The following is a 57,293-nucleotide window of genomic DNA, read 5'->3' as shown; positions in this document are numbered from 1 at the left end:
GGCCTTGGTGTCATTGACCATCACCTGCTGCACTTGCAAGCGCCGCCAGCCATCCAGGCAGAAACCCGCAAATTCGCTGGTGCGCGTGTCGAACAGCGGCACCCGGGTGAGCAGGATTTCGCTGTAGCGTCGCACCAGCCATTCGAGAGGAATCACCCGCCACGACTGATCGCCCTCCTCGGCCTGAGGGTGAAGTTGCTCGGGGTAGCGCTCGCATAAACCGGCCACCAGCGCCAGGCTGCCCGGCAATCCTTCCAGGCCGTCCAGATGCAACCAGGCCTCGCCGAGCCAGGCGCTGAGCATCAAATCCTTGCTGCGCTCCAGCAGCAAGCGCCTGGCAAGTTTTGCCAGTTCCGGCCATTGGGCACGCTTGATCGAAGACTGCCAGACGCCCGTCGGCAAACTGGTATCGTCCTCGCGGCGCAGTTCGCGCAACTGATCGAACTCAGGCTCATAGCGCAGGTCCTGGCCACAGGGAGCTTCGTCGCTGATCGGTTCGATCAGCTGTGCGATCAACTCCGGCAGCGGCGATGACACTGATAGCGACGGCAGACTCACAAGCCCTCCTCGTTCGTCACGATGGCCGCCGTCGAACCCGTCGAGACAAAGGGTGAACGCGGTGCACGGGTCGGCAACGGTTGAATGGACAACGGCAGTTTTGATCCCTGAGTCATCCATGACAGGCGCATGAACATCTGTGTCGGCTCCTCAATGCTGGTGCTCGCGGCGACCGGCAAGCGCAAGGTCAGTGGAAACTCCGTGTAGTCCATGCTCGGCTGGCGCTGAATCGACTGGTGCGAACGCATCAGCCGCAGCAAGGACCAAGGGCCGCCGTACTCCCAGCCGGCCTCCAGATCCCTGATCACCAGGTTCGGTTGCAACGGGTCGCTGACCGGCCGCTGAGGGCCATTCCTGGCCCAGCGCAACGTCAATCTGACGGGCTGGCCGACCAGCCAGCGCAGGTTCTGCTGGGCCTCGCCGGGATAGCTGATTTGTTGATTGCCGGCATTCAAGCCCCAGGCAATGACCTGATCGGCGCCATGCTCTTCCTCGCGATCAGTGCGCCAGCGCACGTCCATTTCCACCCCCAGAATGCCGCTTTTATCTCGCACAAACAGCGGCCCGAGCCAGGTGCTGGCCTGTTTCAAACGGTTGAGAAAGTCCTCGGCGGCCAATCGTTCCGGCGTCTGGCTGAGCTGCAAACCGGCTTGCGCCACCGGCAGGCGCTTGTCGATCAACTCCAGCAAATGCTGGACCCGCGCCGGGTCGGCATCGGTCACCTGGGTGCCATTGGAGAACGGAAAACGCTCGGCCAGGTACTGATTGAAATAGTTGGCCAGGTCGTTCCAGGCCGCCGAAGCCTGTTGCTGTTGCAGCGACTGACAGCGCTGCATCGCGGTTTGCTGCAGCTCCTGGGCCCTCAGGGCAAGCGTCCCACGGCCGCCGGAAAGGTTGGCGGTTTGCAGGATTTGCGCACAGGACCCGGCATCCATTTCGATAAAGTCCCGGCTCACCAGCTGTTCGATCTGTGCCGCAGAACTGGCAGGATTCTGCTCCTTGTACTTGAGCAGTTCATCATTCAAGGCACTGAACTGCACAACCCGTTCGTAATCCAGTCCCGACAGATTCGGCTGCTGGACCTTCAGCCACTCCAGCGCCGAAGTACGTTGTTCAGTAATACCCAACATGGTGTTGAACTGCTGCTTGAGGCTCAGTTTCAGGTCCTGCACATCACTGGCACCGTACAGTTGCAAGCCGAGGTTTTTCGAACCATCCCAGCGCGCAATACGGGTCCTTTCGCTGAACAGCGGCTGGGCGATTATTTCGTTCAGGCCACTGGCGACCTCGGCCAACGCCCGGCGGTTGAGCGCGTTCTGCAAACGGGTGGCCAGGTCACTGCGCCGCAACTCGACAAAGGCTTTCTGCAACGCCACCGCCTGCGAGGCCTGCACATTGAACCCTGTGCCTTGCTGCACCTGGCCGCCCTGTTCCTCCAGGCTGAGCCACATCGCCTTGGCCGCCGCCCCTTCCGCCGCCTGGAGCAGCGCGCCTCGGTACGCCGGCGGGATACGCGGCAACTCTTCGCTGGCGTAGCTTTTGTAACTGGCGAAGTAATTCAACGCGCTGTTGAGACCATCACTGTCGGCGTTCTGACCCTGTGAGGCACTGAGATCGGAATCATCCTGACGCAGTGCGATGGCCACGAAATCGCGCTTGAACAACGCCTGCACGGCGTTGTCCAGCTGGCTGACATGCTCTTGCAACGCCAGTTGTCCGCTGCCTTGCTGAACCAGCAAATTGCCACGCGAGCCGGCCTGGGCAATCCACTGATCACGAAAGCTCTGCTGCAACTTCGACGCCTGCATGTCCAACTGTTGCTCCAGTTGCGACCCGAGCAAGGCGCTTTGCCGGACTTTATCCATCAGCTCGCGGTAGCCCGGCACCAGATCCTGGCCCTTGCCTCGTCCCCACGCCGAGTTGGTCAAGCCAATCAACGCTTGCAGGTCGTCAATCAGCGCCCTCAAGTCCTCAAGTTCGCTGAGTGAATTGCCACTGCCGGACTCCAGCCGCTCCAGGTGCAACTTCAGGTAACCGGCCTGACGCACGAAGTTGTCAGCCAGAAAGTACTGGTCCAGCCAGCGCTCCATCAGGCCTTCAAAATTCGCCGCGATGGAGGAGCGTTCCGTGCTTAGGTCCAGCGCTTTCAACCCGCTGTTGTCGGCATTGAGCAGGACCCGGTTATAGAACGCCGAGCGACGCAACGTGCCGACGTTGAGGTTCAGCGACAACGCGTTATTGCTCAGCAGCACCAGGTCATCGAGTGGGGTCCGGGAATTATTCAATGCCTGATTGAACCACTGGTTCTGTTGTTCGAGACGCACCGCGCGCTCTACCAGTTCCTTGGCCTTGACGTAGTTTTGCCATTGCGCCGGGTCTTCGCTTTCCACGTTCACCCGGCGCTCGGTATTGCGGATCGCCTTGAGTTGCGCCAGGTCCGACACCAGCAACTCTTGCAGCGGCACCAACAACTGCCGCTGAGCCGTCAGCCGCAACTCGTCTTCCAGCTGCGCATCCAGCGTGGAAAACCAGGAGGTCGGAAAGACCACCGAACTGAACGTCCAGCGCGGGGCTCGTTCCAGTACCCGCCAGAAACCCTCGACGTTACGTCGCGTCGGTTCCAGCCGATGGCTTTCATCCGTGACGGCGACATAATTTTTCTGCGCACCTTGCAGCAAACGTGACAACTCATGGGCATCCTTGACTGAGTCGTGCCAGACCCAAACCATACCGATCGCCCAGACCAGACCAACCACCAGCGCCACCACGCCGGTCACCCGTTGCCAGCGTTGGCGCAAACGCAAAATCCGCGGTACGACCTGAGCCACGCCACGTTCGGCGACAATCCGTCGCTGCCACAACTGCCGGGCAAACGCGCTCTGCTGCAACACCGTGTCATAGGCCGAGAAGTTGTCTTTAGCACTCTCCGGCGCTTGGTTGGCGGTGAAGTAAATCCCGCGAAAACGCGGCGCCTCGCCTTGTGCATTGCCCTGGAAAACCGGCTCTAGCAGGGTTTGCAGTGTGCGCCGCTGCGCTTCGAAACGGTCCGGCAAGGCAAACAATTCGCTGCCCAAATGCCCGGACAAGGCGCCGATCTCGATGATCGATTCAGACAATGCCCGGCTCACCTGATCCAGCGCCTGATCACTCCAGTGCGATTGCCAGACCGCCTCAGGCGAATACGGCGACGACCAGCCCAATGCCCGTTCCCGTGCCTCGGCCGGCAATGCAGCAATCAACGCCTGAAAGCCCGGCAATTCTTCCATCCCGGTAATGACCACGTACACCGGCAGGCTCAGACCGAACCGCTGCAACAGATCGATGAAGCGCCGCCGTGCCGCCAGACCGAGACTGGCCGCCTGCTCCGGATCGCCCAGTTGACTGATTGGTACGGTCCAGATCACCGCGTCCAGCGGCCGCTTGCTGCGCAGGCGCACGATCAACCCCAGCAGACGCCACCAGCCGCCCCGCTGCAGGTTCAAACCTTCATCGGGCAGGAACAACGCCTGTGGCACCACCAGCACTGCGCCCTCGGGGTCCGACCACCAGCGCCCGAACCAGGCCGGTTTGTCGGTGGGTTGCAAGCGCCATTGAGCACACAGTTGAGTGCCCTGGGTTTCGTTGCCAAGCATCAGCAGCCACGGAATCTGATAGCGGTCCTGCGTGCCTTGCTCCTGTTCCATGTGCCGGACCGACAGGTAAAAACTGCGAATCGCCGCTCCACTCTGGGTGCGCAACCACCAGACCGCCACGAGCAATACCGCCAGCAGCAACAGCACGGCAACGACAGTCAAGACAATCCCCAGGGTGCTCATGAGTCTTGCTCCTGGGCCGCGGCCATTTCGGAAAGGTGCATGACCGGCTCGAGCTCCTGATGAATATCGCGCCAGAACATCTGCCCCAACCCGGTCATCAACAGCACCACGCCGAGAATCGCCAACCCCAGACGAAAGCCGTCGGGTAGCGACAGACGCATGGGCAACTGCACGGGAGTCACCGCCGATGGCTGCTCCAGCCGGGCGCTGACATCGGCGTAATCGGGCTCGTGTTGCCAGGCAAACGCGAACAGCGCCAGCCGCCATTTTTCATGCTGGAGCTGATTCTGCTCGCCGCGCAGACGTCCTTGAAAACCCAGTACCAGGCATTGCAGATACACATTGGCCAGATCCCGGGTGGCCGGCACCTGGTCGTCGAGCAATGTCTTGATCGCCAGTGGCAGCCGTTCGCCCGCCTGACGACTGGCATACATCCGTGACTCCAACGGTTTGTCCTGCCAGGCAAGCTGACCCGGCCAGGACGCAAACAACAGGGTCTCGTCGATCAACGCGACAAACGCATACACCACGGCAGTCACCTGTTCGGTGGCGACATCACCGACTTTGGCAAACGCCGTTCGCCACAAGCGCTGGGTAATCTGCGTGGAAAACTCGACGACGGCCTCGACCAAAGATTCATCGTCACTGTCTTTGGGCTGTTCGTTCCAGGCTTGCGACCACTCTTGCCAGGCCTGACGAAAAGCACTGCTCAGTGGCGCTTCGTGGAGGCCTCGTGCACCGCTGCCGACGTTCCCTTCAGGCATTGGATTCCCCTTCCCTGATCAAGCGTTTTCACTGGCTTGAGCGACAAACAGCACCACTTGCCACGGGCTGCTCGCCAGCTGCGAGGCCGGCGCGACAATCTGCAACGGCAGTTGCCCGTCGAACCATTGGCCCTGGGCGGTGACCACAAATAACCGGGTATCTTCGCCCACGCTGTAGGCCACCTGTTCGTTGCGACTCATGGCCTCATGCGCCAGACCGCGCATGCGTTGTCGACCGAGCAAGGCAATATGCGGCGCAGAGGCGATGATCGCCCGGCTCAACCACTCGCTCGCAGACTGCTCGCTTGCGCCGTTAGGCATGCGCAAGCCGATCACCAGGCGCTGGCTCGGCTGATCGTCGGGCAACTGGATCGAGAAGGCATGTTCGTGGCGTTCGAACGGCAGGCTGCGATAGCCGGCGCGAATCAATTCGAGGGTGTTGTCCAGCCAGACGAGAACGCTCTCGTAGCCACGCTGCAATTCGAGAAAATCCAGCGCCGCAAAGGCCGGCACACCCGCCAGCGGATCAAGCGCCAACCAGGCGCCGGCCAACCCGAGTAACAGGCCATACAGCGCTTGAGGTGTCGCCAGCCGGCTGCTCAACAAGCCCTCGACCTCCGGCAGTCGCGCCCAGAGCGCCGTCAATTGGCGACGAATTTCCGCGGCGTCATCCTGATTGCCGGCCTGCTGTGCCTGACGCAAGCGACCGGCCAGAAACATGCATTTCTCCCGGGCCCGGGCGCACAGACCGGCGACCCGACGCCCCAACACCGACTCCGGCAACAGACACGGCGTCGGCGCGGTGTAGGGCAACTGCAAAAAGCCGCCGCCTTCCTTGCGAACGCGCAGCAGCGGCACACAAATCGAATCAGCCTTGTTCAACTGCGTACACAAACGCGGATTGGGTCGCCACACAGTGATCGACTCGGGGTATTGACCGCTGGTGAGGTCTGGCAGTGCATCGCCGACCACCGATTGCAATCGTCCGGTGAGCGGCAGTAATTGCCCGGCACGCCACAACGGGCTGACCGCCAGGTACACGGTCACAGTGGCATTGTCCGTTGCATTGACCGCTTCGCTGACATCGAGCTCCAGCATCGGCCCTACACCGGCCTGCACATTGACCGGTAAACCATCCGGCAACGTCGCCTGCAAGGCGAGCAAGCGAACGTGCCCGGCGCTGAGTGCCGAGGGGTCGATGTCGAGATGGGTGACACCCCAGAACCAGGGGTTGCAGGCCTTGGCAAAATGCGCGACCAACGCTTCGGCGCGCAGCCCTTGCAACTGAAAATGCTGGGGCAGCAATTGCATGCCCTCGTGCCAGCAAACCGCGTCAGGTAGCAAACTCATACGATTCCCTTCGACGTCGAATGGCGCCGCTGGCCCGCGGCCTGGCGGTCTGTTCAGTGCAGATCAGTGCGCAGTGTCGCTGACCAGCGTCATCTCGCGACTGTCGAACTTCAGCCAGGCCTTGCTCTGATCGTCCAGTCGAAGTCGGTGCGCTCCGGGTGTGTTATAGCTCGCGAAGATCAAAAGTCCAGCGGCCCGCTTGCCGCCCAGGGGGAAGGGTTGTTGATCGATAAACTGCCCTGGAACCAGCTCCAGCCCCCAGACCGTCATCAGCTGCCGGTAGTCGCGTTGAAACTGCTCACGCTCGCTGAACCATTGCCGAGCGGTCAGGGCCGACAGCTGTTTGAGCAGGTCCGGATCGTTCACCGCCACAAAATCCACGGCAATTGGCGTGTCGTCATTGGCATGGGCGGCGACGTCCAGCGTCAGGCTATCGAGATCGACTCGCGGCCCGAACATCGAACAGCCTGCGAGTAACAAGAACGAGAGAGAGCTAAAAAATCCTGCGCGCACAATGAATTTTCCTTTTCTCATGACGGTCCAGAATTGTTTTTTGTTTGCATTTTTATAGACCTGTTCTAGCGTCTTGGGTAGTTCGGTCGGTACGACGAATGTGGAAGGTTCGTCAAAGGAATGACAGGTCCAACTGCCCTCCCTTTCTAACCTACGGTTCGGTAAGGGAATGCGATGAACGGGCCCTCCGGTGCATTGCTCCCGCCCATGCATCGGAGTCAGTCACCATGGCAGAAAGTACTCAGCACAAGCTCGACAGGGTCCGTCCGCCCCGTGTGCAAATCACCTATGACGTCGAAATAGGTAACGCCATCGAGAAAAAAGAATTGCCTCTGGTGGTCGGCATTCTTGCCGACCTTTCCGGCAAACCCCTGGACCCCCTCCCCAAGTTGAATGAACGGCGTTTCACCGAGATCGATCGCGACAACTTCAACGAAGTGCTCGCCTCGATCGCCCCGCGCGCCACCTTGCAGGTCAACAACACCCTCAGCGGCGACGACAGCAAGCTCAACATCGAGCTCAAGTTCGGTCATATCGACGACTTCGACCCGGTCAAGGTGGTCGAGCAAGTGACACCGTTGCGGCGCCTGTTCGAAGCGCGTCAGCGTCTGCGCGACCTGCTGACCAAACTCGATGGCAACGATGACCTGGACAAGCTGCTGCGCGACGTCATCGCCAACACCGAAGGCCTGCAAGAGATCAAGTCGGCCCGGCCTGAAGCGCAAGCCCCCGCACCCGCCGGTGATGCCGGCAATGCCGACGCGGCGCCGCAAGATCAAGCCTGATCGTTCATTCACTTAGGGAGAAATTGCCATGCCCGCCTCATCCAGCGCCCAGGCTCAAGCCAGCGAGAGTAGCGTGAACGAGACCTTGTCTCTGCTCGACCGAATCATCGCCGAAGGGCGAATGGCCCACGACGACAGCCAGCAGGATTACGCCCGCGACATGCTCGCGGAGTTTGCCACCCAGGTCCTTGACGAAGGCATGGCCGTCGACAAGGACACCGTGGCGATGATCAATGACCGCATCAGCCAGATCGACAAGCTGATCAGCGCCCAGCTCAACGAAGTCCTGCACCATCCGGACCTGCAAAAACTCGAAGCCTCCTGGCGTGGTTTGCACCTGCTGGTGCAGAACACCGAAACCAGTTCCCGACTGAAACTGCGTTTGCTCAACGTGACCCAGAAGGAGCTGCAGAACGATCTGGAAAAAGCCGTCGAGTTCGACCAGAGCGCGCTGTTCAAAAAGATCTACGAAGAAGAATACGGGACCTTCGGTGGTCACCCGTTCAGCCTGCTGGTCGGTGACTACACCTTCGGCCGGCATCCGCAGGACATCGGCCTGCTGGAGAAACTCTCGAACGTCGCCGCCGCAGCCCACGCCCCGTTCATTGCCGCTGCCAGCCCGCGACTGTTCGACATGAACAGCTTCACCGAACTCGCGGTACCGCGTGACCTGTCGAAAGTCTTCGAGAGCCAGGAGCTGATCAAGTGGCGCTCGTTCCGCGAAAGCGAAGACTCGCGCTACGTCTCGCTGGTACTGCCGCACTTCCTGCTACGGCTGCCTTATGGCCCGGACACCTTGCCGGTGGAAGGCATCAACTACGTCGAGGACGTCAACGGCAGTGACCACAGCAAATACCTCTGGGGCAATGCGGCCTGGGCCCTGTCGCAACGCATCACCGAAGCCTTCGCCAAATACGGTTGGTGCGCGGCGATTCGCGGTGCCGAAGGCGGTGGCGCCGTCGAAGGACTGCCCGCCCACACATTCCGCACCACCTCTGGCGATCTGTCGCTCAAATGCCCGACCGAAGTGGCAATCACCGACCGTCGTGAAAAAGAGCTCAACGACCTCGGCTTCATCGCCTTGTGCCACAAGAAAAACAGTGACGTGGCGGTGTTCTTCGGTGGCCAGACCACCAACAAGTCCAAGCTCTACAACACCAACGAGGCGAACGCCAACGCGCGGATCTCGGCCATGCTGCCTTACGTGCTCGCGGCGTCCCGCTTCGCCCACTACCTGAAGGTCATCATGCGCGACAAGGTCGGCAGCTTCATGACCCGCGACAACGTGCAGACCTACCTCAACAACTGGATCGCCGACTACGTGCTGATCAACGATAACGCCCCACAGGAAATCAAGGCGCAGTACCCGCTGCGCGAGGCCCGGGTGGATGTCTCGGAAGTCGCCGGCAAACCGGGCGTCTATCGGGCCACGGTGTTTCTGCGACCGCACTTCCAGCTTGAAGAGCTGACGGCCTCGATCCGCCTGGTCGCCACCCTGCCGCCACCGGTAGCCGCCTGACCTGCCTCCCGCCGGCCTGGCCGGCGGGTTTTCCTTCGCTTATCTAACGCGATTTTCTTCAGGAGTTTCATGCGATGGATGCAATCATTCTCGACCTCGGCGGCGACATCAAAGGTGACAGCCTGCTCGAAGGTTACAAGGACAAGATCGAAGTCATGTCCTACAGCCACAACGTCGCAATGCAGGTGACCAACGACGTCAGCAACTCCGAGCGTACCTCCGGCAAACCGCACATCGGCGAGTTCACGCTGACCAAGTTCGTCGACAGCTCGACCCCGTCTCTCAACGAGTATTGCTGCGCCGGCAAACCGATCCCGGAAGCCAAGATCACCATCGGGCGCAACGCGGCCGAAGGCAGCGGCCAGTTGATGCCCTTCATCATCTACACCCTGACCAACGTAGTGCTGTCCAACGTCAGCGTCAGCGGGGGTACGGGCGGCAAACCGGTGGAAACCCTCTCGCTGAACTTCACCAAGATCAAGTGGGAACTCACCGCGCAGAAAGACGATGGCACCAAGGAAGGCACGGCCGCTTCGACCTGGGACCTGGCCGCGAACAAGCTGATCAAGGGCTGACGGAGTACTCCGACAATGACCGGCACCGGCATTTTGCCGCCGCTGTTCGAACGCCTTGCCGCCAGCGAGGCGGATACCGTGCAGGCGTTCGATCGCCAGGCACTGTTGGAGTCGGTCCGTATCGAGTTGCTGCGTTTGTTCAACACCCGTCGTGGCCTGCGCCCGCTGACCACGCCGCCCAGCGTTATTGACTACGGCATCGCTGACTGGACTGCACTGCAGCAAGAGCGCAGCGATGACCGCCGTCAACTGTCGCGACAGATTCGTGAAGCCATCGACGCCTTCGAACCACGCCTGCAACTCGGCGCGGTCGACGTCACGCCGGTCCCCGAAAATCCGCAACAGCTGAGTATCAGGCTGCAAGGTGAGCTACGCAGCGGCAAGCAGCATTGGCCTGTCGCATTCGTCATCGAGAACGCCGGCGATGGCCTTGAGGTGCGCCATGAGCGACTCGATTGACCCGCAACTGCTCGATTACTACCAGCGAGAACTGACCTGGCTGCGCCACGCCGGGAGCATTTTCGCCGAACGCTATCCCAAGGTTGCCAGGCGCCTGGAGCTGTCTCCCGGCGAATGCCCGGACCCGCATGTCGAACGCTTGCTGGAAGGTTTCGCCTTGCTCGCGGCGCGCCTGCAACGGCGACTCGACGACGATTATGCCGAGTTCAGCGATGCGCTGCTGGAACAACTGTATCCGCTGACCATGCGGCCGCTGCCATCCTGCGCCATCGTCCAATTCCAACCGGACCCGAGCAAAGGCAACCTGGCCGGCGGTTACCCGTTGCCGCGCGACACGCCGTTGTTTGTCACCACCCGCCACGGTGAAAGCATCCACTTTCGCACCAGTGCCGCCGTTCACCTCTGGCCGCTGGAAATCAACGAGGCCTTGCTGCTGGGAAGCGACGAGGCCCAGGCCCTGACCGGCATCGCCCAGGCACGCTCGGCGCTGCGCCTGAGTCTGCGCTGCCTGGGCCAAAGCCAATGGGCGGAGCTCGGCATCGAGCAGTTGCGCCTGCACCTGGCCGCGTCGCCGGTGATCAACGCCAACCTCTACGACTTGCTCGGTGCGCACACCATTCAGCTCCTCGCCGGGCCACCCGGCAGCACACCAAAAGTGCTGGCCGGGCTGCCGAAGATCGTCGGTTTCGCCAACGATGAGGCGCTGCTACCCGATGAAGACGGTGTGCATCCGGGGATGCGTTTACTCGCCGAGTACTTTGCCTTTCCAGACAAATTCAGTTTTTTCGACGTGCCGCTGGCGGGAGCACTCAGCGACAGCCAGACACTGTACCTGTACATCGTTTTCGACCAGGCCCCCGGCAGCCGCCTGCATTTACAAGCCAGCGATATCGCACTGGGTTGCGCGCCGGTGATCAACCTGTTCCCACGGACTTCCGAGCCGCTTCGCCCGGACGGCACTCGTAGCGAATACCGCCTGGTTGCCGACAGCCATCGGGAAAACAGCGTTGAAATCCACAGCATTCGCGCCCTGCGCGCCAGCACCTCGCACGGCGTGCAACGTGTGCCGGCGTATTACGGCAGCCAGCACGGCGGTAATCACCGCTGCTATTGGCACGCCCGGCGAATCAGCGGCATGACCCCAAATCGCTTGGGTACTGACCTGATGCTGAGCTTGGTGGACACCCGGCTTGACCCGTTTGAAGAGGTGACTGAACTGAGCCTGACCGCCGAACTGCTCTGCACCAATCGGCACCTGGCCCAGAGCCTGTCGGCCGGAACACCGCTGGGCTTCGAGCGGCCGGGGCCGGTCGCCTCGGCACGCTTGCGTAATCCGCCAAGCCCGCAAAGCCTGCCGCGGCTGGACGGTGAATCGCGCTGGCGGTTGGTCTCGCAATTGACCCTCAATCATTTGTCATTGGTTGAAGGTCCCCAGGCGCTGGACGCACTCAAGGAAATCCTCGCCCTGCATAACCTGCGTGACGAGACCAGTGCCCTGCGGCAGATCGAAGGCCTGCTGAGCCTGAGCTGCGAGCGCGTCATTGCGCATGTCGGTGAAGACGCCTGGCGCGGCTGGCGCAATGGGCTGGAAGTTCGCGTGCAGCTCGATCCGCAGCATTTTGTCGGCACCAGCGCGGTGCTGTTTTCAGCGGTGCTGGCGCAGTTTTTCTCACTCTATGCCACGGCCAATCGCTTCGTGCGCACGGTGCTGGTTGAATCAGACAAGGAGATCAAGGCATGGCAACCCCAAGCCGGCATGCCGCTCTCCCTCTGAGCCTGAGTCAACGACTGCGCCGCGATCCTCAGGCGTTCGAGTTGTTGCAGGCCTTGTTGCTGCTCGAACGCGAGCACCCACAAGCTGAATCGCTGGGCAGCGGCACTGCACCGCAGGCTGAAGCGCTGCGTCTGCGCGGGCCGCTGACGCCGTTGTTCGCCGCCAGCCAGGTTGAAAGCCTGACCGACGACAATGGCCACAAACCGACCCTGACCACCCCGGTTTTCGGCCTCGGCGGGCCGGACGGCCCCCTGCCCTACGCCTATCAGGAATGGCTGCAACAGCGGGCCCGCGCCAAGGATTATGCACCGGCCGAATTCCTCGACCTGTTCCAGCACCGATTGCTCAGCCTGCTCTACAAAGTGCTGCGCAAACACCGGATCGCCGTGGGCTTTTCAGTGCCGGGCGCGACACCGGTGCATGCTCAGTTGCGAGCGTTGACCGGCCTGCTGCCCAAGGCCCTGCACGAGCGTCAGGCGATTCCCGATGCCGCCGTGCTGGCGTGCAGTGCGTTGTTTGCCGACAGGCGCCGTTCGCTCGCAGGCTTTGCCGCCATCGTGCGCGAACAGTTCGAATGGCCGGTCGAGCTCAATGCCTATGAAGGTGCCTGGCGCGAGATTCCACCCGCCAGTCGCAGCCGCTTGCAGCCCGGTGGGCGCAACCTGCAACTGGGGCGTAGCGCCGTGGCCGGCACGCGGGTCTGGGACGAACATGCCGGAATCCGCCTGACCCTCGGCCCGCTGACACCCGCCCAGGCCGCCGCCTTCTTGCCGGACGGTGAAGCGCACGCGGCCTTGGCCAGCCTCAGCGCGCTGTATTTCGGTCCGGACCTGGAGTGCACACTGGTGCTGCTGGTCCGTGGCGCCAACCCGATCAAACTCGGTCGCCAGACACCGCCGTTGCTGAGCTGGAACAGTGGCCTGCAACGCCAATCCAGTCTTGCCATGCAACGCATCGAGACTCGTCTTCGTCAGCTGGAGATCACCTGAACATGGAACTGGCCAGCCTGATCGGACGCCTCAACCCGGACAACCGCCGCGCCCTGGAACGGGCCGCCCAGCGTTGCCTGCAACGCGGTCATCATTACGTTGAAATCGAGCACCTGTTGCTTGAACTGCTGGAAATCGAAGGCGGTGACTTCGCCTACCTGCTGCCGCGCTTCGGCCTGGAACGCGATGCATTGACGGCGGAAATCAACAAGGCCCTGGAGTTGTTCAAGACCGGCAGCACCCGCACCCCGGCACTTTCGGCGCAGACCATCGGCCTGCTGGAGGACGCTGTGGTGCAAGCCAGCGTGCTTGGCCTTGAGAGCATCCGTTCCGGCCTGTTGCTGTTGGCGCTGCTCGACCGTGATGAACGCCGCAGCCTGTTGCTCAACAGCGCTTCGTCGCTGCTGCGCATTCCTCGGGACGCCCTGCGCAGCAATCTGCTGGAATGGACCGAAAGCTCCCGCGAGCACGTCGGCGCCGCCCGTGCGGTAGCCGCTACCGCCGGCAAACCGCAGCAGAAACAGGACTCGCTGCTCGACCAGTTTACCCAGGACCTGACCGCCGACGCGCATGCCGGACGCATCGATCCCATCGTCGGGCGTGACGGCGAAATTCGCCAGTGCATCGACATCCTGCTGCGCCGTCGCCAGAACAACCCGATTCTGGTTGGCGCGCCGGGCGTCGGCAAAACCGCGGTGGTCGAAGGCCTGGCCCTGCGGATCGCCGCCGGGGACGTACCGCCGTCGCTGCAAGAAGTCAGTCTGCGAGTCCTTGACCTTGGTCTGTTGCAGGCCGGCGCCGGGGTCAAAGGTGAATTCGAGCAGCGGCTCAAAGGGGTGATCGACGCCGTCCGTAGCGCGGAAAAACCGATCATCCTGTTCATCGACGAAGCCCACACCCTGATCGGCGCCGGGGGTGTCGAGGGCGGCAGCGACGCCGCCAACCTGCTCAAACCGGCACTGGCCCGTGGTGAATTGCGCACCCTGGCCGCCACCACCTGGCTTGAGTACAAAAAATACTTCGAGAAAGACCCGGCCCTTGCCCGACGCTTCCAACTGGTGCAAGTCGAAGAACCGGATGAAATCACTGCCGTGGAAATGCTCCGTGGGGTCGCCGCCAAACTCGAACAACACCACGGCGTGCAGGTCCTGGATGCGGCGATTCATGAAGCAGTGAAACTGTCCCATCGCTACATCTCTGGCCGGCAATTACCGGACAAAGCCATCAGCGTGCTCGACACCGCCTGCGCGCGGGTCGCCCTCGGGCAACACGACGTCCCGCCACCGCTGGAGAGCCTGCGTCATCGCCAGCAAAGCCTCAAGGATGAAGTCGAACGCCTGCGCCGCGAACAGGCCACCGGCCTGGATCACCGTGAGCGCATTACCGTGCTCGAGACCGAGTCCACCAGCAACGTGCAGGCCATTCGCGAACTGGAGATCCGCTGGAGCGAAGAACGCGTCGCCGTGCGCGAGCTGCTGGAAACCCGGCGCGAACTGCTGGCCCTGAGCGAACGCGCCGACAGCGACAAACCGGATGATGTCACCGACGGACGCCTCGACCATCTGGCCGCCGAACTGCTGCGCCTGGAAGCCGGCCTCGACGCCATTCGCCAGGACGACCCGCTGGTGCCGGAGCAAGTCGATGCGAAAACCGTCGCGGCGGTGATTGCCGGCTGGACCGGCATCCCGGTGGGCAAGATGCTCGCTGACGAAGCCCACGCCGTGCGCACCCTCGGCCAGCGCATGAGCCAGCGGGTGATGGGCCAACGCACCGCGCTGAACACCATCGCCCAACGCTTGCAGGCGTATCGCGCCGGCCTCACCGACCCGCAAAAACCGGTTGGCGTGTTCCTGCTGGTCGGCCCCACCGGCGTCGGCAAAACCGAAACCGCCTACGCCCTGGCCGATGCGCTGTATGGCGGCGAACGCAACCTGATCAGCATCAACCTCTCGGAATATCAGGAAGCCCACACCGTCAGCCAACTCAAAGGCGCCCCGCCCGGCTATGTCGGCTACGGCAGCGGCGGCGTGCTGACGGAAGCCGTGCGGCGCAAACCCTATTCCGTGGTGCTGCTCGACGAAATCGAAAAAGCCCACCCGGATGTACTGGAGGCTTTTTATAACGTCTTCGACAAGGGCCTGATGGAAGACGGCACCGGCCTGGTGGTGGACTTCAAAAACACCGTGATGCTCGCCACCAGCAACGTCGGTGCCGAACTGCTGCTCGACACACCGACCGCGCACTTGGACGGCGATGCCTTCACCGAAGCCCTGCACAAAGTACTGCTGAAAGCCTTCCGCCCGGCGTTTCTGGCGCGCATGACCGTGGTGGCGTATCGGCCGCTGGATGAGGCGACGCTGGAAGGCATTGTCTTGGCGAAACTGGAGAAATTGCGTGGCCGCTACAAGGCCGCGACCGGCAAACAGTTCGAGTTTGATGCCGGGATTGTGCAGGCGGTGTTGGCCAAGTGCAGCGCGGCGGGTGCGCGGGATGTCGAGAATGTGTTGATGACGCAGGTGACGGGGAAGTTGGCGGAGTGGGTGCTGGAGTAGTTTCTTGCAGCACACATAACAATCGAATTAGCGCAGTAGCGCTAAAAATAGCCAGTCGAGTGAAATATATGCCAGGCCAATATTACATCTACATCCCATTCTCAAACCTGGAAAGCAATAATCAATTAGTTACCGCTGCCAACACATGGAGGTCGAACATGGCCTCCTACATGACGGGAACCAGTACACCTCAAAAACGCAAGGCACCGAAAATCCTCGAGCGAATAACAAGCGCTCCGGTGTTATCAATCCTGCAGCCTCTGGATCCTGACGAGTACACCCTCTACATCATGGGTCATTGCAATATTGGCAGGAAATACATCTCAAATATAAATATGTTCATTGGTGGTCGCGTCGAACTAAGCGCACAAGAACTCACGTTCAGGATGCAAGAAGACGGACTGCCTAGAAATATCAAGAACGTGAAGCTTTTTGCTTGCAACGGTGGTGCCATAGACCCCTCCGTCACCGGAAGCGCATTAGATTCTTATGGGGCCAGATTGTACTGGTCACTGACCACCAGAGGCTTTGATAACGTCAAGCTAACGGCTTACACCGTTCCATTAATGGCCGCGACTGTAGACTTGAGAACCGGACACAAAAGAGCATTTGACGGTTCTCTTCCGTCAACGCACAGAAGACAGTGGCCCTCATGAAGACCGAGCCTCGTATTTCAACGCTGTCATTAGGCGAAGGCAAATGCGCCTACACAGTGAATATATAGACGAACGGAGGTGAGCAATGTCATACGACGATCTGGATGTATCTCATCGCTTGAATACGGCGGTCAATGCAACTGCCACGCTATTCGCTGCCGACCCTACTACTGATGCCTATAGCCACGCCGCCTACACCGTCGGGTTGAAGGTTGCCCCGGCTGGCTACGCCGCCGCGGTAACCGGGGCGATTAGTGTCGATCCAAGAATTACTGCTGCACAAAATCAAAACACAGGTCTTGCGGCCCCCCATTGGGGAACCGTAACTGCATGGCTTGCGGCGGGAAGCACCGCATATTGGGTACATTTTTTCAGTAACAACCCGCCAGTCGCACCTGCCTACCGTTGCTATGTCTGCTGCAATCTTGCCCACACAGGCAACATGCTTACCGCGCTGCTTGGGGCCTATGCAGGGGGGCGTACCCTCTACTTCAAAGTGGCCACGCATGATGAGGCGCAGATGCGCAACGACACCATCGTGTCCTGGCATGACACCTTGCAGGATGCGGTGCTATGGGCCAATACCGCCAGCGCAAACCTTGGTTGGCTCAATGGTCGTGCACCGGGCGGAACCTTTGGTGGTGTTCTGACCGACTCAGTCGGGATTGACGCAGAAGTCGCAGGACAGACTTCGACTAACAAAATTGCGGAGAAGGCCACGGCAAAAGTCATACGAAACAATCCCTACATCTAAGTCACGGGAGAGTGGAAAAAGGGGACCAGAGACAGGATTTTCTCCTGCGTCGCTACACATTCATTGATCATTGTTTGAGGTTGCTCAATGCCCCGCACCGCCGACAGCAATACCACCCTCTCCCTCACCGCCACCTCACTGTCGGCGCTTTACCCTGAGTCAATCTCCGGCGAAGAATCGCTTAACGCCCTGAGTTCGCAAACCCTCAACGGCCTCAACGACGGCGCGTCCCTCGCCCTGACCAGCGCCGTCGCCACCCACGTCACCACCACCCTGCACAACGACGCCCTGACCCGCCCGCTCGACGCACTGGTCGCCGAAATCCGCCAACTCCCCGCCGACGCCACCGCCGAGCGCTATCAACTTGTCTTAAGGCCATGGCTCTGGTGGCTGACCCTGGCCAGCAACAACCGGGTGTTCCAGAACCTCGCCACCTCGGACATCGTCACGACGATTTTCAAGGCTCACGGTTTCACCGATTTCCAGTTGAAACTCACCGGTAGCTACACGCCCCGCGAGTACTGCGTGCAGTACGGCGAAACCGATTTCGCCTTTGTTTCGCGGCTGCTGGAAGAAGAAGGGATTTTCTGGTTTTTCACCCATGAAGACGGTAAGCACACGCTGATTCTGGGGGACAGTAACGATGCCTTCGTGCCCATCCCCAATGGGCCGAAGGTGACGTATCTCGGGCAGCGAATGGGCGAGCGCGAATTGCATGGCATCCGTTCCGGACAAGTCTGTGTGCAGGCGGTAGCCGGGGTGTATCGGGCAACGGATTATGAGTTCACCACACCGACCACGTCCCTCTACGACCAGGCCGAAGCCGTGGCCGGGCCACGGTCCATCTATGAACATCCGGGCGGCTACAACGCCAAGGCCCGGGGCGATGCGCTGACCAAGCAGCGGGTGGACGGTTTGCGCAGTCAGGAGAAGCGCTTCGTCGGCGAGAGCGATTGCCGTTGGCTGGTACCGGGGCACTGGTTCACGCTGGCCGGTCACGATGACCCGACGCTGAATATCGATTGGGTGGTGACGGCGGTGACTCATGAGGCCAGTCATGACAGCTACCGCAACCGCTTCGAAGCCATCCCCAAAGCTACGCCCTATCGTCCGGCGCGGCTCACGCCCAAGCCGCGGATGCATACGCAAACAGCGCTGGTGGTCGGCAAATCCGGCGAGGAAATCTGGACCGACCAGTACGGCCGGATCAAGTTGCAGTTCCCCTGGGATCGCGATGGCAAGAATGACGAAAGCAGTTCCTGCTGGGTTCGCGTGGTGCTGCCGTGGAGCGGCAAGGGTTTTGGCATGCAGTTCGTACCGCGGATCGGTCAGGAAGTAATCGTGACCTTTATCGACGGCGATCCGGACCGGCCATTGGTTACCGGTTGCGTCTACAACGGTGACAACGCCCTGCCCTATGCGCTGCCAGCGAACCAGACCCAGTCCGGGATCAAGACCCACTCATCCAAAGGTGGCGGCGGTTTCAACGAGTTGCGCTTCGAGGACAAGAAGGACGCCGAAGAGGTGTTTCTGCAGGCGCAGAAGGACTTCAAGATCAATGTACTCAACGACACTACCGCCAGCGTCGGCCATGATGAAATCCTCACGGTAAAGAACGCCCGAACCCGCACGGTCAAGGAAGGCGACGAGACCGTGACCCTGGAAAAAGGCAAACGCAGCGTGACGATCCAGACCGGCAGCGACAGCCTCGACGTCAAGGACAGCCGCACGGTGAAGGTCGGCGCCGATCAGAAGCACAGCACCGGCGGCAACTACGAGCACAAGGTCACTGGCGATTACAGCCTGACGGTGGATGGCAACCTGACCATCAAGGTGAGCGGCACTCTCACACTGCAAAGCGGTGGCAGTTTCGCGATCAAGAGTGGCGCCGATCTGGCGGCCCAGGCCAGCACCTCGATCAGTCAGAAGGCCGGCACCTCCCTGAGCAATCAGGCGGGTACGGAGCTGACCAACAAGGCCGGCACCTCGCTGACCAATGATGCCGGGGTCAGCCTGACCAACAAGGGCGGTGCCGAGCAGACTGTCGACGGCGGCGGCATGCTGACCATCAAGGGCGGACTGGTGAAGGTCAACTGAGGAGCAACCGAAGATGGCATCCAGCAAGGTAGAACTGGAGCGTGGCGACAGCCAAATGAGTGGCCGCCTCACTGACGATCAATTGGACGGTCCGCTGCACATTAAAGAGGCCGGGCACCCTCAGGCAGATCTGAGTTACAGCAAAGGCGAGTTGCAGGGCACCAGCGTGTTGTATCACCCCAACGGCAAGGTGTCGGCGCAGTTGCCTTTTTTGCGCGACAAGTTACAAGGCGTCGCGAGCTTCTATGCACCCGAGGGGTGCCTGAAACGCAAAGCCACTTACCGTCGGGGCCTGCTTCATGGTGAAGCGAGTAACTACTTTCCCGACGGGCGCGTCGCGGAGGTCGAGTTCTACCGTGACGGTGTACGCGAGGGGCTTTACCAGCGTTTCCATCCCAACGGCCAACAAGCGGTCAACGCCCGTTATCTCAATGGCCAGTTGCTGGAACCGGAGCAATCCTTCGCCAGCGACGGGCGACCGCTGGATGCCGAAGGCAAACCGATCTCGCGACTGCGCTGGTGGTACCGCCGCTGGGCCGATCCCTCGGAGGCATGAAGCTCTACGCATTCGCGTCGGCCTAGGGAATCAACATCTGCATCTGCCCCGGCATGACAACCTTGATCATCCCGCCCCAGTTGCACATCAAGCTGCAGTTGGCGTCGAGGGCAGGCATCCCCCCCAGCAACAGGGTCGGCGCTCCGGGCATCCACGGGGCGGCAGTGGCCGGGATGCACGGCATCGGCGTCAACACCCCAAGTGCAGCAGCCGTTGCAGCCGCGACCATTGGATTGGCCGGGCTCATGCACATGCCGAACGGCATGATGTTCAGCAGCGGAATGTGATCCATGATGTTCGCCGCCGGCATGCCCCCGGTCAGCGTGCGGTTCACTGGCAGCACGTTGAGCACCCCCGGTGCCGCACCGAAACTGCATTGCAGGGTCGCGGTGGCGCACACTTGCGGACAACCCATGTCGAATCTCCTTCCCGGAAACGATGCTCCTCTGAACCATAGTCCGCCGAGCCTGTTCTCGCACATCAGGAACGCTGATTATCCGGCAACACGCTAACCTATAAGACCTTGTCGCGCTTGTGGCGCCCCCGGCGCGCTATTAGATTAGCCAATGATGTCTGGCCTCCAAAATAAGCAGAAGGGATAAGCATGGCGCTTACTGACCAGTCCACCCGTATCCGCTCTGGCGAAGAACTCGATGCCAGCCTGATCGATCCGTACCTCAAGGCGCACATTCCGGGCCTGAGCGGGTTGCCGCAGATCAGCCAGTTCCCCGGCGGCGCTTCAAACCTGACGTACCTGCTGGAATACCCCGAGCAGGAGTTCGTGCTGCGTCGGCCACCGTTTGGCCACAAGGCCAAGTCCGCCCACGACATGGGCCGTGAGTTTCGCATTCTCAATCAACTCAAGGACGGCTTTCCGTACTGTCCGAAAGCCTACGTGCACTGCACCGACGAATCGGTGATCGGTGCCGAGTTCTATGTAATGGAACGGGTCAAGGGGATCATCCTGCGCTCCGAACTGCCACCGGAACTGGGCCTCGACGCCGCTAAAACCGAAGCCTTGTGCAAGAGCTTCATCGACAAATTCGTCGAGCTGCACCGCGTCGATTACCAGGCCTGTGGCCTGGCCGACCTGGGCAAGCCGCAAGGTTATGTCGCGCGGCAGATTCGTGGCTGGAGCGACCGCTATGAGAAAGCCCTGACGCCTGACGCACCAAGCTGGCAAGCGGTCAAGGACTGGCTCAACGACAAGATGCCGGCCGACCACCCGACGTCGAGCATCGTCCACAACGACTACCGTTTCGACAACGTGATCCTCGACCCGAACAACCCGATGCAGATCATCGGCGTACTGGATTGGGAACTGACCACGCTCGGCGATCCACTGATGGATCTGGGCAACACCCTCGCCTACTGGATCGAAGCCGGCGACCCGGCACCGGTGCAACTGATGCGCCGCCAACCGAGTCACGCACCCGGCATGCTGACCCGCCGCGAGTTCGTCGACTACTACGCCGAACGCTCGGGGATCCAGATCGACAACTTCGACTTCTATTACACCTACGGGCTGTTCCGCCTGGCCGGTATCGTGCAGCAGATCTACTACCGTTTCTTCCATGGTCAGACCCAGGACAAACGCTTCGCGCAGTTCATCCACATGAACAAGCTGCTGGAGCAGATGAGCCTGCAAGTCATTCAGAAGTCCAGCCTCTGATCGCGCCCCTGGCACCACGCCCATCACAAGGAAAAACCATGTCCAAGACTCAGTTGTTCGACCTCGACGGTAAAATCGCTTTCGTCTCCGGCGCCAGCCGTGGCATCGGTGAAGCCATCGCCAAACTGCTGGCCCAGCAAGGTGCCCACGTGATCGTGTCGAGCCGCAAAGTCGACGGCTGCCAGCACGTGGCCGACGCGATCATCGCTGACGGCGGAAAAGCCACCGCTGTCGCTTGCCACATCGGTGAAATGGAACAGATCACTCAAGTGTTCGCCGGTATTCGCGAACAATTCGGTCGCCTGGACATCCTGGTCAACAACGCCGCGACCAACCCGCAGTTCTGCAACGTGCTGGACACCGACCTCGGCGCCTTCCAGAAAACCGTCGACGTGAACATTCGCGGTTACTTCTTCATGTCGGTGGAAGCCGGCAAGCTGATGCGCGAAAACGGTGGCGGCAGCATCATCAACGTCGCCTCGATCAATGGCGTTTCGCCGGGCATCTTCCAGGGCATCTACTCGGTGACCAAGGCGGCGGTAATCAACATGACCAAGGTCTTCGCCAAGGAATGCGCGCAGTTCGGTATCCGCTGTAACGCCCTGCTGCCAGGCCTGACCGACACCAGGTTCGCCTCGGCGCTGGTGAAAAACGACGCAATTTTGAAGACCGCGCTGCAGCAGATTCCGCTCAAACGTGTGGCTGATCCGAGCGAAATGGCCGGGGCAGTGTTGTATCTGGCGAGTGATGCGTCGAGCTATACCACTGGGGTTTCGTTGAATGTGGACGGTGGTTTCCTGTCCTGATTCTCTGTCTCCTGTGGGAGATTCTATGTTGCAGGACAACCCTGCAACGGTCGATTCGGTTGGTATTCGCTCTGGTTTTTCATCAGGGCGAACGCCACCCGGGCGAGTTTTCGGGCAAGGATTACCAGGGCCTGAGTCTTCTTGGAACCTCTGGCCATGGCCGCGATCGCCGCTGGCAAACCGGTGTACTGCAAAAAACCGCTGGCAGTCAGTCTTCAACAAGCCAGCGCCATGCAGCTGGCGGCGAAAGCCGCTGGCGTGGTCACCCGTGTGGGCTACAACTACCAGCACAACCCGATCATTGGTTTGGCCCGCGACCTGATTCGAAACGGTGAGCTGGGCGAGACCATCAGCTTTCAAGGTGAATTCAGCGAAGACTTCATGGCTGACCCAAACTCGCCGTGGTCCTGGCGCTGCGAGGCCGAACATGCCGGCGGCGCACTGGCGGATCTGGGGAGTCATTTGCTGGCCATGGCGCGCTATCTGGTGGGCGATGTCGAAGCGGTGTGCGCCGCTACCCAAACGGTGCACCGCCAGCGACCGGCCACGGCGGGTAGCCCGGAACAACGCAGCATTGCCGTCGACGATCAGGCCCACGCCCTGCTGCGCTTTGCCAACGGCGCTCGTGGCACCTTCAGCAGCAGTTGGCTCAAGCACGGCTACAAGAATCATCTGAGCTTCGAGATCAGCGGCACCCGGGGCACCCTGGCGTTCGATCAGGAGCGCTTGAATGAATTACGCCTGTGCCGCGCCGGCCAGGACGGTTTCCAGCGTTTACTGGCCGGGCCGAACCTGCCCGGCTACGCGGCGTTCAGCCCTGCACCCGGGCATCAGTTGGGCTACAACGAGTTGAAGACGCTGCAAGTGCACGCGCTGATCATGGCCTTGGCCGGGCAAGGCCAGGATGGCACTGATTTCGAGGAGGCCTGGGAAGTGGAACGCCTGGCGGCAGCGATTCGGCTGGCGGCGCGGGAGCAACGCTGGGTCAATATCAGGGAGGTCTGATCGCTCCAGCGCTGCTTTATGGCAACGCTCAGCGCGCCAGCCGTAGGGCCAACGCCTTGGCATGGCTCGCCACGTCGGTCACTGCCGTGCTTTCCCACCACATTCCACGCAGGGGTGGGCCCATGGCGAACAAGCGTCGGGCAACCTGCCCCTCGGCATCCATCACCGCCCCACTCGCATCCGCTGCGATGCCCAGCGCCAATGGCCCCGGTTGGATCAAGCCGCGGGCCAGCAGTTGCTGCGGCAAGGGTCGGGCTACCCGGCGCCAGTCATATTCGATACCACTGGAGTTGATCAGCGCATCGCCACTGACCACCGTCACTTCAGACTCCCCGCGACGACGAATGCGAAGGTTCACCCGCCCCTCCAACGAGGGCGCCAGGCCTTTGAACGATGCAGCCTGAATCCGCAGGCGCCCTGACTGATGCAAACGCGCCACCAACTCGGCACTCAAGGGTGGCGACCGGTGGTGATGACTTTCCCACCACGGCCGTACATGCCGCACAAACTGCCGGCGCTGCAGATCCGTCGCCTGACTCCACAGCCGCCCGATATGCGCCCGCACAGTATCCAGCGGCGCCTGCCAGTCGATACCGTCCGCCATCGCCGCACGGCAATGGCGTCGCAGTTCATGCATCAACTGACGCGGGCTGCGAATGCCGGGATCTTCGGCCAGAAAATCCACCCATGCCGGCGGTTGCCGACGTACATGCGGCAACAAGCCATGACGGGAAAACACTTCGATCGGCCCACGATGCCCGGCCTGTTCCAGCGACACCACGGCATCGACCATGGTCAGGCCCGAACCGATGATCAACACCGTCGATTGCGGATCAAGCTGCGTCATGGCCGCCACATCCCAAGGATCGACGGCGGCGGCGTTCAAGCCACTGGACTCGGTTTGTGGGGTTCGCGCAGCCGGAAACAAGCCGGTCGCCAGCACCGTAAAAGCGCCGCGCAACCGCGAACCATCACTCAATGTCAGCAACGTGGCGTGTTCATCAGCCTGCAGGTCGACCACTTCCCCGCACACGTGCTCGACGCTTGAGCCATAGCCCGCGCCGACGGCCCGGGCTTCGGCCAACCGTTGCTGCACATACAGGCCGAAAATGCCCCGAGGCGGGAACAACTCGGCGACCGGCACTGACTGCTGGTCCGACTCAGGCCAACCGCCGTTGGCAATAAATGCGCTCAGCCATTGGGTCAGGTCATCGGCATTGTCCAGGTCGACACTCATCCGCGCGGCATTGCTGTTCAGCGTGTGGCCCAATTCAACCGCGCTGTAGGCCTCGCCCCGCCCCAGCTCGGCACGGGGTTCGATCACCAGCACCTGACGCTTGCCGGGCAAGCGCATCAAATGCATGGCCAGTAACGTGCCGCTCAGGCCACCGCCGACGATCAGGATGTCAGCGTTGCGCAGTACGTCTGTTGCTTGTCCGCCTGGAGTTTCAGTCATGCAGTTCTCTACGATCCATGTTTGTTTGAAATGTATCACTGGGCGTTATAGGGGACGATGATCTGTTTCAGAGCACCACGTTGCGCACAAACCGTGTCGCCACTGTCCCGTCATTGCGATAGGCGTGGGGCCGGTTACTGGCGAAGCTGATGAACTCACCCGTCGCAAGGCTGCGTTCCTCGTCCCCCAGCACCAGGGTCAGGCTGCCTTCGAAGACATACAGCTGTTCACTCCAGCCATCGGCATCCGGCTCCGAAAGGTATTGCTCGCCCGGCTCCAGCCGCCATTCCCAGAGTTCGACTTCACGGCTGGCATTGGCCTTGGCCAACAGCACGGCTTTACTACCGGGAATCAGACCGGCCCACGCCAGTTCGTTGATGCGGCTCGGGTCACGCACCTCGGGGGCCTGAATCAGGTCGCTGAAGGCTACGTCCAAGGCTTCGGCCACCCGGTCGAGGGTGGTCAGGCTGACGTTTTTTTCACCCGCTTCGATGGCCACCAGCATCCGTCGGCTGACCCCGGATTTTTCCGCCAATGCCGTCTGGCTCAGCTCTGCGGCATGGCGCAGGCGTCGGACGTTCTGGCTGACGTGTTGCAGGACGGAGGCCCGTTGGCCGGAATCTTTGTGCACTATATTGCTCACTTAGTAGGTTTGCGCAGTATACTGCCCAACTTCGGGCGCATTGTGCGTCCCCCTCAGGTAGTGCGCAAGGCCATGACGTCGGTGAATTCTTCCAATCCCTCTGCCTTTTTCTCACGGTTCAGCAAGGCTGAATGCGTGCTGGTGCTGATTACCATGGTCTGGGGCGGGACGTTCCTGCTGGTGCAGCATGCGATGACGGTCAGCGGGCCGATGTTTTTCGTCGGCCTGCGCTTCGCTGCAGCGGCGAGCATCGTCGCGCTGTTCTCCTGGCGCAGCCTGCGTGAGCTGACCCTGTTCGAACTCAAGGCCGGCATGTTCATAGGCGTGGCAATCATGCTCGGCTATGGCCTGCAAACCGTCGGCTTGCAGACCATCCTCAGCAGTCAGTCTGCGTTCATCACCGCGTTATACGTGCCTTTCGTGCCCTTGCTGCAATGGCTGGTGCTGGGACGTCGGCCAGGGTTGATGCCGAGCATTGGCATCATGCTGGCGTTTACCGGTTTGATGCTGCTTTCAGGCCCTGCCGGGGCGTCGTTGAATTTCAGTTCGGGGGAAATCGCCACACTGATCAGTGCCGTCGCCATCGCCGCCGAAATCATTCTGATCGGCACCTATGCTGGCCGGGTCGACGTGCGTCGAGTCACCGTAGTGCAACTGGCAACCACTTCGGTACTGGCATTTTTGATGATTGTGCCGACTCAGGAAACGCTTCCCGGTTTTTCCTGGTTGCTGTTGGCCAGCGCGGTGGGCCTGGGCGCCGCCAGTGCGGCGATTCAAGTGGCGATGAACTGGGCGCAGAAAAGCGTTTCACCGACCCGCGCGACGCTGATCTATGCCGGAGAACCGGTCTGGGCCGGTATCGCCGGGCGTATCGCGGGCGAGAGGCTGCCGGGGCTGGCGTTGTTCGGCGCGGCATTGATTGTCGCGGCGGTGATTGTCAGTGAACTGAAGACCAAGGGTAAGACTGCTTCGACTGAAGAAGAGCTGGAACAGGAAATTCAAGGTTAAGACGTGAAATCTGCGGTGCTTGAAAAATAGTCATCGCGAGCAAGCTACGATGGCGTCCGAGCGGTCGAGCACAGCCCTTCGAAACAATGTGAATCAGGCATTTTCAGCCGACCTTGTAGGATTCTGCCACAGCTTGGCGGTTGGTGATCCGGGGCTCGGCACGTATGATCTTTCACAAACTTCCGCAGATTAGAATCCTATGTCCCTGATAGTTCTACTGCTTCTGCCTTTTATTGGCAGCTGTCTGGCGGCCTTGCTGCCGCACAACGCACGTAATACTGAATCAACACTCGCTGGCCTGGTCGCCCTGATCGGCACTGTCCAGGTGGCTTTGCTGTACCCGCAGATCGCCCATGGCGGCGTGATTCGCGAAGAGATCTTCTGGCTACCGAGCCTGGGCTTGAATTTCGTCCTGCGCATGGACGGTTTCGCCTGGCTGTTCTCGATGCTGGTGCTGGGCATCGGCACGCTGGTGTCGCTGTACGCGCGGTATTACATGTCACCGGAAGACCCGGTGCCGCGTTTCTTCGCGTTTTTCCTGGCGTTCATGGGCGCCATGCTCGGGCTGGTGATCTCCGGCAACCTCATTCAAATGGTGTTCTTCTGGGAGCTGACCAGCCTCTTCTCGTTCCTGTTGATCGGCTATTGGCACCACCGCGCCGATGCTCGCCGTGGCGCCTACATGGCGCTGATGGTGACCGGCGCCGGTGGTTTGTGCCTGCTGGCGGGGGTGATGCTGCTCGGCCATGTCGTAGGCAGCTATGACCTGGACAAGGTCCTGGCCGCCGGCGATCTGATTCGCGCCCATGCGCTGTACCCCATCCTGCTGCCGCTGATCCTGATCGGCGCCTTGAGCAAAAGCGCCCAGTTCCCTTTCCATTTCTGGCTGCCCCATGCCATGGCCGCTCCAACACCGGTCTCGGCTTACCTGCACTCGGCGACTATGGTCAAGGCCGGGGTTTTCCTTTTGGCACGGCTGTGGCCGTCGCTGTCCGGCAGCGAAGAATGGTTCTACATCGTCAGCGGGGCCGGCGCTTGTACGTTGTTGCTCGGCGCCTACTGCGCAATGTTCCAGAACGACCTCAAGGGCCTGCTGGCCTACTCGACCATCAGCCATCTGGGTCTGATCACCCTGTTGCTGGGCCTGAACAGCCCGCTGGCCGCCGTCGCGGCGGTGTTCCATATTCTCAACCATGCCACTTTCAAGGCCTCGCTGTTCATGGCCGCCGGGATCATCGACCACGAAAGCGGCACCCGCGACATTCGCAAGCTCAGCGGCCTGATCAAACTGATCCCGTTCACCGCGACCCTGGCAATGGTTGCCAGCGCCTCGATGGCTGGCGTGCCGTTGCTCAACGGTTTCCTCTCGAAAGAAATGTTTTTCGCCGAAACCGTGTTCATTAATGCCTCGGCCTGGATCGAGACGACCCTGCCGATCGTCGCGACCATCGCCGGTACGTTCAGCGTCGCCTATTCGCTGCGCTTTACGGTTGATGTGTTCTTCGGTCCTACCGCCACCGACCTGCCGCACACCCCGCACGAACCGCCGCGCTGGATGCGTGCGCCAGTGGAGTTGCTGGTGTTCACCTGCCTGGTGGTCGGGATTTTCCCGGCCCAGGTGGTCGGCCCGTTACTCGCCGCCGCGGCCCTGCCGGTGGTGGGTGGTACCTTGCCCGAATACAGCCTGGCGATCTGGCACGGCTGGAACGCGCCGATGATCATGAGCCTGATCGCCATGTCCGCCGGTATCGTTGTGTACCTGCTGCTGCGCAACCCGCTCAAACGCGGGCGGTTCAACTACCCGCCTCTCATTGGCCGCCTCAACGGCAAGCGCCTGTTCGAACGCAGCCTGGTGGTGATGATGCGCCTCGCCCGACGGCTGGAGCGGCGAGTGAGTACCACGCGCTTGCAAACCCAGCTGTTCCTGCTGGTGCTGGTAGCCGTGTTGGCAGGGTTGATTCCGCTGCTGCACAGCGGCTTGAGCTGGGGCGAGCGGCCGAAGATCCCCGGCTCGGTCGTCTTCGTCGCGCTCTGGTTGCTGGCGATTACCTGCGCGCTGGGCGCCGCCTGGCAAGCCAAGTACCACCGGCTCGCGGCCCTGACCATGGTCAGTGTCTGCGGCATGATGACCTGCGTCACCTTCGTCTGGTTCTCGGCGCCGGACCTGGCCCTGACCCAATTGGTGGTCGAGGTGGTGACCACCGTGCTGATCCTGCTGGGCCTGCGTTGGCTGCCACGGCGGATCGAAGAGGTCTCGCCACTGCCCGGCAGCGAGCCCAAGGCACGGGTTCGCCGTCTGCGCGACTTGCTGCTGTCGAGCGCGGTCGGCGTCGGCATGGCGCTGCTCGCCTACGCCATGCTGACCCGCCAGACACCGAACGACATCTCCTCCTTTTACCTCAGTCGCGCGTTGCCCGAAGGTGGCGGCAGCAACGTGGTGAACGTGATGCTGGTGGACTTCCGGGGCTTCGATACCCTCGGTGAAATCACCGTGCTGGTGGCCGTGGCGCTGGCCGTGTTTGCCCTGCTGCGACGCTTCCGTCCACCGAAAGAAAGCATGCAGCTGCCGGCACAGCAGCGCCTGCTGGCACCGGACGTGGTCACCGATCTGGTCAACCCGCGTCACGCCAGCGATACCGCACTGGGCTTCATGATGGTCCCGGCGGTGCTGGTGCGGCTGTTGCTGCCGATTGCGCTGGTGGTGTCGTTCTACCTGTTCATGCGCGGGCACAATCAACCCGGCGGCGGATTTGTCGCAGGCCTGGTGATGTCGGTGGCGTTCATCCTGCAATACATGGTCGCCGGCACTCAGTGGGTCGAGGCGCAGATGAGCCTGCGGCCGGTGCGCTGGATGGGCACCGGGCTGCTGTTTGCCACGCTCACCGGTCTCGGAGCGATGGTCGCCGGTTATCCGTTCCTGACCACCCACACCTGGCATTTCGGGCTGCCGTTGCTGGGCGAGATTCATATCGCCAGCGCACTGTTCTTCGACATCGGCGTGTACGCCGTGGTGGTAGGTTCGACGCTGCTGATCCTGACTGCCCTGGCGCACCAATCGGTGCGTGGCCACAAGCCGGGCAGTCAGCCTAAACCCATTGCCAAGCCAGGAGCTGCCTGATGGAAGAAGTTATCGCAATTGCCATTGGCGTCCTGGCGGCCTCCGGAGTCTGGCTGGTGCTGCGCCCACGGACCTTTCAGGTAGTCATGGGCCTGTGCCTGCTGTCTTACGGGGTCAATCTGTTCATCTTCAGCATGGGCAGCCTGTTCATCGGCAAAGAGCCGATCATCAAGGACGGCGTGCCCCAGGACCTGCTGCATTACACCGACCCACTGCCCCAGGCGCTGGTACTCACTGCCATCGTCATCAGCTTCGCCATGACCGCACTGTTCCTGGTGGTGCTGCTGGCGTCCCGGGGCCTGACCGGCACCGACCATGTCGATGGCCGGGAGCCTAAAGAATGAGCTGGATGCCCCATCTGATCGCTGCACCGATTCTGCTGCCGTTGCTGACGGCGGCGCTGATGTTGATGCTCGGCGAAAAACACCGCCCGCTCAAAGCCCGGATCAACCTGTTCTCCAGCCTGCTGGGCCTGGGCGTTTCCGTGCTGTTGCTGCAGTGGACCCAGGCGCAAGGCGTGCCCGGCTCCATCGGCGTGTACCTGCCGGGCAACTGGCAGGCACCGTTCGGTATCGTGCTGGTGGTCGATCGCCTGTCGGCGCTGATGCTGGTGCTGACCGGGATCATCGGCGTCAGCGCCCTGCTGTTCGCCATGGCCCGCTGGGACAGTGCCGGCGCCAGCTTCCACGCGCTGTTCCAGATTCAGTTGATGGGCCTTTACGGGGCCTTCCTGACCGCTGACCTGTTCAACCTCTTCGTGTTTTTCGAAGTGCTGCTGGCGGCGTCTTACGGCTTGATGCTGCACGGTTCGGGGCGCGCCCGGGTGTCGTCGGGCCTGCATTACATTTCGATCAACCTGCTGGCCTCATCGCTGTTCCTGATTGGCGCAGCGCTGATCTATGGCGTCACCGGCACCCTGAACATGGCCGACCTGGCGCAGAAGATCCCGCTGGTGCCGGCAGCCGATCGCGGCTTGCTGCATGCCGGTGCGGCGATTCTGGCCGTGGCGTTCCTGGCCAAGGCCGGGATGTGGCCGTTGAACTTCTGGCTGGCCCCGGCCTACTCCTCGGCCAGTGCGCCGGTGGCGGCGATGTTCGCGATCATGACCAAGGTCGGCGTCTACACCTTGCTGCGTCTGTGGACCCTGCTGTTCTCCGGCCAGGCCGGTGCATCGGCGTACTTTGGCGGCGACTGGCTGACCTACGGCGGCATGGCGACGATTGTCTGCGCGGCGCTGGCGATCCTCGCCACGCAGCGACTGGAACGCATGGCCAGCCTCAGTATCCTGGTGTCAGCGGGGATCCTGCTGTCAGCCATCGGTTTTGCCCAGCCGAGCCTGATCGGCGCGGCGCTGTTCTATCTGGTCAGCTCGACCCTGGCGCTGAGCGCGCTATTCCTGCTGGCGGAACTGATCGAACGCTCGCGCACCGCCATCGAGATGCCGCTGGACGATGAAGTCGAAGCGCTACCGCGACCGCTGGAATCCTCACCGCCGACCAAGGGCATCAACCTCGATGACGACCAGAAAGCCCTGGTCGGTCAGGTGATTCCCTGGACGATGGCGTTCCTTGGCTTAAGCTTCATTGCCTGCGCCCTGCTGATCATCGGCATGCCGCCGCTCTCCGGGTTCATCGGCAAACTCGGCTTGCTCAGCGCCCTGCTCAATCCGTTGGGCCTTGGCGTCTCGGGTGAGCAGCCGATATCGAACGCGGCATGGAGCCTGCTGGCGCTGCTGATCCTGTCCGGGCTTACCTCGTTGATCGCCTTCTCGCGCCTGGGCATCCAGCGTTTCTGGACGCCCGCAGAACGCCCGTCACCGGTGCTGCGGCGCCTGGAATGCGTGCCGATCTTTGCCCTGCTGGCCTTGAGCATCGTGTTGACCTTCAACGCCGAACCGCTGATGCGCTACACCCAGGCGGCCGCCAACACCTTGAACAATCCGCAGCAATACGTGATGGCGGTACTCGGCACCCGCGCCGTACCAAACCCCGAAGCCAAAACCACGATGCGGGAGGTGCAACCATGAAACGTCTGTTTCCGGCTCCCTGGTTGTCGTTGGCCCTTTGGCTGCTGTGGCTGGTGCTGAATCAGTCCGTCAGCCCGGGCAATCTGCTGCTGGGTGCGATTCTGGGCTTTTGCGCACCGCTGATGATGCGCAAGCTGCGACCGCTGCCAATCCGTATTCGTCGTCCCGGGGTGATCCTGCGCCTGATCTTCCAGGTCGGCTGTGACGTACTGGCCTCCAACCTCGCCGTCGCTTGGGGCGTGTTGAACGCCGGTCGACGGCCGCCACACTCAACGTTCATCAAGGTGCCGCTGGACCTGCGTGACGCCAACGGCCTCGCGGCGCTGTCGATGATCACCACGGTGATTCCCGGTACGGTCTGGTCGGAGCTGGCGCTGGATCGCAGCATTTTGCTGTTGCACGTGTTCGATCTGGATGACGAAGCGCAATTCATCCAGCACTTCAAGGCGACTTATGAGCGCCCCTTGATGGAGATTTTCGAATGAGTGCCCTGCTCTCGAATGCGGTTCTCTTCAGCCTGTTCATTTTCTCGCTGGCGATGGGGCTGACGCTGATTCGCCTGTTCAAAGGTCCATCGGCACAGGACCGGGTTCTGGCGCTGGACTACCTGTACATCCTCGCCATGCTGATGATGCTGGTGCTGGGCGTCCGCTATGCCAGTGACACCTACTTCGAAGCGGCGCTGCTGATTGCGCTGTTCGGCTTCGTCGGCTCGTTTGCCCTGGCGAAATTCCTGCTGCGTGGCGAGGTGATCGAATGAATGAGCTGGGTCAATTGTCTTTGTGGGTCGAAATCCCGGTGGCGATCCTGCTGGTGGTCAGCAGCCTGTTCGCGCTGATCGGCGCCATCGGACTGCTGCGCTTGAAGGATTACTTTCAACGCATGCACCCGCCGGCTTTGGCCTCGACCTTGGGCGCCTGGTGCGTGGCACTGGCGTCGATCATCTATTTCTCGGCACTCAAATCGAGTCCGGTGTTGCACGCCTGGCTGATCCCGATACTGCTGTCGATCACCATGCCGGTCACCACCTTGCTGCTGGCGCGTGCGGCATTGTTCCGTAAGCGCATGGCCGGGGATGACGTGCCGGCCGAGGTCAGCAGTCGGCGGACAGAAAGTGGTAGCTGATTGCAAAGGGTTGTGGTGAATGGGAAGGCCTCTTCGCGAGCAGGCTCGCTCCCACATCTATGGTTACCCCCTTTTCTGCAATACTGTTTTTGATGCGTGTTTGGCTTGCTTTCATCTATCCGGCGTCTGTGTGGGGTGGCAACCCCGCGCCTCGATGAGAATCGATGCCTAACGATCCTAATTATTCGAACGGCCTTTCAGCCGTGTGGGAGCTCAGGGTTGTCGTCAGGCCGGTTAGCCGTTCACGTCATCTGTTATCCAGCATCGCAAAACCAGGTGGGTGGTGCTCGGGTGACAGCAGGGTCAGGCGTTCATCGCGGTTGGCCCTGCATCAAATTCAGTGTGGTGGGCAGCAATCGCCCAGGCGATCCTTGCCAGCTTGTTGGCCAGCGCGCAGACCACATGGTTGGAGTGATGGTGGGCCAATAGCTGCCGGACCCAGTCCGCCAGCCAGCCTTTCTGTCGGTCCAGTTGCATCAGGTAAACACGGGCACATTGGACAAGCAGGCGCCGCTGGTTGCGATCACCTCGCTTGCTGATGCCCAGCAGGACGGTCTTGCCGCCCGTAGAATGCTGTTTGGGTATCAGCCCGATTGAGGCCGAATAGCCTCGGCCGCATTTGAACTGCTTGCCATCGCCCAATTCGGCAGCCAGGACGCTGGAGGTGATCGGGCCTACGCAGGGCATGGTCATCAAACGAGCCGCCAGATCATCTTCGGCGGCCTGGCATTCCACTTCCTTGTCCAGCGTCTTGATCTGCCCATCCAGATAGGTGAAGTGCTCCTGCAACCTCGTCAGAAGTTTTTTGATGGGCACAGGAATTGAACTCGCTTCAAGCCGAGCGGGCAGTTCTTTGATGGGCTTGAAGCCTGTGGCCAGACTGACGCCGACCTCCAAAAGCGCTGCGTGAATCCGATTGACGGTCGCGGTGCGCTCTTTGATGAACGAATCGCGTGTCGAGTTGAGCATGGCCAGCAGCTGCTGAGCCTGGGTTTTGGGGTGTACAAAGCGCATTGTTGGACGAGTCGCCGCCTCGCAGATCGCCTCGGCATCAGCGAAGTCGTTTTTGTTGCTTTTCACGTAAGGGCGTACGAGATGCGGGGCAATGAGCTTGGGCGTATGTCCCAGCTTCGCGACCTCCTGCGCCATGAAGTGGGCTCCGCCGCAGGCTTCCATCACAACGGTGCAGGGTTCGAGATTCATCAGGTGCTGCATGAGCGCCGCACGAGTAAACTTTTTGCGGTAAAGCTCATGACCACGATCATCTTGCGCGTGTAGATGGAAAGAGTGTTTTCCCAGATCGATGGCGGCAATAGCTACTTTGTTCATGGCAACGGTCTCCGATGAGCCCCCTGCGAAAGCTTAGTGGGCGATCACAGGGGGCGGCGGGGGTAGCCATTTCATTATTAGATCTGTGTTGTATTGAGATTATGTGTACACAGCAAATCCAGGTGGGAGCAAGCCTGCTCGCGATGGCGATAGCCCGGTCGCCTCAAACCCAAGCGACCACTAACAATCCCGCCCCCAACACCACACACAGCGGTGAATAGGCCCAGGTGTCGAGACGCGCGAACTTCGACCCGGCCTGTTCCTTGAAAAAGCCGACAAGGTTCGAATCACCGATCGCGCGGGCAAACATCAGCAAGGCAATTGCACTGATCAGCCATTGCAGCGACCAGTGCCCGACTGCCGGCACAAACAGACCGACCCGCAGGCACACCATCAAGGCTATCAGCAACAACCCGACAGCCACCGCCAGGGTTCCCGTTGCAGAAGGTTTGAACGCCGGTCGCAGCCCTTCCTCCGCACCCTCTTGTACCTGTGGCACCACGGCGTCACTGGCCCATCGACCGCCAAGCGCCCAGTACAGATGAATCAGGCTGATCAGCACAAACGCGGCGACGATCCATTGGGCAAGCACAAACATCATGAGCGGGGTTCCTGGAAACAATGGCAGAAGAAACAGCCTAGACCAGAGTTTTTGTCGGTGCATTGTTCCACGGCAATGTTGAAGTCACGCCCCATGAAATTTGCCAGAACTGACCGCTCATTGATCAACCCGGTGCCCTACAGACTGGCAGAGACCTTGTCCGCCACCTCAGCAGGCAGCCACGCCCGCCAGACCTCCGGGTGCGCCTTCATGAAGGCTTCGGCTGCCTGGCGCGGCGCGGTGTGATTCTCGCTGATTTCGGCCAGGGCCTTGTTCAACGGCCCGATAGGCAAGTCGACCTTGCTGAAAAACGCAGTCACCTGCGGATACTGTTTCTGGAACGGCGCGGACACCCCAATCGACAATTTCGAGGGCAACGAGCGCGTAGGTTTTGGATTGGGGTTATCAGCATCGGTCAAGGTCTTCCAGGCCTCGGCATCGAACGGAGGCTCTTCCAGCTGAACCAGTTTGAAGCGCCCGAGCAATGGCGTTGGCGACCAGTAATAAAACAGCACCGGCTTGCCACGACGAATGGACGAGGTGATCTCTGCGTCCAGCGCCGCGCCGGAACCGCTGCGAAAATTCACATAGCTGTCCGTCAGGCCATAGGCCTTGAGCTTCTGCTTGTTGACCACTTCCGAGGTCCAGCCGATCGGGCTATTGAGAAAACGGCCTTTGCCGGGGCTTTCCGGATCGCTGAAGACATCCTTGTAGCGCGGCAGGTCCGAGACGCTGCGCAAGTCCGGCGCCAATGGCTTGATGCCTTTGGCCGGATCGCCCTTGATCACGTATTCCGGCACCCACCAGCCTTCGGTTGCGCCTTTGACCGTATCGCCGATACTCGCCACCTTGCCTTCAGCTTCGGCCTTGACCCAGACCGGACTGCGACCGGCCCACTCTTCGCCAATGACCTGAATGTCATTGTTGGCCAACGCGGTTTCCAGGGTGATGGTGGTGCCCGGCAAGGTATCGGTCGGCAGGCCGTAACCTTTCTCGACAATGATCCGCAAAATGTCGGTGATCAGACTGCCGCTTTCCCAGTTCAGGTCAGCGAAGTGGATTGGGGCCGGTGCGGCCATTACGGTCACGGGCGACACCCACACACCAACAGCGGTTAGCAGACTTCCCAGCAGCAGTCGAAAACCTTTCATGCGTTACACCTCGTGCTGTTCACAGCCATGGCAGGACGGCGTTGCGCACACAAGCCGCGCACCTGCGAATACTCAGTCAACTGACTGTAGTAGAGGTTTGTGCGTTCGAGGTCCAACGATCAACTTTCAGAAGAGTCCTGCAAGTGCTGCAACTCCCTTCGCACCATGCTGGCGTACTCCGCCGGACGCAAGGTGTAGATCTGTGATGCCACCCAGCTCAGCCAGGCGCCCTGCAGAACAGCTTTCCGAGCGAACAGGCGCTGGGCTTGTGCGCGAGCACTGCCCTGGTTCTGCTCATGGAAGTCGGCCCGGGACAGGCTCATTTACTCACTGGCCTTGAACGTTATGAGTTCGCCTTTGCGCCACTTGGCAGCTTTGCCGGTTACCGCTTTCAAGGTTTTGGTCAGGCCTTCCTGCAACTGTTGGTGAGCGGCAAACACCGTCACTACGCTATGGCCTTCCTTGAACAGAATGGCGTGGCCTTCTGCTGTGGTCACGAACGCGTAATCACCGAGGCCGTAGACCGTCAGCTTGATCTCGCGAAACTTGATTTCGAATTTGCCACCTTCGCGACTCGGCAATACCGCTGCGCGGAAATGATCACCGACCTTGAGCTCCAGGCGAGGCTTGTCGTCCACCACCAGTGCCGACTCGGTGTCGATCTCGGCGACGTAAATACCTTCAGGGGTCTGCTCGGTGATGTAAACGAAACGTGATTGAAACTGCTTGACCAGCTTTGCGCGTAGATCACCCAGCACGAACAAAGCATGCATATCGAGATTACTTACTGCCAAGGAAACATCCCCACATCTGAAAATGACGCTACCCGCAGAAAAAACAGGCAGCAGAAAAACGGTCATACCGAAAATGTCGCAACAATGACCCAAGCTGAAATCGTGAAGCGAGCTGAAAGCTCCTTCATCGCAGGGTAGGAAAAGACTACTGGAATGCCCATCCCCCCGTCTTCGCTGGCGATCGTCAGATGCTGAAGGAAATCGCCCTTCTAACGGCCAGAGAATACTGGACTATCTACTTTAGGGAGAAAACTCTTTAAAAAAAGCACTTTTCCGACATATCGCCAGAAAAAATTGCTTTAGATAGGCATGAGCCTCCAACCCGTGGAGGCGATTCTAGAGCAGCCATGCGCCCCTAGACTACCTAAAGCGACGTGTATCCGTCGGCAAACCATAGAAAAGGAATTCATATGAGCACGCTGACCCTCCCTGCCCAGCACACAAACACCCATACCTATAGCCCTCACCTGCGTTATCAGGTGGTTCTGGCGGGTAACCGCTTTTTCCATATCAAAGAAACCGCGACCGGTCGTGTAAGAGGTTTCCGTGGTGACCACAACGAAGCCTGCGCCCTCGCCAGAAACCTCGAAACCCGCTGCTGACACACTCGATTGCGTTTGCCTGCGCTGTCGTTTCGTCACACCGATGACTTAACTGCGCCGCCGGCAAGCAACAACTGCCATACTGCCCGACCATTGAAACTCAGCCCCTTCGGCGGGCTGCGTTGAAAACAGCAGAATAATTTACAAGGGAAGGCGTACGTGACGGAATTAGATATCGGCGAATTTTTTATTTGGGGCGAAGCCAGAGACGTCGATGGCGAATTCCAGGCGGTCATAGTCATGCGCGCCAAGCCGCCGCTGACCTCCGTGACTTACCACCAGGTCGAAAAAGACCGCTGGTTCAAGACCAAAGACGTCGCCGCAGCCGCAGCCATGGAATCCGCCAAAGCGCTGAAGCTTGCCGTTGATGAAGGCGCGCTGAAAGCCTGATCGACAGCTCGCGACTTCAGCAGTCTCATTAGCGAAAACGATTTAATGCAGGCTGTCGGGCTTTTCGGCGTTCAGTTGCGCCAACCAGGCGGCCTTGCATTCCTCGGCCTCATTGCGGCTCGAGAATGCAGTGCCGCGTTGCTCGCCATTGAGCAAGACAACCCAACACACGCTTTGCCCTACCGCCCGCAATCCAGCAGGCACGCCACTGCCAATCATCACCGCCACGTCGACTTTGCTTTGCATGAGAGCACCTCGGAAATTTTCATTAGCTTCCTAACAATGTAGAAATATTAATGAGTCCCTCTCCCTGGAAATAGCCACCTGCCTGCACAATTTCCTTGCATAACCGGTAACAATCACTTGTCCCCCCAGGAACTGCCTTAACGTGGGCTTTCAGGTTTGTAACCTAATCGTAATCCACCCCAGTGCCGCCCTTTGAGCATGATCGGAACCGACAAGTCATGCATCAATTCACCCGTATCACGAGTATAGGTCTGAAGTAATACAGGCTGTTGATGGCTGCCACAGCGAATACCGGTACGGTCAGTGAATTTGCGTTTGGTGCGGTTATGCAACGTGTCGACGTGTACGTCGCCGGTCAGCGGCTGACTGAAGGTCGCATTGTGCGTCGGTACATAGCCTTGCTGGGTACAAGCGATCGCAAACACCAGGCCTTCATGACGCTTGAGCAAGGGTTCCTGTATCCCCGGCAGCACCTGATCGGCATAGCGATCAAAACGGGTCTGGAACTTGGTGGGCGTCGTGTTGGGAATTGCCTGGTAGTTGCGGTCGAACAGGTCCTCCAGACTGACGCGCCCCTGGTCGATGTCCTGCGCAAAACGCTCGGCGATCTGACTGGCACCTTCGCGCGCCAGGTCATAGATCCGTTGGTGGTAGTCGTCCAGTCCGACTTCGGCGAGGCGTTCGCTGATGGTCTCGGCCTGCCCCTCCATTTGCACCGCCGCTTGCGCCAGGTGCCGGGTTTGCTGATCACTGACCGCCAGGTCGCTGCGCATCTGTTCGACGGCATGAAACAGGCTGTCCAGTTGTTGGTGATTGTTGCTTGAGCCACTGGCGATTTCAGCGACCTGGGTTTCAACCCCGGCGGCCAGTCGGGCGATGTTTTGCAAATGCTGTCCGGTCTGTTCGACTTGCTCGACACCGTTGTTCAGGTCGCTGGATAGCTGACGGATTTGCTCGACCACCTGCGCCGTGCGTTGCTGGATGTCGGCCACCATCAACCCGACCTCCCCCGTAGCGGCTGCAGTACGCCCAGCCAGCCCGCGGACTTCATCGGCAACCACTGCAAAGCCACGGCCATGTTCTCCGGCCCGCGCCGCTTCAATCGCCGCGTTCAGCGCCAGCAGATTGGTCTGGCTGGCGATGGTCTGAATCACCAGCGTCACTCGCTGGATGTCTTCACTGCGCACACTCAGGGCTTCGATCAACTCGCGACTATCGTTGGCACGCGCACTGAGTTGATGCATCCGCGTAATGGATTCCGCCAGCACGGTGCTCCCCAGAACACTGCTCTGGTGGGCTTCGCTGGCGGCGCTCAAGGCTTGCTGGCTGAGTTGTGAAGTTGCTTTCTCAGTCCCGATCATGACTTCGGCACTGCTGACGATCTGCGCGGCAGCATCGAGTTGCGACTGCAGTTTGCTGGCCAATTGCTTGACCGAATAGGCCACGCCAGCGGCAGACAACGCGTTATGACTGGTCGAATAAGAAAGATCGCGAGTCAGTTCGGTGATCGCACCGGACGTGTCGGCGACAGGAACATCGACGGCTGCCCGCGAACGCAGCCGGGGCAGCCATACAATCAGTACTGCCAAAGGCAGACAGAGATAAAGCGACCAGCCGCCAAGTGCCAAGGCGCACAACAACAGCATCAGGGCCGCGCTTTGCAGCGCTGGCGCTAACCAGCGCGTATCAGCCTTGGGTGAAATCAGCGATTGCGCTGCTGCGCCAGCCAGAGATCCGTCGCGTGCCATGTTCATTACCCCCACTGCGTCTTCTATTTGTTGTGTCAGCATTAAGCGCCACCAGAAGGCCATTATCTATGGTCCATTAGTCGTGGTGCTTGCAGCAAATCAATAGAAGTGCGGGGATATTTTCCAGGCGGCAAAAAGCTTCGCGGGCAAGCCCGCTTCCACAGGTGAAGTGTGACCTGTGGAAGCGGGCTTGCCCGCGAATGGGCGCTACTGAATCAGGCTTGACGCTGGTGCTTGTCGATTTGCTCGTGACGCTCTTGAGCTTCGATGCAGTACTTGGTGGTCGGGCTGATCAGCAGGCGTTTCAGGCCGATCGGCTCGCCGCTGTCGTCGCACCAGCCGAAGGTGTCGTCGCCGATACGCTCCAGCGCTCTTTCCAGCTGAGGCAGCATGCGCTGATCACGATCAATGGCGTTGACCAGCCAGGTGCGCTCTTCCTCGACCGAAGCCGCGTCAGCCGGGTCAGCCGGGGTATCCAGGCTCTCAATGGCGATGCGGTTCTGTTCGATGCGCTCGTGGGTTTCCACTTTCATGGCTTGCAACAGCTCGGTGAAAAAAGCCTGTTGCTCGGCATTCATGTAGTCATCCGCCGGCATGGCCAGCAACTTTTCCTTTGTCATTGATTTCTCTATAAAAAATACGTGCATTAAGGCGAATCAGGGAGCTTTCCGGTCGACCTGCAAGGCCTTGGAAAGGCGCCGTACATTCCAAGCGCCACCCGGCACTCAATTTACGAGGGGCGGCAGTCTAAGGCCGACTTGCAACCTCAGCAACTGAAAAGACAGGGAATTTGTCCGATAAAGCCCTTAAATTGCTCTTTGGCAAGCGTTGAGGCGGTTATCGGAGTGCGTTTATAGCAAGAAATTCAATCGAGCGGCTGTATAGAGAAGACAAACGGCTACACCACGCAGGTCAGCGTGGCGTAATTCACCGCAAAAAGTGCCTTTAGAACACGGTTTCAACCTTTATTCCGCCGATCACCGCCGAATCGACTTCACGCACACCACCGGGGTAACGCACGTATTGCAGGTTCGGTCGTACGGTCAGCCAGTTGGTGCGCACACTGTTACATCTGGTCTATGGAGTGCTCAAATCAGGCGTACCGTTTGACCCAACCACCAGGGTCGCCGCCGTCAGACGACGGACGTTGCGCAGTGCGCTCAACAGGTCTTCGGCGCCACCGGCAATCAGAAACTCCTCTTCGGTGCCGACGATCAGGTTGAATCGCGGAAGGATTTTCTGTACGTGCTGGCTGACCCACAGCTCAAGATTTTATTCACGCCTACCCTGTAGACTGCGCACAGCCAACCTATTGTCATGGGCAACGCTTTACCGAGCCGCCCTATAAGAACAAGCCAGAAGGATTATTTATGTCCCGCACCGATCAGCCGGCCACCGCCGAGACCACGCCGGAAAGCGACCTCGCCAGCCCCCCGATCAATGCCGAACGCTTGCTGCAGCTGATCACCAACGAGTACGAAAGCCTGCCGCGCCAGCTCAAACGCATCGCCAGCTCAAACGCATCGCCAGCTACATGAGCCAGCAGAGCGACCGGATCATGGTCGACCGCATCAGCGACATCGCGCGCGAATGCGAAGTGCACCCCTCGGCCATCGTGCGTTTCTCCCAGCGCTTTGGTTTCAGCGGTTTCAGCGAAATGCAGGCGTTGTTCCGCGAGGCGTATACCCACAAGACCACGCCGGTGCAGAACTACCAGCAGCGCATTCGCAGCATGATCGCCAACAAGTCGCAGAAGGCCAGCGGCGGCGACCTGGCGCGCGAGTGCATCAACGCCACGCTGTCAGGCATCGAACGCCTGGGCCTGGAGCTGGATGACCAGTCCTTCGAGAAAGCCGTGGACCTGGTGGTGAATGCCGACAACATCTACGTGGTCGGGGTGCGCCGCTCGTTCGCGGTGGCCGATTACCTGATCTACAACCTGCAACACACCAACAAGCGCATTCATCTGGTCTCGGGACTGGGCGGCAGCTACCGCGAGCAAATGCGCAGCGTGCGGGCCAATGACCTGGTGATTGCCATCAGCTTCACGCCCTACGGCAAGGAAACCCAGCACTGCCTGCGCATCGCCCAGCACCATCAGGCGAAAACCCTGATCATCACCGACAGCAACCTGTCGCCGCTGGCCAAACGGGCGAATACGGTGCTGCTGGTCAATGAAGGTTCCTCGTTTGCGTTCCGCTCCTTGAGTGCGACCTTGTGCCTGTGCCAGGCGCTGTTCATCGCCGTGGCCTATCGCCTGGAGCTGAAGATGGATGAAATTCACGAGCAGGTCGGGTTCGAGGACTGACCCTCACCGCCATGATGGGTGTGGGCCTGCAATGAGCCCGGCACCCCGGCACGATTCAGCCCGCCGCTCTCGATCCAGGCCTGGGTCGACTGATAAGCGCGCTGCAGCAGTTGATCGGTCTGGGTGAAATCGAACACCGAGATCCCCAGCGGACACAGCGGCGCGACCACATGGATCGCCGCTCGCGGTGAATACAGCTCAATGTCGCGCACCAGTTGACGCATGCTCATCAGGTTCAAGGTGTGCAACGCCAACGCCACCAGCCCCGAGGGCGGACTGGGGCAGTCACAGCCGAATCCGGTCGGCACCACCACAACCCGCGTCGCGCCCAGGTACACCGCACTGGCAATCGGCGTATTGCTGGCCACGCCGCCGTCAATCAACAGCTTGCCGCCGATCTGCACACACGGAAACACCAATGGAATCGCTGCACTGGCCAGCAATGCCTGCTCGACACTGCCGCTGGACAGCAGTTCTTCGGCGCCGGTGAGCAAATTGGTGGTGACGATGTGCAGCGGCAATTCGGTGTCTTCGATCTGCTTGAAGGGCAACGCCCGCCGCACCAGATGCTCCAGCGCCGCAGACTGCAACAGAAAGCCCCGGCGCCGAAAAATCGCCGACAAACTGTCGAGCAGCGAAAACGGAAACACATCGGCCTTGCGTAAACCACGCCAGAAGTCCGCCAGCTCGGCCACCCCTTGCGCGTTTGGCCGCGCAGCAAAGTACGCACCGTTGATGGCACCGACCGAGGCACCGATCACCAGATCGAATGCAACGCCCGCTTCGACCAGCGCCTGCAACATGCCGACCTGTACCGCACCGAGGCTGCCACCACCGGCAAGGACGAGCGCAGTTTTTTCTGCCGGCATGACAGACCTCCAGAAACATCCGGGCACTTAGACTCTCAAGCATAGCGGCTGAGCCCGAGTGCACTGGCAAAGGTCATGGGTTTACCGCTAAATTGGCGGCGCACTGTCTACGCATTATCAAAGGAGCTGTACATGAAGCTGATCGGAATGCTCGATTCACCTTATGTAAGACGCGTCGCCATTAGCCTGAAATCGCTGGACATCCCGTTCGAGCACGCCTCGGTGTCGGTGTTCCGGCAGTTTGCGCAATTCCAGCAGATCAACCCGGTGGTCAAGGCCCCGACGCTGGTGCTGGACAACGGCGAAGTGCTGATGGATTCGACCTTGATCATCGATTACCTGGAAGCCTTGAGCGGACCGGACAAGAGCCTGATGCCCGCGCAACTGGACCAGCGCGTGCGTGCATTGCGGCTGATCGGCCTGGCCCTGGCGGCCTGCGAGAAGTCGGTGCAGATCTATTACGAGCGCAATTTGCGACCTGCCGAGAAACAGCATGAACCGTGGCTGGAACGTGTTGGCGGGCAGTTGCTGGCGGCGTATTCGGCGCTGGAACAGGAACTGGACAAGCAGCCATTGAAGACCGACGGCACCCTTGACCAGGCCGGCATCACCCTCGCCGTGGCCTGGAGCTTCACCAATCTGGTAGTGCCGGATCAGGTCAGTGACGCGCAGTTCCCGAGAATCCGCGCGTTCACCGCCTACGCCGAACAGCTGCCGGCGTTCGTTAGCACACCGATAACCTGAAGACTTCCGCCTGACGTGTAGGCGCCTGGCTCGCCAATAATGGCATCCGTGAGACCGCCATCGCGGGCAAGCCTTGCTCCTACACAATCTGCATCAATCTTCAATATCCGCCACCCCGAACCGTAGGAGCAAGGCTTGCCCGCGATGGCGTTATTCGCCGCGCCACTAAACCTTGGCTTTATACCCTTCCTCCAACTGCCCCACCCGCAGCTGAATCACCTCCAGCACCGCGCAACCTTCACGGGTGAGCAAATGCACGCCGCGGGTGACGCGGGTCAGATCGCAATCGGAAATGCCTTTGAGGGACAGGCTGGTCAAGGTGTCCATCAGGTCGCGGACCACGGTAAAGCGGTGCGCGGCGCAGGCGGCCAGGTCGCTGAGTTCTTTGTGGGTGTTGATGAAGAGCACGGGGGTTGCGGAGTCGTAGGTGTCGACGGGGAGATAGCGAGGCATGACTTGGTCGTTCATGGTTTTTACTCTTTGTTGAGCTTCCACCATTCGCGGCCAAACGAGAGAGGTGGCAGCTGTGCGAGGGTTGGCCGACCGGTAACGACCACACCGGCACACCCAAAGGTGTCCCGCACACAGCTGCCATAACACGATGTTACAGACACAAAAAAAGCGTCTGCAACGTATGCGATCCATGAACCCCACATTTAAAAGGTGGGGCGTATAACTATCTTGGTATTTGCGGCGTGCAGTTCCACGGCAGCAAGGCTTCGAAGTCTTCTACTGCGGCGGCTTGCGGCAACCGTTCAAGTGCGTGGCGCAGCCACGCATAGGGCTCTTGGCCGTTGGCTTTAGCCGTCTCGACCAAACTGTAAAGTTGAGCGCTGGCCGTCGCGCCTTTGGGCGTGTCGCTGAACAGCCAGTTCTTGCGCCCGATCACGAAGGGCCTGATCGCACGCTCTGCCGCATTGTTGTCGATTGGCAAAAAACCGGCTTCGGTGTAACGGACTAACTTGTCCCAGTTGCTGACCAGATAACTGATGGCTTTGCCCAGCGCGTTTTGCGCCGTCACCTGAGGCTGCGTTTTCTCCAGCCAGGCGTGTAACTGCGCCAGGACCGGCAGGCTGTTTTGCTGTCGACCTTCATGGCGATGTTCATCGCCGACTTCTTTTAAATCTCGCTCGATACCGTACAGCTTGTTGATCAGATTCAGGGCTATATCGGCACGCCCGGTTTTGCCCTTGGGTTGCACTTTTTGCGCCTCGACAAACTTGCGTCGCGCATGGGCCCAGCAGCCTAAGCGTTCGACACCAGCCTGCACGCCCAAGGCGTTATAGCCGGCGTAATCGTCGGTCATCAGATAGCCGCGATAACCTTCGAGCAGGCGCGACGGCACCTCTTGCGCTCGGCTGGTCGAGTAATCAAAAAGGATCACTGGCTGATTCGGCGGTCCGCCGGTTTGTACCCACATCCAGGACTGACTGGTCGGCTCTCGATCAGGCTCCTTCATCACCTGGACACGCGTTTCGTCGCAGTGGATTATGCGACTTTCCAGCAGCCGGTCACGCATCAAGTTGAGCAGCGGCTGCAGGTATTCGCCGCACTGGATGACCCAGCGTGCCAAGGTTTGTCGTGGAATATCGACGCCGTGGCGACCGAGTACTTTTTCGAAGCGATGCAGCGGCAGACCGTCGACGTATTTGGTGGTCAGCAACATCGCCAACACACTGGGACTGGCCATGCTTTTTTCAATCAATTGCGCTGGTTTGTCAGCGGTGACCGGTGCGGTTTCACAGCCACGGCAGGCGTAGACCTTGCGGATGTGTTTGATCACGCGAATCTGCATCGGCACGATTTCCAGCTGCTCGCTGGTTTCTTCGCCGATGGCGTGCTTGCGGCAGCCGCAAGCACACGTCAGCTCGTGCACAGGCAGCTCGTGGATGACTTCGATACGGGGTAAGTCGGCGGGCAGAGGCTTGCGTTTGCCACGGCGTTGGGTCGGAGCGACGACTTCTTCCTCCGCCTCTTCGGCGGCAGGTTCAGCGACACTTTCGGCTTCATTAAAAAGAGCCAATTGCGGGGTCGCTGGATCGACTGTTTGTTCGGATTTACTCCCGAAGAGGCGCTGACGGAGCAGCGCATTTTCTTCTTCGAGATGAACAACCTTGGACTGCATCTGAGCAAGTAATTGCTTGAGCGCAGTCAGGTCATCGGGAAGGTTGTCGGGCATGGAAATCATGCCGTGGATTATACCGAATCAGGCGACAAATCGAGGTGTCAAAACCTGATGTGGACGGTTGCGCCACAGATCAAAACCATCGAGCAGCCAGTTCAGCTCCTGGACTGTCAGCACGATGGCTTCGTCGGTGTGGTCAGGCGATGTTTTGAAGCGTTCGGATTCAAGGCGTTTGAGCCAAAGGCAAAAGCCGTTGCGTTCCCAATACAAAATCTTCACCCGATTGCGGGGTTTGTTGAGAAAGACGAAAAGCACCGGATCGAACACCGCCACTTTGATATCCAGCTCCACCAGTGCGGCTAGGCCGTCGATGGATTTTCGAAAGTCTACGGGTTTAGGGTAGAGGTACACTTTTTCAACTTTGGCATCGGGACGCATCATGGCCGCTGGCTTCTGAAAGAGATCGGGAGCACAGCATCAGGCATCAAATCGCGGCTTTGAATGTGGGGTTCGTGGAGCGGTTACAATCATCCCGCACATGCATAGCGAAAAAATAACTCCGATTTGTCCGGGAAGCTTCTGGGTATTCATTTGTTCACTTTTTATTATTGTATCGTTACGATCGGCACCGGTTGTTATCCCAGCACCGAATACTTCGTAACAATATTGTGACTACCAACAGAATCGACTCAAGCGTCTTGACTGCACAAGAAATTGACGATCTGATTCGGCGCGTAGATAACCTTGAAAACAGAACGACCTTTTAAAGCGTCGCTCACCTTGCTACGTGCTTGCTCAACATCCGACTGTTCCTCTCCTGTACCGTCGAGCAAATCGTCTACATGCTTACCATTGATGTATATTTTTGTGGCCTTCACTAGTCTGATACGCGCTTTAGGCCATTCTGAATAGTCAATATCCGTGCGTCCGAGACGCTCCCAGATTTCTGAGCACACATGAGGTGCGAAGGGAAAAAGGGCTTTTATAAAATCCTCTGCAATGTGCTCAATAAAATATGCTTTGCTTTTCTCAGCTTCATTTATAAACTCCATAAATGCTGCGATTGCAGTATTGAAGTTTAATGTAACAAAAGACGCATCAACCTTTAACAGAGCTTTCCCCCAGAGCGCTTCCATCCTTTCGTTTGATACTCCAGATTTTTTGCCGTGCGATCGAGGCGAACCTGTGCCATTGTCCAACAGACTCAACACCCTGTTTAAAAAACGCGCACAACCTTTGATACCTTTTATATCCCACTTTTTATTTTGACCAAGAGGGCCCATGAACATCATGTAAACCCTGAAGGTATCGACTCCATACTCCTTAATAAGAGTATCTGGAACAACGACATTCAAGAGTGACTTCGACATCTTGGTATTGAATACCTGCAATTCGTCATCTGTATCCTTTAAGCAGTACTTCCCGTCCCGATACTCCGCCTCGTCGACTGCGACTATTCTGCCCGTTGCATCCTTAAATGCATCGGCTGTCACAAGCCCTTGGTTATAGAGTTTTTTGAATGGTTCATCGAAGCTCACGAGGCCAACATCAAACAGAACCTTGTGCCAGAATCTTGCATAAAGCAGGTGCATCGTTGCATGCGCAGCGCCACCCACGTAAAGATCTACCTGGTTCCAGTACTCTGTACTTTGCTTCGAAAAGGGTTGCGCCTGATTATGCGGATCCATGAATCGCAGATAATACCAACATGACCCAGCCCAACCGGGCATGGTGTCGGTCACACGAAAAAGAGGATTGCCTGATACATCTTCACAAGTCACCCAGTCCTGAGCACACTGTAAAGGACTCGCTCCGTCCGGGCCAGGAGAGAAGTTTTCCACCAAAGGTAGTTCGATAGGTAGTTCGCAATAGTTGGCCTTGACCACTTGGCCGTCTGCATTCCGATACAAAGGAAAGGGCTCACCCCAATACCGTTGCCGGGAGAACAGCCAATCCCTCATTCTGTACCGTACTTTTTTGACAGCAGCGTGACTGAGAACAAGTTTATCAGTGATCTGCGCACGAGCTTCTGCTCTGGACAAACCGTTGATTGAAGCCGAATTTTGCAGTATTGCCTGGATATGGTTCCCGTCAAAAACCTTAACATGCCCAATATCCAGTTGCTTGCAGAGTTCCTGGGCTTTCGGATCGTCGTCAGGAACAGACAGTATGGCGTCCTCCTTTCCGTCGATCGCCAAGTAATTCACGACATAGATCGGAATTTCCTTTCCGGTTAACGGATGAAGCGCAAACCGCTCAAGAAAGAGACCATCCACAGCATTTTTTGGATCTAGCAGTAACGAGATGTTGGCTTGAAGAGCGCTTCCAGAATCAAGGATTAGAGTCTTTACATATGGATGTTCGTCAGAGAGGAAAACGGCGTTAACACCGTAAAGAGTTTCCGGTTCGCCGGTGAACACCGTTAGAGTGGTTCCCGCAGCATCGAGCACTTTGAAATCGACATCAACGCCTTCCGTACGGCCGATCCACTCGCGCTGCATTTTTTTGACTGACTCTGGCCAATCCAGCTTGTCCAAACCGTCAAGTAACTTGTCTGCATACTGAGTGATCTTCATGACCCATTGTTTCAATGGCTTTTTTATACAGATGTAATCGCCGCGCTCAGACCGCCCGTCAATCACCTCTTCATTCGCCAACACCGTTCTGAGCTCTTCACACCACCACACATTTTCTTCTTTTTCGTAGACAAGTCCCTGCTCATACAATTTCAGGAACAAAAATTGGGTCCACTTATAATATTTTTTATCCGACGTATCTATTTCTCGACTCCAATCGTAACTCAGCCCCATGAGCATGAGTTGGCGTTTAAAGTTCTCACAATTTACTTTTGTCACTTCAGCAGGATGGACGCCGGTTTTTATCGCATACTGCTCTGCAGGCAAGCCAAAAGCGTCCCATCCCATAGGATGCAGGACATTAAAGCCATCCATTCTTTTTTTACGCGCTATGATATCGGTTCCGATATAACCGACCGCATGACCTACGTGCAAACCGTTACCCGAGGGATACGGAAACATATCAAGCACATAGTATGTTGGTTTTTCGCTGAAGTTTTTTACCGAAAAAATATTATTCTCGGCCCACAGGCGCTGCCACTTCGTTCTGAATTGATCGCTGTCCATGATCGTTCTTATCTGCTCATCCAAAAGCTCTTATGAATCCATGCCACCGCGTAAATAACAGTGAAAATTATCTTCTCTGCTTTATTCGTATGGATGAACTTTCTTGTATGCCACCCAACCTGACCTATTGCATATATCTTGTCAACGTATTTTTTTCGTCGTCTGACAAGCATTTCCTAGGACCGTATTAGCACACTCTGAATGCATCAATGTAGTCTGGTGTTTCGCTCGAAAAGGGTACCAACACATAATGTTTTATACTTACTTCAAGTTGTTTCTGATCATTACAATATATTTCTGCTTGGCCATTTTCTCGTTCTCCCCGTAACCACTCTATTCCTCGTCGAGACTCGACGTGCTCACAGCGCAAAGCGATATTTCATGCACGACAAAAGATAATATTCCTACCCACCAAATGTAGGAACCTCGAGTTTAAATAAAGGAAATTCGGGGCTCAGACCACCTCTTCAAAAATAACAGTGCTTAAATCCGAAAAAAAAGCAGCCGCACCTCCCACACTCAACGTGGAAGAGGTCAGTGGCCCCAAGAGGCACACCGTCAAAACCATCAAACCAACCCCATCGCCACCCGCTGCACCAGCCCATCGGCATGGCAAATCACCCGGTTACGCCCGGTGGTCTTGGCGGCATACAGCGCCTCATCGGCATCGTTGAGCCATTGCAGGGCTTCAGTGTGCATCGGGTCGAACGCGGCCAGGCCGATGCTCAGGCTGACTTTCAACGCCGGATTCTGCTCGTAACCCACCCCTGAAAACCGATCGCGCAAGGCGTCCATTGCCTGGGCGGCGTGGGCCAGCGGCACGTCAGGCAGGATCACGCAGAACTCGTCGCCACCATAGCGCCCGGCCACATCGCTGGCCCGCAGGTTCTGCTTGAGGATTTTGCTCAACTGACGCAACACGATATCGCCAGCCACATGGCCGTACGTGTCGTTGATCATCTTGAAGTGGTCGATGTCGATCAAGGCAATCGCACCGCCCCGCTGCTGGCGCTGACAACGCTGGAACTCGACCTCCAGCGCATCTTTCCAGGCGCCGTGGTTCAACAGCCCGGTGAGGCTGTCGGTGCGACTCAGCGCCAGCAGTTCGCGTTTGTGATTGCCCAGCGTGTGGGCCTGACGAAAGCAGATCCAGCCCAAAACCAAGGGGTAAAACGTCAGCAACGGCAAACAGGCATACAACTGAACAGGGCTGGTTTGAGGGATGAACACGGGAAAGAAGATCAGCAGCCCGACCCCCATGCCCAGCAACTGAGCCACCGTGCCGACGAGCAGAAAACGCAGGCCTCCAATGGCGACGTTGTTCATCGCCATCATCGACAACGTGGCAGTGCTGGGTAAGGGGTTGAACTGCATGGCAGCGACCCAGAATCCGCCCATGAACGCGTCGATCAGAATATTGCGGTGTTCGGCGTGATAAGGCGTGCGCGAGCGGCGCGCCCATTGATAGGCCAGGTGTGGCCAGACAAGGCCGTTGAACAGCATCAGCGCCAACAGCCAATGCGGCGGTTTGAGTGGAACAATCGCCGCGCCCACGCAGAGCAGGCCCAGGATCATCCCCAGGATTCGCGATGTGTAGAGCCTCCTTGCCAGTGAAAGTCCCTTTCCTCCGTTATGGTGCATAAGGGGACAAAGCTCCTCTTCACTATTGACCTGAAACTTCGAGTAACTCAGACAGGGATGTCTGGAAGTCTATCAGGGCGAAATCAAATAGCCATCACCGCCTGGCGGCCCGAAATAGCCCTGTCGGCAGGCCCACTGTCGAAAATTTGACTATAAATGACAAAGGATCTGAACTGGAGCACACCTCTGTAGCAGCCTTCGGCAGCGGCTACGGACTGTGTGAGGCTTGTCATCTGATGAACATTCTCTACGACGAACGCATCGACGGTGCCCTGCCCCCGGTCGACAAGAATGCCTTGCTCAACGCCTTGCGCGAGCAGATGCCGGAGCTGGACATTCTCTACCGCGAAGAAGAACTCAAACCCTACGAGTGCGACGGGCTCTCGGCCTATCGAACCACGCCGATGCTAGTACTGCTGCCGCGTTATTTCGAGCAGGTTCAAGCCGTGCTCAAACTCTGTCACGCCCATCGGGTACCCGTGGTGGCGCGTGGCGCCGGCACCGGGTTGTCCGCAGGCGCGCTACCGTTGGAAAAAGGCGTGCTGCTGGTGATGGCGCGCTTCAATCAGATCCTCCACATCGATCCCGCCGCCCGCACCGCACGGGTTCAGCCGGGGGTGCGCAACCTGGCAATTTCCCAGGCCGTCGCACCGCTTGGCCTGTATTACGCGCCGGACCCGTCCTCGCAGATCGCCTGCTCGATTGGCGGTAATGTCGCGGAAAACGCCGGTGGCGTGCACTGCCTGAAATACGGCCTGACCGTACACAATGTGCTGAAACTGGAAGTGCTGACGATTGAAGGCGAACACCTGACCTTGGGCTCGGACGCGCTGGACTGCGCGGGGTTTGACCTGTTGGCGCTGTTCAACGGCTCCGAGGGATTGCTGGGTATCATCACCGAAGTCACGGTCAAACTGCTGCCCAAACCACAGGCCGCCAAAGTGCTGCTGGCGAGTTTCGACTCCGTGGAAAAAGCCGGAGGCGCCGTGGCGGACATCATCGCCGCCGGGATCATCCCTGCGGGTCTGGAGATGATGGACAACCTGGCCTTGCGCGCCGCCGAAGACTTTGTTCACGCCGGTTACCCGGTGGACGCCGAGGCGATTCTGCTGTGTGAACTCGATGGCGTCGAAGCCGATGTACGCGATGATTGCCTGCGAGTTCGCGGCGTGCTGGAACGGGCCGGCGCCAGTGATGTGCGCCAGGCGCGTGACGAGGCGGAACGGGTGAAATTCTGGGCCGGGCGCAAAGCGGCGTTCCCGGCGATTGGGCGCTTGTCGCCGGATTATTACTGCATGGACGGCACCATCCCGCGATGCGAATTGCCTCGGGTGCTCAAGGGAATTGCCGAACTGGCCAGTGAATACGGCTTGCGAGTCGCCAACGTGTTTCACGCCGGCGACGGCAATATGCATCCATTGATCCTGTTCGACGCCAACCAGCCCGGCGAGCTGGAACGCACCGAAGCCCTCGGCGGCAAAATCCTCGAACTCTGCGTCAAGGTCGGCGGCAGCATCACCGGCGAGCACGGTGTCGGCCGCGAGAAGATCAATCAGATGTGCGTGCAGTTCCACAACGACGAGCTGACGGTGTTTCACGCAGTAAAAACTGCGTTCGACGCCAAAGGCCTGCTCAATCCCGGCAAGAACATTCCCACCTTGCACCGCTGCGCCGAGTTCGGCGCCATGCACGTCCATGGCGGACAACTGCCGTTCCCCGACCTGGAGCGTTTCTGATGCGCACCGAACAGGACCAGGACGCCAGCGCGGAGTTACTGGAGCAGATCAACCAGGCCCGGGAGAACGCCACGCCGTTGCGCATTCAAGGCGCCAGCAGCAAGGCCTTCCTCGGCCGCGAAGTGGCTGGCGAGGTGCTCGACACCCGCGCACATCGTGGCATCGTCAGCTATGACCCGACCGAACTGGTGATCAGCGCTCGCTGCGGTACACCGCTGAAGGAATTGCTGGCGGCGCTGGATGCGGCCGGGCAAATGCTCCCTTGTGAGCCGCCCTCCTTCGCTGAAGACGCCACCGTCGGCGGCATGATCGCCTCGGGGCTATCGGGCCCGCGTCGCCCGTGGGCCGGTTCGGTGCGTGACTTTGTGCTCGGCACCCGGCTGATCACCGGCAACGGCAAGCTGCTGCGTTTTGGCGGTGAGGTAATGAAAAACGTCGCCGGTTATGACCTGTCGCGGTTGTTGACCGGCAGCTTCGGTTGCCTCGGCGTGATCACCGAAGTCTCGCTCAAGGTCCTGCCCAAACCGCGCCAATGCCTGAGCATCAGCCTGGAACTCGACAGCGCCCACGCCTTGAGCAAACTCGCCGAATGGGGTCAGCAACCGCTGCCCATCAGCGCGGCGTGCCATGACGGCCGGCAACTGCACTTGCGGCTGGAGGGCGGCGAAGGTTCGGTCAGCGCCGCCCATCAGCGCCTCGGTGGCGAGGTGCTGGATGCTCAATACTGGGAGGCACTGAATGAACAACAGCTGGCATTTTTCGATGAAGGGCTGCCGTTGTGGCGTCTGTCATTGCCCAACAACATCGGTCCGCTGACGTTGCCCGGCGAACAGCTGATCGATTGGGCCGGTGCGCAACGCTGGTTGAAATCCGAGGCACCGGACATCCAGTCGCTGGCCGCTGATCTGGGCGGCCATGCCACCTGCTACAGCCACGGTGTCAGCGATACGCCGTTCCAGCCGTTGGCGCCGGCGCTGTTGCGCTATCACCAACAGCTCAAGGCCCAACTCGACCCTCAGGGGTTGTTCAACCCTGGCCGGATGTACGCGGAGTTCTGAAGCATGCAGACCACCCTCAGCGAACAGGCCAAACGCCTGCCCCGCGCAGCAGAGGCCGAAAGCATTCTGCGCACCTGCGTGCATTGCGGGTTCTGCAACGCCACCTGCCCGACCTATCAGTTGCTCGGCGATGAACTGGACGGCCCGCGTGGGCGGATCTACCTGATCAAGCAAGTGCTCGAAGGCCACCCCGCCACTGCCCAGACCCAATTGCACCTGGACCGTTGCCTGTCGTGCCGCGCCTGCGAAACCACCTGCCCGTCCGGGGTCGATTATCACAACCTGCTGGACATTGGCCGCGCGGTGGTCGAGCAGGCGGTGCCGCGCTCGGCGAGCCAGCGCGTGTTGCGCCAGGGCTTGCGGGCGATGGCGCCGAACCCCGGACTGTTCAAGGCCTTGTTGCAAATCGGTGCAACCTTCCGACCGCTGATACCGCGCGACCTCGAAGCCAAACTCCCGCACGACGTGCCGCCAGCGGGAGAATGGCCAACCACGGTGCATGCGCGAAAAGTGCTGATGCTCGAAGGCTGTGTGCAGCCGGGTTTGTCACCGAACACCAATGCCGCCGCCGCGCGGGTGCTCGACCGACTGGGGATCAGCGTCAGCACCGTTAGCCAGGTTGGATGCTGCGGGGCGCTGGACTATCACCTCGACGCTCAGGAACAGGGGCTCAATCGTGCCCGCCAGAACATCGACGCCTGGTGGCCCGCCCTGGAAAACGGCGCCGAAGCCATCGTGCAAACCGCCAGCGGCTGTGGTGCGTTCATCAAGGATTACGGGCATTTGCTCAAGACCGATCCCGCCTATGCGACCAAAGCCAAACGGGTCAGCGAGATGAGCAAGGACCTGGTGGAGATCCTGCGCGACGAACCGCTGGAACGGGTGTGCGCGGCCACTGAACGACGAATCGCCTTCCACTGCCCGTGCACCTTGCAGCACGCGCTAAAACTCGGCGGTGCAGTCGAAGAACTACTGACCCGCCTCGGTTTCAACCTCACCAGCGTGCCCGACAGTCATCTGTGTTGCGGCTCGGCCGGGACCTATTCATTGACCCAACCAGTGCTCGCCCGGCAACTGCGCGACAACAAGCTCAACGCTCTGGAGAGCGGCCGGCCGGAGCTGATCGTCACCGCCAACATCGGTTGTCAGAGCCACCTCGCCAGTGCGGGACGGACACCTGTCCGGCACTGGATCGAGCTGGTGGATCAGATGTTGCGCTGATCGCAGCAGTCGTTTGCAGAATGAAGTTCAGAAGAAACTTCGTTTGTCAGCCAAGCCTGCGCCGAACAGAATCGGCCTACTCCACTGTCACTGCGCCGGGATTCGTGTTTATGAGCAACCACAACGTCGTCAGCCCAGACCTGATCCGCCAACGCTTCTCGCGGGCGATGTCAGACATGTACCGCGAAGAAGTGCCGTTGTACGGCGCCTTGATGGAACTGGTGGCGCAGACCAACGCCCAGGTGCTCGACAGCGATCCGGCGATTGCCCGGCAGTTACGCAGCACAGGCGAAATCGAGCGCCTGGACCTGGAACGCCACGGGGCGATCCGCGTCGGCACTGCGCAAGAGCTGGCGACCCTCTGCCGCTTGTTCGCGGTGATGGGCATGCAACCGGTCGGCTATTACGATCTGACGCCGGCCGGAGTGCCGGTGCATTCCACGGCGTTCCGCGCCGTGCATGAAAGCTCGTTGCAGGTCAGCCCGTTCCGCGTGTTCACCTCGCTGCTGCGCCTGGAGCTGATCGAAAACCCCGAGCTGCGCGCGTTTGCCGAATCGGTGCTGGCCAAGCGTTCGATTTTCACCGCGCAGGCGCTGGCACTGATCGAGCAGGCCGAACAACACGGCGGACTCGACGAACAGCAAGCCTGGGACTTCGTCGAACAGGCCCTGGAAACCTTCCGCTGGCACCACCGCGCCACCGTCACCGCCGCGCACTACCAGCAACTCAGCGCCCAGCATCGATTGATCGCCGACGTGGTCGCCTTCAAAGGCCCGCACATCAACCACCTGACGCCGCGCACGCTGGACATCGACATCGTGCAGGCCAAAATGCCCGAACACGGCATCACCCCCAAAGCGGTAATCGAAGGTCCACCACGCCGTCAGTGCCCGATCCTGCTGCGCCAGACCAGTTTCAAAGCGCTGGATGAACCCATTGCCTTCACCGATCAACAGCAGGCTCACGGCAGCCACAGCGCCCGCTTCGGTGAAATCGAACAACGCGGTGCCGCGCTGACACCTGAAGGTCGCGCGCTCTACGACCGCCTGCTCAACGCCGCTCGCGATGAACTCAAGGACTTCCCCAACGAAGCCAACGCGGCGCGCTACAACAGCCTGATGGAAGAGCATTTCAAGGCCTTCCCGGACAGCTACAGCGAAATGCGCGAGCAAGGCCTGGCCTACTTCCGCTACTTCGTCACTGAAAAAGGCCTGGCGGCCGATAGCGATGAATTGGCGTTAGCGTCTTTGCAAGGCTTGATCAAGGCTGAGTACATCCGCGCGGAGCCGCTGGTGTACGAAGATTTTCTGCCGGTCAGCGCAGCGGGGATTTTCCAGTCGAACCTCGGTGACGCCGCGCAAACCCACTACGGCGAACACTCCAACCGGCAGGCGTTTGAACAAGCATTGGGGCGGTCGACTATTGATGAACTGGCGCTGTATGCCGATACGCAGCGGAGGTCGATTGAGGAGTGCTGCGACGCGCTTAATGTGCCGCCGCTGAGCTGATACGTCGGCGGATCGTCGTAGAAAAATGCCCGTCAGTTAATGTAAATCTTGGGGCTGGTGGGCATTTGTGGCGAGGGGGCTTGCCCCCGCCGGCCGGTCCGCGTTCGGGCGAAGCAGTCGTAAAACCGACGGATGTATTTTTCCCGATGCAATGCGATCACCGATTTCAGGGCCGCTTCGCAACCCAGCGGGGGCAAGCCCCCTCGCCACAGGTTCTGCGTGTGGGTGATGGCGACCTTGGGTTTAATAACGGTCAGCCAAGGAAATGCATTCTGTAAAACGAAGCACGCCTCGTGTGGGAGCGAGCCTGCTCGCGATAGCGGTGTGACAGTAAACATTGATGCCGAATGTAAAACCGTCATCGCGAGCAGGCTCGCTCCCACATTTGATCTTTGCTATTTCGAACCTTGTGTTCGCTTAACTGTCGGGCATTAACCTCTGGATCGCCCATTTCTTTCACTGAGTTGCAACGCCCCTCCCCTCACTTCGCCCCACTGACAATGATCTTCCCAATCATCTGCGGGTGCAGCGTGCAGTAGTATTCATAGGTCCCCGGCGTATTGAACTGATAGGAAAACTGGTCGTTGGTGTCGAGCGCCGGTGAATGGAACACCTTGTGGGTTTCCATTATCGTATGGATTGTTTGATCGTCGTTGACCCAAGTCACCTTGGTGCCCACCGCTACCGTCACGTCCTTGGGAGCAAACATGAACTCTTTGATATCGATTTTGGTCCCTTCCGCCCACGCCGGAATCGACACCATCAGCCAACCCAAGGCCAGAACCCGCAGTAAATGCTTCATGTCAGCGCCTCCCCTAAACGAGTGTTGAATCGATCAGTGCCAACGGATGATCGCCCTGCGTCGCCTTGACCTCGGTAATCCCCAGGTAGTTGCGCAGTTGATCGGCTGCCACGGTCATCGGTCCTGGTGCTGGCCCAACACCGGGTGCGGGTTGCGGGTAAGCCGTGCCGCGTGCGGTGTGGAAGGTGATGTTGCCCTCGACCTTCTGGATAACCTGGTGAATGTGGCCATTGAGCACCGTCACCGAACCGTATTTGCGCAGCATGGCGATGGCCTGATCGCCGTCTTCGGTGCCCCAGCCCCATGGCTGATAGATCGTCCACAATGGAATGTGGGTGAACACCACAACCGGGGTGCTGGTGCTCACCGCCTTTAAATCATCCTGCAGCCAGGCCAGTTGCTCGGCACCGAGCGTCGCCTCGTGGCCCGCCTGGAAGTTGAAGACGTTGACCAGCGCGATGAAGTGCACGCCGTGGTCGTCGAAGCTATACCAGCCGTTGCCTTTGGTGCCTTTGCCATAGCGCTCGAGGTAGAGCTTGCCGCCGCCCTCATCGAGGGTGTCGTGCTCGCCCGGAATGTAGTGCACGGTTGAAGGCAGGCCTTTGAGCAAATGCGCGGCGGCGTCGAACTCCTCCGGTTTGGAGAGGTGGGTGATGTCGCCTGTGTGAAGGATCAGCGAAGGCCTTTTCGGCAGCGCGATAA

53 protein-coding genes and 3 pseudogenes (2 of these 56 cut by a window edge) are annotated in these 57,293 nt (G+C 59.6%); 30 read left to right on the top strand and 26 right to left on the bottom strand.

Annotation, left to right across the window (positions count from 1 at the left end; translation table 11 throughout):
- From tssA to HK44_RS13540, 5 genes are all read right to left on the bottom strand, one after another.
- Window positions 1-558 carry the 5' portion of a type VI secretion system protein TssA gene (gene tssA, locus HK44_RS13560; RefSeq protein WP_019690972.1) on the bottom strand. The gene continues 543 nt to the left of window position 1, outside the view, so the window shows 558 of its 1,101 coding nt (coding positions 1-558); the start codon lies at window positions 556-558; its stop codon lies beyond the left edge, outside the window.
- Window positions 555-4,373 (bottom strand): type VI secretion system protein, encoded by a 3,819-nt coding sequence (locus tag HK44_RS13555; RefSeq protein WP_019690973.1) that lies wholly within the window; start codon window positions 4,371-4,373, stop codon window positions 555-557. Before HK44_RS13555 ends, tssA begins: the two co-directional genes overlap by 4 nt.
- Entirely contained in the window at window positions 4,370-5,137 is a 768-nt protein-coding gene (locus tag HK44_RS13550; protein WP_019690974.1) for a DotU family type IV/VI secretion system protein, read from the bottom strand. Before HK44_RS13550 ends, HK44_RS13555 begins: the two co-directional genes overlap by 4 nt.
- Before the next feature lie 18 nt (window positions 5,138-5,155).
- A complete protein-coding gene (gene tssK / locus HK44_RS13545; RefSeq protein ID WP_019690975.1) occupies window positions 5,156-6,487 on the bottom strand; it encodes a type VI secretion system baseplate subunit TssK in 1,332 nt (443 codons plus the stop codon).
- 63 nt (window positions 6,488-6,550) lie between these two features.
- A complete protein-coding gene (locus tag HK44_RS13540) occupies window positions 6,551-7,000 on the bottom strand; it encodes a hypothetical protein (RefSeq protein ID WP_024264921.1) in 450 nt (149 codons plus the stop codon).
- A 227-nt stretch (window positions 7,001-7,227) separates the two neighbouring features.
- Between HK44_RS13540 and tssB the strand changes: the two genes are divergently transcribed.
- From tssB to HK44_RS13485, 11 genes are all read left to right on the top strand, one after another.
- Window positions 7,228-7,785 (top strand): type VI secretion system contractile sheath small subunit, encoded by a 558-nt coding sequence (gene tssB, locus HK44_RS13535; protein WP_019690977.1) that lies wholly within the window; start codon window positions 7,228-7,230, stop codon window positions 7,783-7,785.
- Window positions 7,786-7,813: 28 nt separating this feature from the next.
- Window positions 7,814-9,304 carry a type VI secretion system contractile sheath large subunit gene (tssC, locus tag HK44_RS13530; protein ID WP_019690978.1) on the top strand — a complete coding sequence of 497 codons (1,491 nt, stop codon included), beginning with the start codon at window positions 7,814-7,816 and terminating at the stop codon, window positions 9,302-9,304.
- A 74-nt stretch (window positions 9,305-9,378) separates the two neighbouring features.
- Window positions 9,379-9,879 (top strand): Hcp family type VI secretion system effector, encoded by a 501-nt coding sequence (locus tag HK44_RS13525; RefSeq protein WP_019690979.1) that lies wholly within the window; start codon window positions 9,379-9,381, stop codon window positions 9,877-9,879.
- A 15-nt stretch (window positions 9,880-9,894) separates the two neighbouring features.
- On the top strand, window positions 9,895-10,338 hold the full coding sequence (gene tssE / locus HK44_RS13520; RefSeq protein WP_019690980.1) for a type VI secretion system baseplate subunit TssE: 444 nt from the start codon (window positions 9,895-9,897) through the stop codon (window positions 10,336-10,338).
- Complete coding sequence (gene tssF, locus HK44_RS13515; RefSeq protein ID WP_019690981.1) at window positions 10,322-12,112, top strand: type VI secretion system baseplate subunit TssF; 1,791 nt, start codon at window positions 10,322-10,324, stop codon at window positions 12,110-12,112. The genes tssE and tssF overlap by 17 nt, the downstream gene beginning before the upstream one ends.
- A complete protein-coding gene (gene tssG / locus HK44_RS13510; RefSeq protein ID WP_019690982.1) occupies window positions 12,076-13,101 on the top strand; it encodes a type VI secretion system baseplate subunit TssG in 1,026 nt (341 codons plus the stop codon). Before tssF ends, tssG begins: the two co-directional genes overlap by 37 nt.
- Window positions 13,102-13,103: 2 nt before the next feature.
- Entirely contained in the window at window positions 13,104-15,653 is a 2,550-nt protein-coding gene (gene tssH / locus HK44_RS13505) for a type VI secretion system ATPase TssH (RefSeq protein ID WP_019690983.1), read from the top strand.
- A gap of 158 nt (window positions 15,654-15,811) precedes the next feature.
- Window positions 15,812-16,309, top strand: coding sequence for a hypothetical protein (locus tag HK44_RS13500; protein WP_019690984.1), 498 nt, complete (start codon window positions 15,812-15,814; stop codon window positions 16,307-16,309).
- A gap of 85 nt (window positions 16,310-16,394) precedes the next feature.
- Window positions 16,395-17,063 carry a hypothetical protein gene (locus HK44_RS13495; RefSeq protein WP_019690985.1) on the top strand — a complete coding sequence of 223 codons (669 nt, stop codon included), beginning with the start codon at window positions 16,395-16,397 and terminating at the stop codon, window positions 17,061-17,063.
- Window positions 17,064-17,150: 87 nt separating this feature from the next.
- A complete protein-coding gene (gene tssI, locus HK44_RS13490; RefSeq protein WP_019690986.1) occupies window positions 17,151-19,160 on the top strand; it encodes a type VI secretion system tip protein VgrG in 2,010 nt (669 codons plus the stop codon).
- A gap of 13 nt (window positions 19,161-19,173) precedes the next feature.
- Window positions 19,174-19,716 carry a toxin-antitoxin system YwqK family antitoxin gene (locus HK44_RS13485; RefSeq protein WP_019690987.1) on the top strand — a complete coding sequence of 181 codons (543 nt, stop codon included), beginning with the start codon at window positions 19,174-19,176 and terminating at the stop codon, window positions 19,714-19,716.
- Window positions 19,717-19,738: 22 nt separating this feature from the next.
- On the opposite strand, the gene HK44_RS13480 is transcribed toward HK44_RS13485, so the two are convergent.
- The gene (locus tag HK44_RS13480) at window positions 19,739-20,131 is read right to left on the bottom strand and encodes a DUF4280 domain-containing protein (protein ID WP_019690988.1); all 393 of its coding nucleotides are present in this window, start codon (window positions 20,129-20,131) and stop codon (window positions 19,739-19,741) included.
- A gap of 189 nt (window positions 20,132-20,320) precedes the next feature.
- Here HK44_RS13480 and HK44_RS13475 point away from each other — a divergent pair, with 189 nt between their 5' ends.
- A complete protein-coding gene (locus tag HK44_RS13475; protein WP_019690989.1) occupies window positions 20,321-21,388 on the top strand; it encodes a phosphotransferase family protein in 1,068 nt (355 codons plus the stop codon).
- A 38-nt stretch (window positions 21,389-21,426) separates the two neighbouring features.
- The gene (locus HK44_RS13470) at window positions 21,427-22,194 is read left to right on the top strand and encodes an SDR family oxidoreductase (protein WP_019690990.1); all 768 of its coding nucleotides are present in this window, start codon (window positions 21,427-21,429) and stop codon (window positions 22,192-22,194) included.
- Window positions 22,195-22,217: 23 nt separating this feature from the next.
- On the opposite strand, the pseudogene HK44_RS29750 reads toward HK44_RS13470, so the two are convergent.
- A pseudogene (locus tag HK44_RS29750) lies at window positions 22,218-22,352 on the bottom strand (IS110 family transposase); the annotation flags it as partial.
- Between HK44_RS29750 and HK44_RS13465 the strand changes: the two are divergent.
- Window positions 22,351-23,199, top strand: coding sequence for a Gfo/Idh/MocA family protein (locus tag HK44_RS13465; protein WP_431357331.1), 849 nt, complete (start codon window positions 22,351-22,353; stop codon window positions 23,197-23,199). The pseudogene HK44_RS29750 and the gene HK44_RS13465 sit on opposite strands and share 2 nt — an antisense overlap.
- A gap of 28 nt (window positions 23,200-23,227) precedes the next feature.
- On the opposite strand, the gene HK44_RS13460 is transcribed toward HK44_RS13465, so the two are convergent.
- Both HK44_RS13460 and HK44_RS13455 read right to left on the bottom strand, forming a co-directional pair.
- On the bottom strand, window positions 23,228-24,655 hold the full coding sequence (locus HK44_RS13460; protein ID WP_019690992.1) for an FAD/NAD(P)-binding protein: 1,428 nt from the start codon (window positions 24,653-24,655) through the stop codon (window positions 23,228-23,230).
- Between the two features lie 67 nt (window positions 24,656-24,722).
- Window positions 24,723-25,286 carry a helix-turn-helix domain-containing protein gene (locus HK44_RS13455; protein ID WP_019690993.1) on the bottom strand — a complete coding sequence of 188 codons (564 nt, stop codon included), beginning with the start codon at window positions 25,284-25,286 and terminating at the stop codon, window positions 24,723-24,725.
- Here HK44_RS13455 and HK44_RS13450 point away from each other — a divergent pair.
- The 7 genes from HK44_RS13450 (at window position 25,281) to HK44_RS13420 (ending at window position 32,575) form a co-directional block, all read left to right on the top strand.
- Window positions 25,281-26,306, top strand: a complete 1,026-nt coding sequence (locus HK44_RS13450) for a DMT family transporter (RefSeq protein WP_080690620.1) — start codon at window positions 25,281-25,283, stop codon at window positions 26,304-26,306. The two genes, HK44_RS13455 and HK44_RS13450, sit on opposite strands and share 6 nt — an antisense overlap.
- A gap of 199 nt (window positions 26,307-26,505) precedes the next feature.
- A complete protein-coding gene (locus HK44_RS13445; RefSeq protein WP_019690995.1) occupies window positions 26,506-29,424 on the top strand; it encodes a monovalent cation/H+ antiporter subunit A in 2,919 nt (972 codons plus the stop codon).
- Window positions 29,424-29,768 (top strand): Na+/H+ antiporter subunit C, encoded by a 345-nt coding sequence (locus HK44_RS13440; protein WP_003202835.1) that lies wholly within the window; start codon window positions 29,424-29,426, stop codon window positions 29,766-29,768. The genes HK44_RS13445 and HK44_RS13440 overlap by 1 nt, the downstream gene beginning before the upstream one ends.
- Window positions 29,765-31,450 (top strand): monovalent cation/H+ antiporter subunit D, encoded by a 1,686-nt coding sequence (locus HK44_RS13435; RefSeq protein ID WP_019690996.1) that lies wholly within the window; start codon window positions 29,765-29,767, stop codon window positions 31,448-31,450. The genes HK44_RS13440 and HK44_RS13435 overlap by 4 nt, the downstream gene beginning before the upstream one ends.
- Window positions 31,447-31,935: a Na+/H+ antiporter subunit E gene (locus HK44_RS13430; RefSeq protein WP_019690997.1), complete on the top strand. Its 489-nt coding sequence runs from the start codon at window positions 31,447-31,449 to the stop codon at window positions 31,933-31,935. The genes HK44_RS13435 and HK44_RS13430 overlap by 4 nt, the downstream gene beginning before the upstream one ends.
- A complete protein-coding gene (locus HK44_RS13425) occupies window positions 31,932-32,210 on the top strand; it encodes a K+/H+ antiporter subunit F (RefSeq protein WP_019690998.1) in 279 nt (92 codons plus the stop codon). The genes HK44_RS13430 and HK44_RS13425 overlap by 4 nt, the downstream gene beginning before the upstream one ends.
- Entirely contained in the window at window positions 32,207-32,575 is a 369-nt protein-coding gene (locus tag HK44_RS13420; protein ID WP_019690999.1) for a Na+/H+ antiporter subunit G, read from the top strand. The genes HK44_RS13425 and HK44_RS13420 overlap by 4 nt, the downstream gene beginning before the upstream one ends.
- Window positions 32,576-32,878: 303 nt before the next feature.
- On the opposite strand, the gene HK44_RS13415 is transcribed toward HK44_RS13420, so the two are convergent.
- The 5 genes from HK44_RS13415 to HK44_RS13395 form a co-directional block, all read right to left on the bottom strand.
- A complete protein-coding gene (locus HK44_RS13415) occupies window positions 32,879-33,904 on the bottom strand; it encodes an IS110 family transposase (protein WP_024264761.1) in 1,026 nt (341 codons plus the stop codon).
- Window positions 33,905-34,067: 163 nt separating this feature from the next.
- Window positions 34,068-34,505, bottom strand: a complete 438-nt coding sequence (locus HK44_RS13410) for a DUF3995 domain-containing protein (RefSeq protein WP_019691000.1) — start codon at window positions 34,503-34,505, stop codon at window positions 34,068-34,070.
- A 137-nt stretch (window positions 34,506-34,642) separates the two neighbouring features.
- A complete protein-coding gene (locus tag HK44_RS13405) occupies window positions 34,643-35,656 on the bottom strand; it encodes an ABC transporter substrate-binding protein (protein WP_019691001.1) in 1,014 nt (337 codons plus the stop codon).
- Between the two features lie 119 nt (window positions 35,657-35,775).
- Window positions 35,776-35,979 carry a hypothetical protein gene (locus HK44_RS13400; protein ID WP_019691002.1) on the bottom strand — a complete coding sequence of 68 codons (204 nt, stop codon included), beginning with the start codon at window positions 35,977-35,979 and terminating at the stop codon, window positions 35,776-35,778.
- Window positions 35,980-36,450, bottom strand: coding sequence for a hypothetical protein (locus tag HK44_RS13395; protein ID WP_024264920.1), 471 nt, complete (start codon window positions 36,448-36,450; stop codon window positions 35,980-35,982).
- Here HK44_RS13395 and HK44_RS13390 point away from each other — a divergent pair.
- The 3 genes from HK44_RS13390 to HK44_RS13380 all read left to right on the top strand — a co-directional run bounded on the left by HK44_RS13390 (window position 36,424) and on the right by HK44_RS13380 (window position 37,442).
- Complete coding sequence (locus HK44_RS13390; protein ID WP_019691004.1) at window positions 36,424-36,588, top strand: hypothetical protein; 165 nt, start codon at window positions 36,424-36,426, stop codon at window positions 36,586-36,588. The two genes, HK44_RS13395 and HK44_RS13390, sit on opposite strands and share 27 nt — an antisense overlap.
- 272 nt (window positions 36,589-36,860) lie before the next feature.
- Window positions 36,861-37,052, top strand: a complete 192-nt coding sequence (locus HK44_RS13385) for a hypothetical protein (RefSeq protein ID WP_019691005.1) — start codon at window positions 36,861-36,863, stop codon at window positions 37,050-37,052.
- 159 nt (window positions 37,053-37,211) lie between these two features.
- On the top strand, window positions 37,212-37,442 hold the full coding sequence (locus HK44_RS13380) for a hypothetical protein (RefSeq protein ID WP_019691006.1): 231 nt from the start codon (window positions 37,212-37,214) through the stop codon (window positions 37,440-37,442).
- Between the two features lie 42 nt (window positions 37,443-37,484).
- Here the strand turns inward: HK44_RS13380 and HK44_RS13375 are convergent, their stop codons facing one another.
- The 4 genes and pseudogenes from HK44_RS13375 to HK44_RS13360 form a co-directional block, all read right to left on the bottom strand.
- Complete coding sequence (locus HK44_RS13375) at window positions 37,485-37,688, bottom strand: hypothetical protein (RefSeq protein ID WP_019691007.1); 204 nt, start codon at window positions 37,686-37,688, stop codon at window positions 37,485-37,487.
- Between the two features lie 137 nt (window positions 37,689-37,825).
- A complete protein-coding gene (locus HK44_RS13370; RefSeq protein WP_431357334.1) occupies window positions 37,826-39,049 on the bottom strand; it encodes a methyl-accepting chemotaxis protein in 1,224 nt (407 codons plus the stop codon).
- 602 nt (window positions 39,050-39,651) lie between these two features.
- A complete protein-coding gene (locus HK44_RS13365) occupies window positions 39,652-40,056 on the bottom strand; it encodes a TraR/DksA family transcriptional regulator (protein WP_019691009.1) in 405 nt (134 codons plus the stop codon).
- A 325-nt stretch (window positions 40,057-40,381) separates the two neighbouring features.
- Window positions 40,382-40,492, bottom strand: a pseudogene (locus HK44_RS13360) (carbohydrate porin); the annotation flags it as partial.
- Window positions 40,493-40,806: 314 nt separating this feature from the next.
- Between HK44_RS13360 and HK44_RS13355 the strand changes: the two are divergent.
- Window positions 40,807-41,744: pseudogene (locus HK44_RS13355) on the top strand (MurR/RpiR family transcriptional regulator).
- Here the strand turns inward: HK44_RS13355 and HK44_RS13350 are convergent.
- Window positions 41,717-42,613 (bottom strand): patatin-like phospholipase family protein, encoded by an 897-nt coding sequence (locus HK44_RS13350; protein ID WP_019691011.1) that lies wholly within the window; start codon window positions 42,611-42,613, stop codon window positions 41,717-41,719. The pseudogene HK44_RS13355 and the gene HK44_RS13350 sit on opposite strands and share 28 nt — an antisense overlap.
- 132 nt (window positions 42,614-42,745) lie before the next feature.
- On the opposite strand from HK44_RS13350, the gene HK44_RS13345 reads away from it, so the two are divergent.
- On the top strand, window positions 42,746-43,357 hold the full coding sequence (locus HK44_RS13345) for a glutathione S-transferase N-terminal domain-containing protein (protein ID WP_019691012.1): 612 nt from the start codon (window positions 42,746-42,748) through the stop codon (window positions 43,355-43,357).
- Between the two features lie 165 nt (window positions 43,358-43,522).
- On the opposite strand, the gene HK44_RS13340 is transcribed toward HK44_RS13345, so the two are convergent.
- From HK44_RS13340 to HK44_RS13320, 5 genes are all read right to left on the bottom strand, one after another.
- Window positions 43,523-43,825 carry a hypothetical protein gene (locus tag HK44_RS13340; RefSeq protein WP_019691013.1) on the bottom strand — a complete coding sequence of 101 codons (303 nt, stop codon included), beginning with the start codon at window positions 43,823-43,825 and terminating at the stop codon, window positions 43,523-43,525.
- A 208-nt stretch (window positions 43,826-44,033) separates the two neighbouring features.
- On the bottom strand, window positions 44,034-45,545 hold the full coding sequence (tnpC, locus tag HK44_RS13335) for an IS66 family transposase (protein WP_024264918.1): 1,512 nt from the start codon (window positions 45,543-45,545) through the stop codon (window positions 44,034-44,036).
- Between the two features lie 18 nt (window positions 45,546-45,563).
- Window positions 45,564-45,923: an IS66 family insertion sequence element accessory protein TnpB gene (gene tnpB / locus HK44_RS13330; RefSeq protein WP_024264917.1), complete on the bottom strand. Its 360-nt coding sequence runs from the start codon at window positions 45,921-45,923 to the stop codon at window positions 45,564-45,566.
- Window positions 45,924-46,171: 248 nt separating this feature from the next.
- Complete coding sequence (gene leuS / locus HK44_RS13325) at window positions 46,172-48,625, bottom strand: leucine--tRNA ligase (RefSeq protein ID WP_019691014.1); 2,454 nt, start codon at window positions 48,623-48,625, stop codon at window positions 46,172-46,174.
- Between the two features lie 567 nt (window positions 48,626-49,192).
- A complete protein-coding gene (locus HK44_RS13320) occupies window positions 49,193-50,266 on the bottom strand; it encodes a diguanylate cyclase (RefSeq protein WP_019691015.1) in 1,074 nt (357 codons plus the stop codon).
- Between the two features lie 236 nt (window positions 50,267-50,502).
- Here HK44_RS13320 and glcD point away from each other — a divergent pair, with 236 nt between their 5' ends.
- The 4 genes from glcD to hglS all read left to right on the top strand — a co-directional run bounded on the left by glcD (window position 50,503) and on the right by hglS (window position 55,789).
- Entirely contained in the window at window positions 50,503-52,002 is a 1,500-nt protein-coding gene (glcD, locus tag HK44_RS13315; RefSeq protein WP_019691016.1) for a glycolate oxidase subunit GlcD, read from the top strand.
- Window positions 52,002-53,060: a glycolate oxidase subunit GlcE gene (gene glcE / locus HK44_RS13310; RefSeq protein ID WP_019691017.1), complete on the top strand. Its 1,059-nt coding sequence runs from the start codon at window positions 52,002-52,004 to the stop codon at window positions 53,058-53,060. Before glcD ends, glcE begins: the two co-directional genes overlap by 1 nt.
- 3 nt (window positions 53,061-53,063) lie before the next feature.
- The gene (glcF, locus tag HK44_RS13305; protein WP_019691018.1) at window positions 53,064-54,281 is read left to right on the top strand and encodes a glycolate oxidase subunit GlcF; all 1,218 of its coding nucleotides are present in this window, start codon (window positions 53,064-53,066) and stop codon (window positions 54,279-54,281) included.
- Between the two features lie 110 nt (window positions 54,282-54,391).
- On the top strand, window positions 54,392-55,789 hold the full coding sequence (gene hglS, locus HK44_RS13300) for a 2-oxoadipate dioxygenase/decarboxylase HglS (RefSeq protein ID WP_019691019.1): 1,398 nt from the start codon (window positions 54,392-54,394) through the stop codon (window positions 55,787-55,789).
- A gap of 481 nt (window positions 55,790-56,270) precedes the next feature.
- Here hglS and HK44_RS13295 read toward each other — a convergent pair whose 3' ends face one another.
- Window positions 56,271-56,591, bottom strand: a complete 321-nt coding sequence (locus HK44_RS13295) for a cupredoxin domain-containing protein (RefSeq protein ID WP_019691020.1) — start codon at window positions 56,589-56,591, stop codon at window positions 56,271-56,273.
- Between the two features lie 13 nt (window positions 56,592-56,604).
- Window positions 56,605-57,293, bottom strand: partial view of a metallophosphoesterase family protein gene (locus HK44_RS13290; protein WP_019691021.1) — the 3' portion only. 283 nt of this gene lie beyond the right edge of the window; 689 of the gene's 972 nt are visible here — the last part of the coding sequence; its start codon lies beyond the right edge, outside the window — the gene reads right to left on this strand; its stop codon occupies window positions 56,605-56,607.

The sequence above is a fragment of the Pseudomonas fluorescens HK44 genome (assembly GCF_000217955.3).
Classification (GTDB): domain Bacteria; phylum Pseudomonadota; class Gammaproteobacteria; order Pseudomonadales; family Pseudomonadaceae; genus Aquipseudomonas; species Aquipseudomonas fluorescens_AQ.
This window is presented reverse-complemented; position numbering and strand designations above follow the sequence as displayed.

Bases quoted from the DNA above. Each gene is read 5' to 3' on its own strand.
- leuS (WP_019691014.1), bottom strand. From the start codon at position 48,625: ATGGACAGCGATCAATTCAGAACGAAGTGGCAGCGCCTGTGGGCCGAG.
- HK44_RS13440 (WP_003202835.1), top strand. From the start codon at position 29,424: ATGGAAGAAGTTATCGCAATTGCCATTGGCGTCCTGGCGGCCTCCGGA.
- tssB (WP_019690977.1), top strand. From the start codon at position 7,228: ATGGCAGAAAGTACTCAGCACAAGCTCGACAGGGTCCGTCCGCCCCGT.
- HK44_RS13295 (WP_019691020.1), bottom strand. From the start codon at position 56,591: ATGAAGCATTTACTGCGGGTTCTGGCCTTGGGTTGGCTGATGGTGTCG.
- glcE (WP_019691017.1), top strand. From the start codon at position 52,002: ATGCGCACCGAACAGGACCAGGACGCCAGCGCGGAGTTACTGGAGCAG.
- HK44_RS13420 (WP_019690999.1), top strand. From the start codon at position 32,207: ATGAATGAGCTGGGTCAATTGTCTTTGTGGGTCGAAATCCCGGTGGCG.
- glcD (WP_019691016.1), top strand. From the start codon at position 50,503: ATGAACATTCTCTACGACGAACGCATCGACGGTGCCCTGCCCCCGGTC.
- glcF (WP_019691018.1), top strand. From the start codon at position 53,064: ATGCAGACCACCCTCAGCGAACAGGCCAAACGCCTGCCCCGCGCAGCA.
- HK44_RS13320 (WP_019691015.1), bottom strand. From the start codon at position 50,266: ATGCACCATAACGGAGGAAAGGGACTTTCACTGGCAAGGAGGCTCTAC.
- HK44_RS13480 (WP_019690988.1), bottom strand. From the start codon at position 20,131: ATGGGTTGTCCGCAAGTGTGCGCCACCGCGACCCTGCAATGCAGTTTC.
- HK44_RS13390 (WP_019691004.1), top strand. From the start codon at position 36,424: ATGCATATCGAGATTACTTACTGCCAAGGAAACATCCCCACATCTGAA.
- HK44_RS13525 (WP_019690979.1), top strand. From the start codon at position 9,379: ATGGATGCAATCATTCTCGACCTCGGCGGCGACATCAAAGGTGACAGC.
- tssK (WP_019690975.1), bottom strand. From the start codon at position 6,487: ATGAGTTTGCTACCTGACGCGGTTTGCTGGCACGAGGGCATGCAATTG.
- HK44_RS13370 (WP_431357334.1), bottom strand. From the start codon at position 39,049: ATGATCGGGACTGAGAAAGCAACTTCACAACTCAGCCAGCAAGCCTTG.
- HK44_RS13350 (WP_019691011.1), bottom strand. From the start codon at position 42,613: ATGCCGGCAGAAAAAACTGCGCTCGTCCTTGCCGGTGGTGGCAGCCTC.
- HK44_RS13465 (WP_431357331.1), top strand. From the start codon at position 22,351: ATGGCCGCGATCGCCGCTGGCAAACCGGTGTACTGCAAAAAACCGCTG.
- tssC (WP_019690978.1), top strand. From the start codon at position 7,814: ATGCCCGCCTCATCCAGCGCCCAGGCTCAAGCCAGCGAGAGTAGCGTG.
- HK44_RS13340 (WP_019691013.1), bottom strand. From the start codon at position 43,825: ATGAACGACCAAGTCATGCCTCGCTATCTCCCCGTCGACACCTACGAC.
- tssG (WP_019690982.1), top strand. From the start codon at position 12,076: ATGGCAACCCCAAGCCGGCATGCCGCTCTCCCTCTGAGCCTGAGTCAA.
- HK44_RS13435 (WP_019690996.1), top strand. From the start codon at position 29,765: ATGAGCTGGATGCCCCATCTGATCGCTGCACCGATTCTGCTGCCGTTG.
- hglS (WP_019691019.1), top strand. From the start codon at position 54,392: ATGAGCAACCACAACGTCGTCAGCCCAGACCTGATCCGCCAACGCTTC.
- HK44_RS13500 (WP_019690984.1), top strand. From the start codon at position 15,812: ATGGCCTCCTACATGACGGGAACCAGTACACCTCAAAAACGCAAGGCA.
- HK44_RS13485 (WP_019690987.1), top strand. From the start codon at position 19,174: ATGGCATCCAGCAAGGTAGAACTGGAGCGTGGCGACAGCCAAATGAGT.
- HK44_RS13405 (WP_019691001.1), bottom strand. From the start codon at position 35,656: ATGAAAGGTTTTCGACTGCTGCTGGGAAGTCTGCTAACCGCTGTTGGT.
- HK44_RS13550 (WP_019690974.1), bottom strand. From the start codon at position 5,137: ATGCCTGAAGGGAACGTCGGCAGCGGTGCACGAGGCCTCCACGAAGCG.
- HK44_RS13555 (WP_019690973.1), bottom strand. From the start codon at position 4,373: ATGAGCACCCTGGGGATTGTCTTGACTGTCGTTGCCGTGCTGTTGCTG.
- tssF (WP_019690981.1), top strand. From the start codon at position 10,322: ATGAGCGACTCGATTGACCCGCAACTGCTCGATTACTACCAGCGAGAA.
- HK44_RS13460 (WP_019690992.1), bottom strand. From the start codon at position 24,655: ATGACTGAAACTCCAGGCGGACAAGCAACAGACGTACTGCGCAACGCT.
- tssH (WP_019690983.1), top strand. From the start codon at position 13,104: ATGGAACTGGCCAGCCTGATCGGACGCCTCAACCCGGACAACCGCCGC.
- HK44_RS13415 (WP_024264761.1), bottom strand. From the start codon at position 33,904: ATGAACAAAGTAGCTATTGCCGCCATCGATCTGGGAAAACACTCTTTC.
- tnpB (WP_024264917.1), bottom strand. From the start codon at position 45,923: ATGATGCGTCCCGATGCCAAAGTTGAAAAAGTGTACCTCTACCCTAAA.
- HK44_RS13400 (WP_019691002.1), bottom strand. From the start codon at position 35,979: ATGAGCCTGTCCCGGGCCGACTTCCATGAGCAGAACCAGGGCAGTGCT.
- HK44_RS13495 (WP_019690985.1), top strand. From the start codon at position 16,395: ATGTCATACGACGATCTGGATGTATCTCATCGCTTGAATACGGCGGTC.
- tnpC (WP_024264918.1), bottom strand. From the start codon at position 45,545: ATGATTTCCATGCCCGACAACCTTCCCGATGACCTGACTGCGCTCAAG.
- tssE (WP_019690980.1), top strand. From the start codon at position 9,895: ATGACCGGCACCGGCATTTTGCCGCCGCTGTTCGAACGCCTTGCCGCC.
- HK44_RS13430 (WP_019690997.1), top strand. From the start codon at position 31,447: ATGAAACGTCTGTTTCCGGCTCCCTGGTTGTCGTTGGCCCTTTGGCTG.
- HK44_RS13475 (WP_019690989.1), top strand. From the start codon at position 20,321: ATGGCGCTTACTGACCAGTCCACCCGTATCCGCTCTGGCGAAGAACTC.
- HK44_RS13385 (WP_019691005.1), top strand. From the start codon at position 36,861: ATGAGCACGCTGACCCTCCCTGCCCAGCACACAAACACCCATACCTAT.
- HK44_RS13425 (WP_019690998.1), top strand. From the start codon at position 31,932: ATGAGTGCCCTGCTCTCGAATGCGGTTCTCTTCAGCCTGTTCATTTTC.
- HK44_RS13345 (WP_019691012.1), top strand. From the start codon at position 42,746: ATGAAGCTGATCGGAATGCTCGATTCACCTTATGTAAGACGCGTCGCC.
- HK44_RS13365 (WP_019691009.1), bottom strand. From the start codon at position 40,056: ATGACAAAGGAAAAGTTGCTGGCCATGCCGGCGGATGACTACATGAAT.
- tssI (WP_019690986.1), top strand. From the start codon at position 17,151: ATGCCCCGCACCGCCGACAGCAATACCACCCTCTCCCTCACCGCCACC.
- HK44_RS13470 (WP_019690990.1), top strand. From the start codon at position 21,427: ATGTCCAAGACTCAGTTGTTCGACCTCGACGGTAAAATCGCTTTCGTC.
- HK44_RS13410 (WP_019691000.1), bottom strand. From the start codon at position 34,505: ATGATGTTTGTGCTTGCCCAATGGATCGTCGCCGCGTTTGTGCTGATC.
- HK44_RS13445 (WP_019690995.1), top strand. From the start codon at position 26,506: ATGTCCCTGATAGTTCTACTGCTTCTGCCTTTTATTGGCAGCTGTCTG.
- HK44_RS13375 (WP_019691007.1), bottom strand. From the start codon at position 37,688: ATGCAAAGCAAAGTCGACGTGGCGGTGATGATTGGCAGTGGCGTGCCT.